The organism is Brevibacterium iodinum ATCC 49514 (assembly GCF_900169265.1).
In the GTDB taxonomy this organism is placed as follows: Bacteria; Actinomycetota; Actinomycetes; order Actinomycetales; family Brevibacteriaceae; genus Brevibacterium; species Brevibacterium iodinum.
Window position 1 is genome coordinate 1 of sequence record NZ_FXYX01000023.1, and the last position, 52,618, is coordinate 52,618.

Consider the following 52,618-nt stretch of genomic DNA (forward strand, 5'->3'; position numbering starts at 1 on the left):
TCCCGACGAGGACATCGTTCGAGTCAGTAGTTCTGAGGGTCATGATGATCGATGGGACGGTCAGTTCCTACTCTGCCAGCCAGTCCCAGACCAGCCACCATCAATACTCACAGTAGTTCTGGGAGGGGGAGCGAGATGCGGGGCAGTTCAGGCGGCCGCCCAACCGCCGTCGATGCTGTGAGCGCTGCCGTTGATGACCGCGGCATGCTCCCCGGCCAGGAAGAGCGCAATGGCCGCGACATCCTCGGGCTCGGCGAGCTTGGGCACCGCGGAATGGCCGAGGAAGACCTGCTCGAGGACCTCGTCCTCGCTGATGCCGTGCGTCTTCGCCTGGTCGGCGATCTGCCCCTTGACCAGGGGCGTGAGCACATAGCCGGGGTTGATCGCATTGCACGTCACTCCGTGCGGTCCGGCTTCGAGTGCGGTCGTCTTCGTCAGCCCCATGAGTCCGTGTTTGGCCGCGACGTAGGCGGACTTGTTCGCCGAGGCGCGCAGCCCGTGGACGGACGAGAGGTTGATGATCCGCCCCCAGCCGCGTTCGAACATTTTCGGCAGCACCGCTTTCGTAAGCACGAACGGTGCTTCGAGCATGAGCGTGTTGATCAGCCGCCAGTCTTCGAGAGGAAATTCCGTGATCGGGTGAATCCGTTGGATGCCGGCGTTGTTGACGAGGATGTCGACGTCGAGATCGGTGCCGTCCAGCGCCGAGGTGTCCGCCAGGTTGACTGCCCACGCTTCGCCGCCGATCTCGTCGGCAACGGCCTGTGCCGAGTCGGCGTCGACATCGGCGACGATGACAGAGGCTCCGGCCCGTGCGAATGACTGAGCGATCGCTTTGCCGAGCCCGGATGCTCCGCCGGTGACGAGGGCGCGTTTGCCGGTGAGGTCTCCCATGAGATGTGCCTTTCGTGGTTCGAGTCTGTCGTGCGTATCCATCTTCAATCCTGCGGAGGCCGAGGACTCATCGAGGTGGGCGCCGAGGCGGCTGCCGAGAGTATGTCGCAGTCCGACAGGCGAGCTCGGTGCCAGGCAAAGGGGCGGTGCCGATGCTCACCGACACCGCCCCCCTCACCTGGTCACCATTCGGCCTCAATTGGCCGTGGCGACTCCGCGGCGCACCTTGTCTGCGTGGTCGAGCGAGCGCAGGTCGATCCCCTTGGTCTCGCGGGTGAACATCAGAGCGATGAACGAGATGATCGCAGCGGCCAACAGGTAGAGCGCGATCGGCACCGAGGAGCCGAAGGCGTCGAGCAGTGCGGTGGCGATGATCGGCGCGAAGGATCCAGCGACGATGGCCGTCACCTGGTAGCCGGTGGAGACGCCCGAGTTGCGCATGCGGGTCGGGAACATCTCGGACATGATCGCCGGCTGGCCCGCGTACATCAGTGCGTGGAAGACGAGACCGATGAGGAGGGCGAGGAAGATCATGCCGGCACTGCCGGTGTCATACATCGGGAAGGCGAAGAAGCCCCAGGTCGCGGTGAGGATGATGCCCACGGCGTAGGGCATCTTGCGTCCGATCCGGTCGGTGGCGGCACCGACGAGCGGAACGAGGACTGCGTGGATCGCGTGGGCGCCGAGGAGGAGACCGAGGATCTCGGCGGATTCGATCTTCACCTGCGTGGCGAGGTAGGTGATCGAGAAGGTCACCACGAGGTAGTAGTGGATGTTCTCGACGAAACGCAGGCCCATCGCGGCGAAGACCTCACGCGGGTAGCGCTTGAACACGGCCTTGACGCCGTAGTCGACGCCTTCGTCGATCTCCTCAGCCTGAACCTCGTCGAAGATCGGCGCATCGGAGACGCGGGTGCGGATGTAGTAGCCGATGAGAACGATGACAGCCGAGAGCCAGAACGATACACGCCAACCCCACGACAGGAAGTGCTCTTCGGTCAGCGTTGCGGTGAGGACGAAGAGAACCGCGGTGGCCAGCAGATTGCCCAAGGGCACGCCGGACTGCGGGAATGACGCCCAGAAGCCGCGCTCCTTGTTCGGAGCGTGCTCAGCCACGAGAAGGACAGCTCCGCCCCATTCGCCGCCGACCGCGAAGCCCTGGACCACACGCAGCAGCACGAGCAGGATCGGAGCGAGGTAGCCGATCTGGTCGAAGGTCGGCAGACAGCCCATGAGGAACGTGGCCACACCGACGAGGACGATCGAGAGCTGCAGCAGCTTCTTGCGTCCGTACTTGTCGCCGAAGTGACCGAAGACGATGCCGCCGACGGGGCGGGCGATGAATCCGACTGCGTAGGTGGCGAAGCCTGCCAGGATAGGCGTCAGCGGATTGTCGGACGGCGGGAACAGAATGTGGTTGAACACCAGCGTGGCGGCCGAACCGTAGAGGAAGAACTCGTACCATTCGACGACCGTTCCGGCCATCGAGGCAGCGACGACCTTGCGCAGCTGGGCGCGAATCGACTTCCTCTCAGCATTGTTCTGAGAACTCATGAGACTCCTTCGTTTCCACAATCCGCGTCACCGTTGAATGCGCGAATCGACTTGCTCTGGCGCCGATCGGCTGACAGACCGGGGCACTCAGACCGCATCGGCGCGGCCGGCGACCCCCTACTTCAGCCCGGTGTTTCGGGCGCTTGGATATTTCTCATCCAAGGATCAGTGTGCGCCACGTTACAGAGTTTTTGGTCATGACCTGGCCATAATCCGAGAATTTCCGCTGCATATTCGTGCACAGCCGATGTGCAGTTGATGTGTAGCCGGCAGATGCTGCTGCGGTTCGACCGCAAGGCCCATTGCGGCACGATCGGCTCTGCGTGACAAGCCGCCTCACGCCCGCGACGAGTCACCACACCGAGGCGGCCCCGACCGCACCGTGGTCCCCGCACCGACCGACCATAGAGGCCCCGAACTCACCGCCGGCGCGGAGGCGCCTTCGCATCGCGTTCGGCCATCGAGGCGAGCATCGCATTGTAGGCGCGCAGCTCGGCGTCGTCGGTGCGGTCTTCGCTGCGGTCGATGCGCTTGGCCTCCCGGTCCGAGGACTTCGCCCATTGGACACAGACCATGATCGCGATGAACAGGGTCGGGAACTCACCGATGCCCCACGCGATGGAACCGCCGAGCTGCTGGTCGTCGATCGCCGTGTAGCCCCATCCTGCGCCGACGTTGCCGAACCAGTCTCCGGCGATCAGCACGTTCGAACTCATGATCGAGATGCCGAAGAATGCGTGGAAGGCCATCGTCACCAACAGCATCACGAGCCGCATCGGGAAGACAGGGCGCTTGACGCCCGGATCGATGCCGATGAGGGCTTGTGCGAACAGGTACCCGGCGCCGAGGAAGTGCGCGATCATCAGTTCGTGCCCGATATGAGTATCGAGCGCGTAGTACATGATTCCCGAATAGTAGAAGACGACCAGGGAACCCGCGAAGTTCACACTCGCCACGATCGGGTGCGCGAAGAAGCGCAGGTACGGAGTATGGACGAGCCAGAGCACCCATTCGCGCAGGCCGACGGACCCGTCCGTGCGCGCCTTCGTTCCGCGCATGAGCATCGTGATCGGTGCCCCGAGCACGAGCGGCAGGGGCACGACCATGACCAGGAGCATGTGCTCGATCATGTGCGCGGAGAACTGCACCTCGCCGTAGACCCGGGGCCCGCCCGAGGTGACGTAGACGAGGAAGACCATGCCCACCAGCCAGCTGATGAGGCGCAGCACCGGCCACTTATCGCCTCGCCGGCGGAGGTTGATGAACGCCACGACGTAGGCGATCGAGGCGCCCGCTGCGATCGCGATCCACAGCGGATCCATCGACCATTCGCTGAAGTAGCGGGACAGGTTCGGCTTCGGCGGCAGCGGATCACCGGTGAGGATCTCCGCCGGGGTGGGGTCGCCCACCGGTTCCTGCGGCACGGGCGGCTGTGACCGGGCCAAGGCCACGGCCATTCCCATCGTGACCCCGAAGAGGATGAATTCGACGGTGATGAGGCGCCAGAATTCCACCGTCGCCGAGGCGGCTGTGCCCAAGCGTGAAATGACGAACTGACGGTGCCAGAATCCGATCAGACCGAGCAGGACCGTCGCGAACGCCTTTGCGAGGATAACCTGCCCGTACGTGGTCATGAGGTCGTCGAAACCCTGCACGCGCAGAAGCGAGTTGACGATTCCGGAGTAGACGATGAGACCGAAGGCGATGAGGGCGATCGTCGAATACCGTTCGACGATCGGCTTGAGGTTCTTCGAAGCGGCCAGACGGGTGCCCAACAGGGCGATGACGAAGAGTCCACCGAGCCAGAGGACCGCGCCGAGAATGTGCAGACCGAGGCTGTTAACGGCCTGCGTGTGCCCGGAGGCCTCTGCGGAGTGGCCCATCAGAGCCAAGGGGAGGATCACTGCGACGCTGAGCACGCCCGCGGCGGCGATGCCGATATGGGAGCGGGTGCCGAAGCACAGGGTCGAGGCGACAGCGATGAGGACGACGATGAGCACCCACAGCTGCCCGTAGGCGATCTGAGTGACGAACACGCCGAGTTGGTTCGAGAAGTCGAGATAGGCCTGGGCGCCCACAGTATCGACGAATGAGAAGACGAGCACGGCGACCGCAGCCAGCGTCCACACGACCGAGGAGTATTCGGCGATCTGAATGGCCTTCGTCCACAGCGGGTCGAGAGGCACGTCGTCGTCCGTGGCCTTGTGCCGGCGTGCGCGACCGCCTGCCGTGCGCGGGAGGATGAGGACGGCGAACATGAGTGCTCCGACGGTCAGTGACATCGCAATATTGAAGACGAACTTCGCTGCGGGAAGACCGAAACGGACGACAGAGCCGGGGTCGTTGAGCAGAGTCGGGTTGGCTGCTCCGGTGAAGAAGAGTGCGGCCAGACCGGCGATCACCCCGAGGAAGACGACGATGGGGACCGTGGCACGTTGCACGAGCCGTGCGATCGGCTCGATTCCTGAAGAATTCACTGCGCGCGGACCGCCCCTTCTGACATGACCCAAGGATATCGTTCGGCGTAGCCGCACTGCCAACCGGGAGATCTCTTCGTGGCCGAGATCTCGGGGAGCCGCCTCGGCGAGGATGGATTCAGTCGTATACGGGATGACGGCCCTCCCCATTCGAAGGCGGTCTGAGACGCTTGAAGACGCTCAGAGACCGCAAATGGCCCGGATCATACGATCCGGGCCATTCGACGATGCTGCGTATCAGTTCGGGCTGCCAGCGGCACCCTTCAGCTTAGAACCAGCGGACAGCTTCACGGAGTAGCCGGCCTTGATCTGGATCTCTTCACCGGTCTGCGGGTTGCGACCCTTGCGAGCGGCACGCTCGGTGCGCTCAACGGAGAGCCAGCCGGGGATGGTGAGCTTTTCGCCCTTGGCCACGACGTCGGAGAAGACATCGAAGACACCATCGAGCACGTCCGAGACCTGCTTCTGGGTCAGGCCGGACTTCTCGGCAACTTCTGCAACGAGCTCACTGCGGTTCTTAGCCATAAAAGTGTCCTCCTTAGGACAAGTCGGTAGGTCACCGGTCCGTTTTTCCGATGACGAACTTCCTCGAGATTACCAGCTCGACTTGGTAACGCCGGGCAACTCGCCGTTGTGTGCCATTTCGCGGAAGCGAACTCGCGAGAGTCCGAACTTCCGGAGGTAACCACGCGGACGGCCATCCACCTGGTCGCGGTTGCGAACGCGAACCGGCGAAGCATCGCGGGGAAGCTTCTGCAGTGCGAGGCGTGCTTCCTCGCGCTGCTCATCGGTGGAATCGGGGTGGGTCAGCTGACGCTTGAGAGTCGCGCGGCGCTCTGCATAGCGTTCAACGATGACGCGACGCTGCTTGTCTTTTGCGATCTTTGACTTCTTAGCCATGTGCGCTCAGCGCTCCTCTCGGAAATCGACGTGCTTGCGGACTACGGGATCGTACTTCTTGAGCACGATGCGGTCCGGGGTGTTGCGGCGGTTCTTGCGGGTCACGTAGGTGAACCCGGTGCCGGCCGTCGACTTGAGCTTGATGATGGGACGAACGTCCTGTGCCTTAGCCATCAGAGCTTCACTCCCTTGGCGATGAGTTCGTTGACCACAGCGTCGATTCCGCGAGCGTCGATGACCTTGATGCCCTTAGCGGACAGGGTCAGCGTGACGTTGCGGCGCAACGACGGGACGTAGTAGCGCTTTTTCTGAATGTTCGGGTTGAAGCGGCGCTTCGTGCGGCGCTTCGAGTGGGACACGTTGTGTCCGAAACCGGGGACTGCCCCGGTTACCTGGCAGGTTGCTGCCATGTCTCTCCTCCAGTTCACAAGTTACCGACTCTCGAAACAAGCCCCTGCGGGATTGCGCTTGCGCGCTCTCTCCGCTTGCTTGCGCCGATGTCGGAAGACATCAACAAATTTTCTCGACTGTCACCGTGAAAATTGTGTACGCCAAAACAGGTCTGCCCGTTCGGGCGAGATGTCTCACCAGCGCTGAAGCCGTAGCCTGTGAGAGATGGCCGAAGCTGGAGTGCAGCGGTGGGTGAGCACCATGTGTGTCCTAGCAGATCGATCGGTGACCTGGCCGCTACGACACAACAAGAGTCAATCTTACTGAGATGGCGGGTCGAAGGGCAAATTCATCCTGGTTTCTGCGGTGGGGTCTTCGTCACTGAAGTCGCCTGCGTGTGAGGGCTTGTACGGTCGTCATCGAAGCGAGGAGGGACCTTCGTCGATGCCCGGAGGGACTTTCACAGCTGGGGCCAAGCCAACTCGGTGATTTCCGCAGTAGGCTTTCGTCGGCAACGCGTCCTGTCGGCGATCCTGTTGAACGACTGCTCGACTCGTGCCAAGGTAAGTAGATGATTGCCACCACATCTGGCATTCAGGAGGACTGATGAGCGACGTTCCACAGAGGCCGCGCATTCGTCCGGCGACTAGCGACGACTGGCACAAGGGTTCTGGTGAATCCGCTGGTCAGACCCCGTCGTACGGGAATGAGGCGGACCGTTCGTCTGCCGATTTCGACAACTCGACCTATTACGAGTACCTCGAACGGCACACGGGCGAACAGTCGATCTCGAAAGCTCGCAGCGGCGATGTCTTCGCCCCTGCCGGACGCTCACCCTTCGATGACGCTTACTCTGCCGGTCCCTACCAGTATGTGAATTCTCAGCAGTCTCAGCGGCCTGCCGGCAGCGGTACCGGCAATGGCGTCGGCGGCTCGGTACCGAATGGAGCTCAGACTCCTCCCCCGCAGTTTCCGCCCGCCGTCCAAAACGATTCTTCCTCGGGCAATGGTCTGAAGATCGCCGTCGTCATCATCGCCATCCTCATGGTTCTGGCCTTGGTGGGATTCTTCGGCATCCGGTGGCTCGCGCCGTCCTCGGGAACCGTTCCAGTCGATGTCGGGTCGAGCGAGCCGGCCAGCCCGTCGCCCAGCCCTTCAGATGACCTTGTGCAACCGACGAAGAGTCCGGAAGACCAGCTCGACGCCTATACCGAAGAAGGCACTGAGAAAGCCGCTGGCCTCGAAGGTGAGTGGGTGACTCAGGTGAGCGCGAAGAACGTCGGCCTCAAGGCTGACGGCAAGACCTGGTCAGCGCAGGACATCCTCAACGAGTACGAAGCCAACAAGGTCAAGTATCCGGGTGCAATCCTCATCCACAGCGGCGACTGGGCCTCGTACAAGGACGGCAGCTACTGGGTCACGGTCGTCGACACCGGCTACAGCGATCCGGAGCAGGCCCTCGACCAGTGCCGCTCGTGGGGTCTCGACCGCAACCACTGCATCGCCAAGCGACTCGTCAAAGACGGCAGGCCCAAGGACAACAGCGCCTACCTCGACGGGTAGACCGCACCGTCGGGCCGGCCCTGACGTTCGAGGATCGGCTCCGCCCGTGCGCAGGGCGATCGTCACCGTCCTACCAACCGCTCACGGGCCCGTCTGAGTCAGATAGCCCCGATTTGAACAGGTGCTGTCTGCCTTGGGCTGGGCCGCGACCGTCCAAGAGAACAGAACGCCCCGGCCTCGCACTGTGCGAAACCGGGGTGTTCGAGCCTTCAGAACCGGACAGAAGCCGGCGCCAGGGCGAGAATCAGGCCAACATCAGAGTCGGGTCCTCTAGGCCCCGTCCGACGTCGGCGAGGAACTTCGAGATGATCTCGCCGTCGACGACACGATGGTCGGCGCTGACCGACAGCGTGGTGATCTCGCGCGGAACGATCTCGTCGCCCACCACCCACGGCTTCTTCCGGATCTGCCCGAAAGCGAGGATCGCGGCCTCACCTGGGTTGATGATCGGCGTACCGGCATCGACTCCGAAGACACCGACATTCGTGATCGTAATCGTGCCCCCGGCCTGATCAGCCGGCGGCGTCTTGCCCGAGCGCGCCAGAGCGGTGAGATCCTGAATGCCCTGCGCCAGTTCGCCCAACCCCATGGCCTGCGCGTTCTTGATGTTCGGCACGATCAGTCCGCGCGGAGTGGCGGCCGCGATGCCGAGGTTGACGTACTTCTTCACGACGATCTCGTCGCCGGAGAGGCACGAGTTGATCCGCGGATTGCGTCCCACGGCCCACGCCACTGCCTTGGCGACGAGGAGCAGCGGCGAAACCTTGACGTCCTCGCCCAGGAACTTCGTCGACTTCAGCCGGCGGACCATCGCCATCGTCTCGGTGACGTCGACATCGAGGAACTCGGTGACGTGCGGCATCGTGAAGGCCGAATCGACCATGGCCTTCGCCATCATCTTCGTCACGCCCTTGAACGGGATCCGCTCTTCCAGCGCTCCATGATCACTCGCCGAGGCGTCCGCCGGTGCCGTCGCACCCGACGTGGGAGCGGCGGTCCGGTTGGCGGCGGCGTGCACATCGTCACGCGTGACGTCCCCGCGGGGCCCGGTCGGTGTCACCTGGGAGAGGTCGACGCCCAGATCCTTCGCGAGCTTCCGCACGGGCGGCTTCGCCAGCGGCTTGCTCGGTGAAGCGGCAGCCGAAGCGGAGTGCGACTGCTCTGCCGGATCAGGTGCCGACGCCGACTGTGCTTGAGCCACCGGAGCCGCGGCCGGTGCAGGCGCGGCCGCCTCCCCAGCTGAGGCAGCCGGGGCAGCCGACGCTGCGGGAGCGGCGCCAGCGGCGGGAGCGGGGACGGAAGCGCCCTTGCGCGGACGCCGCTTCGACGACGTCTCCTTCGCTCCATAACCGACGAGAGTGGCTCCGCCGTCGGCATCACCGGAGGCATCGGCCGACTGCTCAGCCGAACCGGAAGCCGGCGCATCAGCGGAGGCGGGGGCCGCCTCGGTGTTGGAATCATCTCCGCCGAACCGGATAATCGGGGTGCCGACCTCGATGGTCTGGCCCTCCTCGACAAGGAGCGCTCCGACGGTGCCGGCCTGCGGACTGGGCAACTCGACGAGCGATTTCGCGGTCTCGATCTCGACGAGGATCTGGTTGACGGTGACAGTGTCGCCGGGGGCTACCTTCCACGCGACGATGTCGGCCTCGGTCAGGCCCTCACCGACGTCGGGAAGAGGAAATTCGAATGACATTCTTGACTCTCCTCGAAATCAGTAGGACAGGGCCCGATCGACACCATCGAAGATGCGATCGAGGTCGGGCAGGTAGTGCTCTTCCATCCGCGAACCGGGGTACGGGGTGTGGTAGCCGCCGACCCGGATGACCGGGGCTTCGAGGCTGAAGAAGCAGCGTTCGGTGATGCGCGCGGCGATCTCCGAACCGAGCCCAAGGAAAGTCGGAGCCTCATGGGCGACGACCAGTCGGCCGGTCTTCGTCACGGACTTCTCGATCGCAGTGAAGTCGATCGGGTTGAGGCTGCGCAGGTCGATGAGTTCGACGCTCTTGCCTTCCTCGGCGGCCGCGGTGACCACGTCCTGCGCAGTCGGCACCAGCGGCCCGTAGGCGACGAGGGTGACGTCGGTGCCTTCGGACACGACGCGGGCGTCGTGCATGCCCAGCTCGCCTCGGGCCGACGTGTCGACGTCCCCGCGCATCCAATAGCGACGCTTGGGTTCGAAGAACATCACCGGGTCCTCGCTCTTGATGGCGTCCTGGATCATCCAGTACGCGTCATGAGCGTTCGACGGAGAGATGAGCCGCAGTCCCGCGTGGTGGGCGAACACGGTCTCGGGGCTCTCCGAGTGGTGCTCGGGTGAGCCGATGCCGCCGCCGTAGGGCACGCGGATGACCAACGGGATGTTCTCTTTGCCCAGGGTGCGGTTGTACAGCTTCGCCACCTGGGTGACGATCTGGTCGTAGGCCGGGAAGATGAACGCGTCGAACTGGATCTCGATGACGGGACGGTAGCCGCGGATGGCCATGCCGATCGAGGTGCCGACGATGCCGGACTCGGCCAGCGGCGCATCGATGACACGCTGCGGACCGAAGTCCTTCTGCAGACCTTCGGTGACGCGGAAGACGCCGCCGAGCTTGCCGATGTCCTCACCGATGAGGACGACCTTCGGGTCGTCCTCCATGGCCTTGCGCATTCCGGCGGTGATCGCCTTCGAGAGGGGAAGTTTCTCCATCAGGCCTCACCCGCATCGGCGAACGAGGTCTGGTATGCCAGGAATTCGGCACGTTCCTCATCGACGAGGGAGTGGGGTTCCGCGGTGACATGGGCGAACATCTCGACCGCGTCGGGGTTCTCCATGGTCATGCAGTTGTGGCGGATGCGGGCGGCGAGGGTGTCGGCCTCGGCGTCCACCTCAGCGAAGAATTCGTCGCTGGTCTCGGTGTGCTTGTCCAGGTAGGCCTTGAGGCGGGTGATCGGGTCGCGGTCCTCCCAGATCTCCTCTTCGGCTTTGTCGCGGTACTTCGTCGGATCATCGGCCGTGGTGTGGGCGCCGCGACGATAGGTGAATGCTTCGATGAGCATCGGGCCGTGACCGGCGCGCACGGAGTCGAGGCTGGCACGGGCGACGGAGTACATCGCGATGATGTCGTTGCCGTCGACGCGGATGCCCGGGACTCCGAATCCTTCGCCGCGAGTCGACAGCGGGGCTGCGGTCTGGACGTGAGTCGGTTCGGAGATGGCCCACTGGTTGTTCTGGCAGAAGAACAGGACCGGGGCGTGGAAGGCTCCGGCGAAGGTCAGCGCCTCGGAGACATCGCCCTGCGAGGTCGCACCGTCGCCGAAGCATGCGATGGCGACCGTGTCGCGTTCGATGTCGCCGGTGCCGACATCGCCGTCCATGGAGACGCCCATGGCGTAGCCGGTGGCGTGGAGGGTCTGCGAGCCGATGACGATGGTGTAGGTGTGGAACCGGTGCTCCTGCGGATCCCAGCCGCCGTGGTTCTGACCGCGGAAGATGCTGAGCAGGGTTTCGGGTTCGACGCCACGGGTGTAGGCGAGGCCGTGTTCGCGGTAGGTGGGGAAGACGAAGTCTTGGGGGCGAGCGGCCCGTCCCATGCCGATCTGGGCTGCTTCCTGTCCGAACAGAGGTGCCCACAGGCCCAACTGTCCCTGACGCTGCAGAGCAGCTCCTTCGGCGTCGATGCGGCGGACCAGGACCATATCCCGGTAGAAGCCGCGCAGATCCTCATCGGTGAGTTCTGCTGCGAAGGCATCGTACTCACCGGATTCGACGCGGTTCCCGTCTTCGGTGAGCATCTGGATCATTCTGGGTTCCGAGGACTGACTGTGGGCAGCGCCGGTTCCCACTGAAATGTTGGAGGTCATTTCAGTTCTCCTTTGTTCGAGGTCCATCTTCACCGGAGGTGACCAGTGGTGGACCGTGTCCGTCGGGCAGGCCCTCGGATGTGAGAACTCGCCCTCGAGTGATCTGATTCACAGGTAGTATCACAATACCGAATCCACTCACTGCTTGCCACTCTCCCCATGCGGTTCGAGTATCAAAAGTGCAGGTCAGGAACAGACTATGGCCCGAGCTCGACACATGTGGCCGAGTTCCAAAGCGTTCCGTGGACAATTGTCGATCACGGCAGAGATGCTCCATCGTCCGACCAATGCACATCCGAGCACCGAGGCGGCCCATCCTCGGGAGGACGTGTGCAGGATTCGCACGATCCCATCGCTCGCCGAGGCGGCCCATCCTCGGGAGATCGAGTGCAGGTCCCATGAGCTCCGTTGGTGCACCGAGGTGTCCATCGTTTCGATGCCGAGGGCAGTTCCGCGAAACCGAGTTCAATGACGTCTGCGCTTGCCCTGGTAGTCGCGCGTCTTCGCGAGGTCCCCGGTGAAGAAACCTGAGTTCTTCGAGGTGAAACGGTCGATTGCGGAATTCCCACCCTTCAGCAGCAGTCCGATCGAGGCCGCGTAGGCGACAGACGAGTGCGCTGCCCCGGCCGAGGCGAACATCTCATCGAGTTCGGCATCGGTCTTGTCCGCCAGTTCGGGGACCTTGCGCAGTTCGTCGGGGTCGTAGTCGACGGTGATCGTCGACCAGTTCTTCGTCGCCGGGTTCTCATCGCCGTCGAGATCGGGGACGAGGTCCTGTTCGTGCTCGATCGAAAGCACGTCGATTCCCGAATCGATGGCGAAATCGGAGACCGGAGCACCGACCGTCATCAGGGCAGTGACGTTGACATCGTCGAGGAACGCTGGGTCCGCGGCCAGAGAGCCTGCGGTGATTCCTCCCTGCGAATAGCCGACGAGCATGACCTCGGCGCCGCGACCGATCCCGGCATCGGCGATCGCCTGGCGCACCATCTCGCGCATCACGGTGTCGTTGCCGGCCATGCCCTGCACGTTGGTCGTCAGGTCCGTCGTGTTGTCACCCGACTTCGGAGACCAGTCGGTGGTGGCGGGGACGTAGACGATATAGCGGGTCGTCCCATCGGGTCCGACGACCTCCTCGATGCGGACCTGTCCGGAATCGGCTCCGCGGTGGCAGTTCGCTTCGCGGGAGAAGAGGTCTTCGACGTCACGCGGCGGTTCTTTGTGCGGAGCAGTCAGCCCCTTCGCCCTCCATACCTCGACATCGGAAGGCAGCAGAAGTCCGAACGCGTTCGCACCGGCCAGGACCCAGATGGTCATCGACGTCGAGTCGTGCGGCCAGAACGCGTGACCGCCTTCGGAGTCGAGGATGAACGGAGGCAGCCCGAAGAATCCGACGACGAAGCCCGGCAGCACATGCTCGATGACGGCCCCGGTGACGTCGGACTGTTCGAACGCGAACGCGATCAGCGCTTCCTTCGCTTTCGCCTTCGTCTTGCCCAGGTCGATGCCGAACTGCTTGGTGATGACATCGTCGAGTCCGGTGACGTCGAGGATCTTCGTGACCACGACGACCTGGGCGCCGACGACGAGAGCGACGGGGATGATGACGGGCAGGCTGAGCGAGATGATGCGGCCGGTCGCGTAGCCGAGAGCGTCGAGCAGTCCGCCGAAGACTTCGCTGATGCCCTTCTCCGCCTGCCGGTAGGCGAAGGCAGCGGCTCGAACGGCGAGCAGCGTGGCCTCGAGTTCGAGCACCGAGGCGGTCAGCTGTGCGTGGAACCGGATCCGGCAGGCATCGAGATTGAGCGCCGTCACCGGAGCGGGGACCTGGGTGAGCAGAGTCGCGAGGTCGAAGTCTCCGACAGCGGCGTCGACGGACAGATCGCCGATATCGGCGATGACGGTCTGCAGTGCATCTCCGCTGCCGTCGGCGCGTTCGTCGACGGTGATCCGCCCGCCTCCGCGAGTCGTCGAACCGATCATCGCGGGTCTCCTCTCATTCCCCGGTCGCTGCCGCCCTCATGCCCCGTTCCCTGCCGGTGCCTGGCACCACAAGCCCACGGGGCCGCGAACTCCCACCCCTCAGCCGCTGCCGCCGTCAGTGCTGACTCCGTCAACTCGGTGCTCCTGCCGTCAGCGTCCGTGTGAGCACGGCGCTCAACAGCTTTCGCACCGCTGACTCGCCGGCGCCGACGTCATGGTCGACGGTGACGGAATCGCCGGCGCGCTCGATGACCGGCCGGAACCATGTCCCGCCCTCTCGGCGGAGGAATTCCAGTCCTGTCGCACCCCGTCCGGACGCCCAGCTGAGCGTGAGCACACAGTCCTGGTCGACGAGCTCGGTGAGATCCTCGACGACGTGCCCGATGCGTCCCGGCTCGATCCGGCGCAGCAGCTGGTGCCGCGCGAAGTCTTCGAATCCCTCCCCCTGCAACGCGAGGATCGCATGCGCGATCCCTGGCCCCAGGCACAGTGCCAGGTGGACGGTTTCGACTCCCGATGAAACGACGACGCTGATGCGCGAGCGCACCCGGTTGAGTTCGGAGGCGAAGCCGCGCAGCCATGCGGTGAGCACATCGAGGTCCCGTTTCGCGCCCCGACTGCCCTCGCCCATTCCCGGGGGTGCGGCGCCAGTCCCCGAACCTGCGGCCGCAGTCCCTGCGGTTGCATTGGATCGTTCCTCCTCCGCCGAGGCGGCTCGGGAATCCCGGTCGACCCGGCGAGGGAGCAGATCGGGCGGCCAAAGACGACGCAGCCGATCGGGCAGTCTGCTGATCCGGTCGAGGTCGACGACGATCCAACTGTCGATGCCGGCGCCCTCACGTTCGGCGGGGTGAGTGTTCACAGTTGGATCCGCCCGCCCACCGACACGACCTGCAGGTGGAGGTCATACGCCTCGGCGAGCTTCTCCGCCCTCTCCCCCAACTCGTCGATCGATTCTGCGCACGAGGCCACCCGGCCATCGAGCAGCGCTCCCGCCGGGGAATCCCATCCGTCGATCTGACGGCAGCTCTGCGCCAGGGAGTGCAGCACCTCCGCTCGCCGTCTCCACTGCTCGCGATTGCGCTCCAATTCGTCAGTGATCATGCCCCAGTCCTCCCGCCTGCCTGTTCGGCATCCGTGCCCGAATCACTCGACCGTAGGCGGCAGCGGCTCGAGCAGAGAAGCCTCAATTCCAAGGCTGGGGAAGAGCCTTGAGCGTCCACAGGTCACAGGCGTTGAAGTCACCACCGGATCCACAAGGGGCGATGCTCGAGTCTCGTGGTCCCGCCGGCGCCTGGCGAGCGGTCGGCGCGGACGGGTGCCGCTCCGATTCGCCGCTCATGAGAAAATGAGGGCATGCCGACTGTTTCCCTTGCCGAAATCTCGCCCGCCATCGCTCTCGGACCGCTTGATGGTCGCTACCGCAAAGACACCGCTGACCTCGTCGATCATCTCTCCGAGGCGGCGCTCAATCGGAACCGCATCATCGTTGAGATCGAATGGTTCATCCATCTCGCACAGAACTCGGTGATCGAGGGCGTTCGCACCCTCACCCCCGATGAGGTCGACGGACTGCGCGCCTTCGCCGCCGACTTCGACGCCGACACCATCGCCACGCTGGCCGCTCATGAAGCCGTCACCGTCCATGACGTCAAGGCCGTCGAATACACAATCAAAGAAGCCCTAGTGACGATCGGCGCCGAGGACCTCGGCGAGCTCGTCCACTTCTGCTGCACGTCCGAAGACATCAACAACCTGTCCTGGGCGCTGGGCATCAAGGGTGCCACCGAACAGGTGTGGCTGCCGCGTGCGAAGGCTCTCGTCGACGCTCTCGCCGAGTCCGCCGCGGAACTGGCCGAAGTTCCGATGCTCGCCCACACCCACGGGCAGCCGGCCACTCCGACGACGATGGGCAAGGAGCTCGCGGTCTTCATCCACCGCCTGCGCCGTCAGTACGAACGCATCACCGCCACCGAGTTCCTCGGCAAGATCAACGGTGCCACGGGCACCTATTCGGCCCATCTGGCCGCTGTGCCGGGAGCGGATTGGCCGCAGATCGCCCGCACCTTCGTCGAAGACCGTCTCGGGCTGACCTTCAACTCGCTGACCACGCAGATCGAATCCCATGACTGGAACTCCGAGCTGTTCGCCGATATCGCTCGGTTCAACCGGATCGCACACAACCTGGCCACCGATATGTGGACCTACATCTCGATGAACTACTTCAAGCAGATCCCCGTCGCGGGTGCGACCGGTTCGTCGACGATGCCGCACAAGGTCAACCCGATCCGCTTCGAGAACGCCGAAGCGAACCTCGAACTCTCCTGCGCCCTGCTCGATTCCCTCGGCTCGACGCTGATCACCTCGCGGATGCAGCGCGACCTCACCGACTCGACCTCGCAGCGCAATACCGGTGTCGCCTACGGCCACTCGGTGCTCGCGCTCAACAACCTGGTCAAGGGCCTCGGTGCGCTTGCCATCAACGAGGATGCTCTGGCCGCCGACCTCGACGGCAACTGGGAGGTCCTCGGTGAAGCCGTCCAGTCGGTCATGCGTGCCGCCGGACTGCAGGGCGTGCCGGGAATGGACAACCCGTACGAAACTCTCAAGGAGCTCACTCGCGGCAAACGCATCAACCAAGCCGATCTGCAGACGTTCGTTGACGGTCTCGGGCTGCCCGAGGAGCGTGCCGAACTGCTCAAGGCACTGACGCCTGCAACCTATACCGGTGTCGCGGCTCAGCTCGCCGAGTCCGAGGTCTCGGATTGGCAGGCCTTCAGCGAAGGCTGATCTCAGACCCTGGCAACGCCTCGAGGCCGGTCTCCGATTTCGGAGACCGGCCTCGAGGCGCATTTCCCTGGTCGGCTGATGGCGTCCAGCCGCAGACCTCACGGTTCGCAGCCGCCGCCCTCGCGAGTCGGCCTCGAGAGTCAGACGGAGGGGATGTCGAAGGTCGTCGTGAACTCCGGGACCTTCTCGCCGGTTCCCAGCACCTTGCCGGGTCCGCGTTCGTAGCGGATCGTGTAGGCGTCCTGCTTCTCGTTCGGAACATAGGCGAGCCAGCCCTGGTGGGTTCCGCCGTCTCGGCGTCTGACGTCTTCGAAGGGTTCGTAGCCGGCAGCTCGCATTTCGGCTTCGAGACCGTCGGTCTGGTCGTACCGGTAGTCCGCTCCTCCGTCTTCGGAGATCTTGAACGCTCCGGACTGGATGAGTCCGCTGTATTTCTGCCCCGGGGTGATCTTGACCTCGAGGAGGACGACTTCGCCGCCGAGTTCGATCGCCGACGCCCTCTTGGACGACTCGAAGTTCCGCACCGCAGAGAGCACCTCGACTTTGTCCTGCATCTCCGGATCCTCGAAGCTTTCGCCGATGCTGACCTGCCCTTGGCTGCCGGACGACGCTCCCGAGTCCGAGCCGGTGGACCCGTCAGAAGACGAGGTCGACGAGGAGCCCGAGGTCGACTGGTCGGTACTCGAGTCCTGACCACCGGTCTGGTCCTGTCCGGTCTGATCCTGGACGTTCTGGTCGGCGTTCGTCTCCTGGCCGTTCTGGTCGGCGCTCGACTCCTGGCCGTTCTGGTCGCCCTGATCCTGAGCGTTCTGATCCTGGCTGCCCTGATCCTGAGCGTCGGCGTTCGACTGTTCTCCGGTCTGGCCCTGTTCGGGCTGGACGGCCTGGCTGATGAGCGAGCAGCCCGAGAAGGCGAGTGTGCAGCTGAGCAGGGCCGCAGCGGTGAAGGTGGCACGCTTCATGCGTTTCATGATGACTCCTTGATCGGTCTCTCACACCCGGGAGTCGTTCGCCCGAATGCGTGTTCTGAAACCAACCTATGAGTTCATCGAGCGCGAGCTGTGCGCAGAGTGTGGCAGAACGGCAACGTCTGTCACCGATCAGCCGCAGCCCCCGAAGAGTCTCACTGCGCGAGGCGTCCGTGTGCCGCTTTGAGCGGGCCGCGGCAATTCCCCGGCCACGTTCTCAAGCAGGGACGAGATGCTTGTCCGCGTCCACCTCGGCGAGGGTCTTCTTGCCCATGCTGCGGGCGAGGATGAGAGTCGGGACTCCGGCGACGACGATGACGACGGTGGCGTAGATCGCCGGCGCGAGAGTGATGCCGGTCGACGACATGAGTGCCGTGGCAATGAGCGGCGAGAGACCGCCGAAGAGCACGGTGGCGACGTTGTAGCCGATCGCCATGCCGGAGAAACGGCTCGTGCCGGTGAACTGCTCGGGCACCATTGCGGCAGCCACCGCGCTCCACCCGGCGGCGGGAATTGCGAGGAACGCAACACCGAAGACCGCCCCACTCGAGGAGCTGCCGCCCAGCAGAGCGTATGCGGGAATGATCGTGAACACGAAGACAGCCATGAGAACGGCCAGGGCGGGCTTGCGCCCGAACCTGTCCGAGGCGAGGCCGAAGAACGGGGTGACGACGATGGCGACGACGGCCGCGACCGTGCCCAGGGCCAGGGAGCCGGAGTTCGGGACCTTCGCCACCTCTTCGATGTACGTGGGCACATAGGTGATGTTGAGGAAGTAGCTGACCGAGCCGATCGAGGAGATGAGGAAGGCCACGAGGATCGCCCGCGGCTGTTCGAGGATCGCAGTGATGAGCGGGGAGCGCTCGAGGGCCGTGTCTTTCGTGCCCTTCTTCTCCTTCTCTGCCTGCTGCAGCCGTTTGAAGGTCTCGGTCTCCTCCATCATCGACCGCAGCGGAACCATGAGGATGGCGAGCACGGCACCGAGGACGAACAGCAGCCGCCAACCCCAGGAGTCCATTGCCTCGGGGCTGAGCGTATTCGCCAGCAACGCACCGGACCCCACCGCCAAGAGGGCGCCGACCTCGCTGTTGGCCGCAGCCCAGCTGGCCGCCAATCCGCGCTTTCCCGGTCCCGCCGATTCCATGAGGAAGACCATGATTCCCGTGTATTCCGCGCCGACGGAGAATCCGGACAGGCAGCGCAGGGCGACCATGAGGACGCCTGCCCAGATGCCGATCGTGTCGTAGTTCGGGATCACCGCGATCCCGAGCATGGAGATCGCCATGAGGACCGCGGAGATGATGAGCGTCGATCGCCGTCCGATCCGATCACCGAGGTGGCCGAAGACCATCGCACCCAAGGGCCGGAAGAGGAATCCCGCCGCGCCGACCCCGAGGGTCAGGAGCAGAGAATCCGTCTGATCGCCGAAGAACTCCTTGGTCAGGGTCGTGGCGACATAGAAGAAGATCGAGAAGTCGTACCATTCGACGACGGTGCCGAATGCGGCGACGAACATCGACCTGCGCCGGCCTCTCTCCCGCTCGCGGCTGGTCGCCTGGGTGGGTGATGCGGGATGGTTCCGATCCGACGCGGTCATTCCCTGAGCGTACCAGCACGCTCGGACATGGGATCCCGCGAAGGACTTCGGAGGAATACTGCCGAGGATTACGGCGGGGACGGACCGGGGATTGCATTGGGAGGGTACCGAATACGCCGGCACGGATGACGACGACCAAAATTATATTACCGACTAGTAGCATCCTGGCGTCGTGGTGATTACGCTGAAGGTTATGGACTCACTGCTCAAGCAGGATGTACGCATCCCGGTGCCGAGCCGGTACGGATCCAACGACCTCGAGGGACATCTCTTCCTCCCCACGGCCGACCCGCGTGCGGTGCTGACGATCCACCCGGCGACCGCGACTCCGGAACGCTTCTACTTCTCCTTCGCCGAGGCGGCCGCCGCGAGAGGGTTCGCCGTGATCACCTACGGCTTCCGCGGCGTCGGCGATCGAACCGAGGCTCGCGCACATCGGCACATCCGCATGCGCGACTGGATCTCAGAAGATGTGCTGGCAGCGGGTACCTGGGCGGAGGAGAGATTTACTGATCTGCCGCATACGGCGTTGGGCCACAGTGTCGGCGGGCACGCTCTGCTCCTGGGGTACGGCGGTCAGCGTCTGAGGGGAATCGCCACGGTCGCCACAGCGATGGTGGCGGCGCGCCGAATCGCACCCCGCAGCGAGCGCTTCCGAGTGGAATTCGGCCTCGGGGTCTTCGGCAGAGCAATCACTCGGGTGTTCGGGTACATGCCCGGCAGCCGAGTGGGACTCGGTGAGGACATTCCCGCTGCCGCTCTCTACGAGTGGACGAAATGGCTGCGCCGCCCCCACTTCTTCTTCGATGACCCGAGCTTCGATGCCGAGGCGCTAGCCTCCCGACTGCGCACACCTGTGCTCGCCATCGGCACCTCAGACGATCCTTGGGCGACGACTGCGTTCATCGATGCGATCACCGACCGGCTGCGACTGGCCCCGGTGACTCGTCGCACCTTCGCCCCGGAGGAGCTCGGGGTGACGAGCATCGGACATCACGGCCTGATGCGCAGATCGACCTCCGAGGCGGCCTGGCCGGAGATCCTCGACTGGCTCGACGCGCGAGCAGCCGAAGAATAGGTCACTACCGGAGACTCTCCGCCCGCCCAGGAGTATCCGTTTGCGACCACTTTTCGATCGCCAGTACCCGTTTGCGACCGCCTATCGACTGACCGCCCCTCAGCAGCGGGTGACGTCGACGGCCCTCAGCGCCGCGTGAGACCGAACAGCGAGTCGGTGAAGCGATTGCCGAACATGGCCTCCGGATCCAGTCGAGCCCGCAGGTCGCAGAAGTCCGCGAATCGCGGATAGAGTTCGTGCAGGTCAGCGGCGGTACGAGTGTGGATCTTGCCCCAGTGCGGGCGGCCGCCGTGCCGGCACAGGATCTCCTCGACGACGCGGAAGTACTCGGCGAAGTCCTCTTTGATGAAACGGTGGACGGCGATGTACATCGTCTCCCGTCCCGATGCCGTCGACAGCGGCACATCATCGGCGGCGGCGCACCGAACCTCGAGTGGGAATGAGATCGCCCACCCCTTGGCCTCGATGACGTCTCTGATCTCCCGAATCGCCTCAGGCCCGGAGTCGAAGGGCAGCGCGTATTCCATCTCGTTGAACCGCACCCGCCGTGGGGTGACGAACACATCGTGACCCGGCGCCCGATACGTCCGGTCTGCCACGACGGACTGAGCGATCCGATTGATCGAGGGCACCACGGCCGGGACCTTGGCACCGAGCTCGACGGCCAGCCGCAGCGCCCCGTTCTCCACCACCTCTTTGTCGAGGAGGTTGAGCCACCGGTTGCGCACCCCCGCCTCGGCGAGGTGACCCGGCCCGACCTGTCCCGGTTCCACTCGGGTGTTCGTCTTCGTCAGCACCGAATCGGTGTGCGGGAACCAGTAGAACTCGAAATGGTCTGCCCCGCGCATCCGCTCGGTCAGCCCGTCGAGGAGCTCGTCGAATCCGGCGACCTTCTCCTCGGCGATGAGGTCGAAGGCCGGCACGCACTGGAGTTCGACCTCGGTGATGACTCCGAGGACGCCGAGGCCGACCCGTGCGAGGTCGAAGATCTCCGGTTCCGCCTCGGCCGACAGTTCCCGTACTTCGCCGTCGGGGCCCATGAGGCTCAGTCCGGTGACGGTCCCGGCGAACCCGGTGAACCCGATCCCGGTGCCGTGTGTGCTCGTCGAGATCGCACCGGCAAGGGACTGCGGATTGACGTCACCCTGGTTCTCCAGGGCCAGGCCGAAGGGTGCGAGGAGGGCGGGAATGTCCCGCAGTCGGGTGCCGGCGTGGAAGCGGACCCGGCCGGCCACCTCGTCGACGGCGACGATCCCCGACAGTCCGTCGAGGCTGACCATGACGTCATCGCCGGCGGCCACGGGAGTGAAGGAATGCCCGGCCCCGACGACCCGCAGACGGTCCCCGGCCGCTGCAGCGGCCGTGACGATTCCCGCAAGCTCCTCCGCCGAGGCGGGACCTGAGAAGGTGTGCGGATGTGCGTGGACGTGCCCGGCCCAGTTCCGGAACGCATGCCGGCCATTCACTGCAGATCTGCCCGATGCACGGCCCGCAATCGTCGCCGCGACACGTTTCGCACCGCGGCCGAGCCGTTCGCCGCGCTCTGACTGCACTTCTCTCACAGCACCAGTCCCTCCCCCCTGTATGTCGACCAGGTGTCGATGATCGTCGATCCCGAGACGACGAGGAATTCGTTGAAATGTTCGGCCAGTTCGCCTGCTTTCGCATGCCTGAACCACACGAGATCCCCGATGCGCAGCACTTCCGTGCCGGGCCCGGTCAGCGGAGTCTGCACCTCGCCGGGACCTTCGAGACCGGAGTACTCGAGGCCCGGCGGCCAGGCGATGGTCGGCAGCCGGTCGGAACCAGGAACCCCCGACGCGATGAATCCGCCTTTGAAGACCGTCACCCAGCCGGGTGCAGGGCGGCGCACGACGGGCGTGACGAAGTATGCGGCCGGCCGATGCCGAAAGTGCGTATAGCCATCGAAGAGGCCTGGGGAGAAGAGGCCGGATCCGGCGGCGAGTTCGGTCAGAGTGCCCTCGACGGAGCTGGATTCGAACGAGCCGGTCCCCCCGCCGTTGACGAATTCGAGGTCGGCAACCTCGCGGACTGCGGCGATGACGGCTGCTCGTCGTTCGGCGAGTTCGACGATCGAGGCCTTCTGAATGGCGCGCACGATCGTCTGCCGCACCGAGTGTCCGGCATCGGCGGTGCCGGCGATCTGCCCCTCGTAGAACATCATCCCGACGAGGTCGAAACCGGGCCGCGCCGCGACCTGCCGGGCAAGCGCGATGGCCGCTCGCCCGGCACGGATCGGCGAGCGCCTGGCCCCGATATGGAGGCGGTCGCCCAACCAGGATTCGGCAGGTCGATAGGAGGAGTCGACGTCGATGCACACCCGCACCGAGGCGGCTCCCGCCTCGACGAGGCCCTTCCCCTCCCCTGCCGGACCGGTCCCGTCCGAGGAGGACCTCCGCCCCGCCTCGGCGAGGTTCTCTCGGACGTCGTCGATGATGTCGAGGTGGTCCACGGAATCGATCATCAGGGTGATGTTCGTGCACGCTCCCGCCTCGGCGAACATCCGACTCAGGGCAGCTCGGTCGAGACTGGGATAGCCGATCACGATATCGCGGACGCCGCGGGCGTGGAGGAACAGCGCCTCGGGGACGGAAAAGGCGAGCACCCCGGAAAATGCGGGGTGGGCGAGCGCCCGGTCGATGGCGGCGGGCACGCGCAGCGACTTCGTGGCCAGGCGGATCGGCAGTCCGCGAGCCCGCTCGGCAAGGGCATCGAGGTTCGCGTCGAAGGCGTCGAGATCGAGGACGGCGGTGGGTGCGCCGGTCCCCTTCAGCGCCCTCCGCAGATCGCTCGAAACCATATTCGGTAGTCTAGCCTGCGATGACCTACGTCACAGAAAGAGGAAGCCGATGAGCACAGAGACCACCGCACGCACCTCCGAAGCAGACGCTGCCGGGACCCCTTCCGCGCATGTCACCGCGGCGCTGCGGGACTTCCTCGACACCGATCCGTACGCTGATGCCTCCGGCTCGGGCGAGGTGATGCGCGGAGTCGAACCGTTCACCGGCCAGGAGGTCGACCGGTTCGCCCGGAACACTCCCGACGATATCGAGGCCGCCTACGCCACCGCGCGCATTGCCGGCGAGGCATGGGCCGCTCAGTCGGTCGAGCACCGAGCGAAGGTGCTCACCCGACTGCATTCCGCACTGGCCCGGAATGACGATCTGCTCCTCGACATCATCCAGTACGAGACCGGCAAGGCCCGCATCCACGCCTATGACGAGATCCTCGATACCTTCAATGTGCTCCGCCACTACGGGGTGATGGCCGCCCGCTATCTGCGCCCCGAACGACGGCGCGGAGCCATCCCCGTGCTCACCCGCACCGAGGTCACCCGCACCCCGCTGGGCGTGATCGGGTTCATCACACCGTGGAACTACCCGCTGACCCTGGGGGCGACCGACCTGTTCGCCGCCCTGACCGCCGGCAATGCCGTCGTCCACAAACCCGATTCGACGACGACGCTGACCTCGGTGTTCATGCGCAGGCTGGCGATCGCCGCCGGCCTGCCTGCCGAGGTCTGGCAGCTTGTGCCCGGGCCCTCCGTCGAGGTCGGACCCGCGCTCATGGCCGGCGCCGACGGAATCTCGTTCACCGGGTCGACGGCCGCTGGGCGGTCGATCGCCGCCGAGGCGGGGCAGCGTCTGCTCCCGGCGGCTCTCGAGCTCGGAGGCAAGAATCCCCTGATCGTGGCCGCCGATGCGGACCTGGAGAAGGCCGTCGAGGGTGCCGTGCGCGGATCGTTCTCGTCGGCCGGGCAGCTGTGCATCTCCATCGAGCGCATCTACGTCCACGAGGACCTCTATGAGACCTTCTGCGCCCATTTCGCCGAGGCGGCCCGTGCCTACCGTCTCAGCGCCGAGTTCGAATACGGCCCGGATATGGGAACCCTGGCGGGACCGAAGCAGCTCGAGACGATCACCAACCATGTCGAGCAGGCGCGCAGCTCCGGTGCCACGGTGCTGGCCGGCGGACACCCGGTGCCCGACCTCGGCCCCTACTTCTACGCCCCGACCGTGCTCACGGATGTTCCTCCTGAGGCGGAGCTGCGTCGGAAGGAGACCTTCGGTCCCGTCGTCTCAGTCTATTCGGTGCCGTCGGATGCCGCGGCGATCGCTGCGGCCAATGACAGCGACTACGGACTCTCGGCATCGGTGTACTCGCGCTCCCACGGGCGTGAGATCGCGCGGCAGGTCGAGGCCGGAATGGTCAACGTCAATGAGGTCTACCCGGCCAGCTGGGGATCCATCGACGCACCGGCGGGCGGAGTCAAGGCCTCGGGAATGGGCCACCGGCACGGCCCCGAAGGCCTCTTTCAGTTCATGCACTCGCATACGATCGCGCAGCAGCGCCTCCACCCGATCGCACCGGCCGGCCCCCTCGACCAGGCGAAGTTCGCGAAGGCTATGACCGGGGCGCTGCAGGCCATGCGGTCGCTGCGCATGAAGTAAGCCGGCAGATTTAGGTCACCATCGGATACTTTTGGCGCCAGGAAGTATCCGAAGGTGACCTATGTTTCGGGCCGATTGTCCGATGGTGACCTATTCTCCTGCCCGGGCCGTGCTGGGGAGGAGATTCTGCGGCGTCAGGCGAACACCTCCGCCGATGAGTGGGGCTCAGAATCTCAGCGGGATTCAGCACGCGGTGGCGTTCAACGCCTCGGTGGGGGTCAGTTGACGTTGTCGAAGAATTCGTGCGCCACCGGCACGGCCGCCTCGGCGCCGAGTCCGCCGTCTTCGACGAGCACGGCCACGGCCAGGTCGCCCTGGAAACCGGCGAACCACGAATGGGTGCGCGGCGGGGAGTCATTGCCGTATTCTGCCGTTCCGGTCTTGCCGTGGACCGGGTCGCCGGGAACGTCTTTGAGCGCGGTCGCGGTGCCGTCGGTGACGACTGCTCGCATCATCTCTGAGATCTCCTTCGCCGCTTGGCCGTCAAGGGCCCGAGGATCGTCAGCCCCTTCCGCGCCCGACTCGTCGACGCCGGCATCGTCGAGGGCGTTGCCGAGCACGAGCTGCGGGTCCACGGTCTCCCCGGCCTGCACCGAGGCGGCCAGCGTCGCGACGGACAGCGGGCTCGCCTGCACCTTGCCCTGACCGATCATCTGCGCAGCATGCGTGACCTCGTCGTCGTCGGCCGGCACCGAGGCGGTCTTCGCTCCGATGGCCGAGGCGCCGCCGAGCATGCCGAGCTGGGCGGCGGCGTCGGCCAGCTCGTCGCCGGTGACCTTGTCGGCGGAGGAGACGAATGCGGTGTTGCAGGAGTGGGCGAAGTCGTCGGCGAAGCTGACGGTCCCGAGCACTTCGTCTTCGGCGTTCTTGAAGCTCTTGCCGCCGATGTTCGCGGTCTTCGGGCAGTCGATGTCATCGTCGGGTCGCACCCCGGAATCGAGGAGTGCCAGACCGGAGGCGATCTTGAACACCGAGCCGGGAGCGTACTGGCCGCTCAGCGCTCGGTCCCAGGCCGCTCCTTCCGGGTCGTGGTTGGCCACGGCGAGCACGTGGCCGTCGCTGGGACGGATCGCGACGACTGCGGCCGGCTTATTCGCGGTCGCAGCCGCCTTGTCCGCGGCGGTCTGGATATCGACGTCGAGGGTGGTCTCGAGATTCTCGCCGTCTTTCGCTTCGAAGGCATGGAGACTCGTCAGCTTCGTCGTTCCGCCCGTGTCATCGCTCGCATCGCCTTTCGCGAAGACTTCGACGCCGCCGGGTCCGCTCAGCCGATTGTTGAATGTCTTCTGCAGACCCGTGCGGCCGATGATCTCGCCGGGGATGATCGTGGCCTGGGATTTCTCGATGTCGTCGGCGCTGGCCTGCCCCACGGAACCGAGGGTGGCCTGGGCGAAGCCGCGGGACCGGGTCAAGGTCTGGGTATCCTCGGTGAACAGCACTCCCGGCAGATCGTGGATGGCGTCCTTGACCGACTTGTAGTCGTCTTCGCGCAGCGTCACGACGGGGACGAGCTGGTTGCCTTCGGCGACATCGACGGACTTCTCGAGATCATCGGCGTCGAGGTCGAGGGAGTCGACACCGTCGTTGAGTCCGCTGACGAGTCGGCCGATGGTGTCGGTTTCGAGCCGGCTCGGGTGGACGCCGATGTCGACGACGTTCCCCTCCTCCATGAGCACTGCATCCTCGGCGCCGAGGATGTTCCCCCTCCTTCCCTGATTCGCGCGCAGTTCGAAGCGACCGCCCTTGCCGAGCTTCGGGTGGATGGCCTTCTCCGTGAGATCTGCCCACCAGAAGAGCCCGTTCTTCTCCAGGGGCAGCTGCGAACTGTACTCCCAAGACTCTCCGTCGTTGTTCGCCCACGTCCAATCGAGGGTGGCCACGGTCCGACCGTCGGCCTCGGTGATGTCGTCGACGGTGACCGACCGCAGGTCGACTCTCGTGCCCAATGCCTTCGTGACGCGGTCGAACAGGCCCTGGGCGAGGTCCTTCTCATGCCAGATGTCCGAGCTCAGCTGCTCCTCGGCGAGGTCGTGGGCGGCCGCCTCTGCGGCGGAGGACTTCGTCATCGGCAGCCGGAAAAGGGCGAAGACTCCGGCTCCGGCGAGCAGCACGAGGACGAGGGCGACGGCCAGCCAGACCCGGGACTTCTTCGACATGGAACCATCCTCTACCGGGGTTCGCCCGATGTCCATTGCTCTGCAGCGAGACCGGCGCTACATCGGCCCCGAGACCGATTCTTGGGTCGATCCACGGCGGATTCGGCGTTCAGAACGCCGTGGATCGACCCAACAATGCTTGCGGCGTCGGTCACGGGCGCAGTGACGGAGCGATCAGCCCGCGGCGTTGGTCACGGCCGGCTGCTCGCGCACGTAATCCGCGGTCAGCCTGCGTCGGGGACGACGGTGTATTCGAGGACGGGACGACCGGCCGAACCGTACCGGGGGCGGCGCTCGAGCATCCCTGCGTCGGCCATGGATTCGAGGTAGCGGCGAGCGGTGACTCGCGAGACCCCGAGCCCTTCGGCCAGCTCTGCTGCGGACTGGCCGGGATTCTCGTTGAGCAGGCTCTTCACCTCGGCCTGGACCGCATCGGGCACGCCCTTCGCGGTCGCCGCCACGGTGTGGGTGCGCAGAGCCGAGATCGCTTTGTCGACCTCGGTCTGGGTGACCTCGCCGTCGTTCGAATCCCCGCCGAGGCGGTTGCGGAAGGACGAATACGCCTCGAGTTTGGATTTGAACACGGGAAAGGTGAAGGGCTTGATGATGTACTGGGCGACCCCGTAGGACAGGGCCTCCTGCACGATCTGCATGTCCCGGGCAGCGGTGACGGCGATGATGTCGACGTCGACGCGCTGACCGCGGATGGCGCGGCAGACCTGGAGCCCGTGCCCGTCGGGCAGGTTCATGTCGAGGAGGACGAGGTGGACGCCGGAGGGATCGAGGCCGTAGATCTGACCTGTGAGAGCAGCCATCGCCTGAGTGGCATTCTTCGCCACTCCGGCGACGTGATAGCCGTCGATGCGGTCGATGTACTTCGCGTGAGCACGGGCGGCGACCACCTCATCCTCGACGACGAGCACACCGATGCTCGATTCAGGCGCAGTTGTGTCCGACATGCCGCCAGTCTATCTTCACCCGTTTGACAGCGTCCCGGATCGTGTTGCAGTCCCATCACATCCGGTTCCGGTCCACCTGAGCGGTGCCGGCACCACCGGCGATCACCCGCCCCTATCCGACCTGCCCGTCGCCGGACCGACCGGAACCCGACCGGCCTGCCCCGGTCTGGCCTGCCCCGGTCCGACCCGCATTCCCCGGGTCGGGCAGCCACACCGTGAGCACTGCGCCCTTGAATCGGTCGCAGTCCTCCCCGTGGCCCTGCACATCGACGGCTCCCCCGAGGCGGCGGATCGCCTGCACGACCAGGGACAGCCCGACCCCGCGGGTGCCCGTCTGCTGGCGACCCTGTCCCCGGTCGGTCTCGACGCCATCGTGCTTCGTCGACCAGCCGCGCTCGAAGATCGAGTCGAGGTATTCCTCGTCGATTCCCGGGCCGTCATCGCTGACCTCGATCGTGAATCCGCCGGGACCGCCGGAGCCGGAGAGTTCGACATGGACTCTCTTGTCCTCGGGCAGTACGTCCTGCCTGATCAGGGCGTCGAAGGCATTGTCGACGAGGTTGCCGAGGATCGTTGCGAGGTCGCGATCATCCCCGCCGAGGTTGCCCGTGAGGTCCGCAGTGTCCACCGTCATCTCGATGCCCGCCTCGGCGGCTTGGGCGATCTTCGACAGCAGCAGCGCCGAGAGGACGGGATGGTCGAAGGTCATCGACCCCTCACCGTTGACCCGGTTGAGATCGTCGATGTCCTTGGCCGCGAAGTCGATGGCCTCGTCGACGTGCCCGGTCTCGAGCAGGGACACGACCATGTGCAGCCGGTTCGCGTATTCATGGGTCTGCGCGCGAAGGGAATCGGAGAAGGAGCGCACGGAGACGAGTTCGCCGGAGAGCTCGGCCAGCTCCGTGTGATCGCGCATGGTCACGACCCACGTGTCGCTGGCCGCCTCGGTGGGCTGCTGATTGACGACGAGAACACGGTCGTCGGTGTAGTGGATCTCGTCACGAGCCCACCGTCCGGAAGCGAGCAGATCGTGGAGCGCCTCGGGCAGGTCGAGTTCGCGCAGCGGCATCTCCTCCGCCGAGGTGGGACCCGAGTCCGCATCGTCGCCGGCGAGCGGCATGCCCAGCAGTTCCCGGGCCTCGGTGTTGATGAGCACGATCCCGCGGGCTCGGTCGACGAGCAGCAGCCCTTCGGAGACGGCCGTGAGCACGGAGGAGTAGAAGTCGAGCATGCTGCGCAGCTCGTCGGCACCGTAGTCACCGGTGACCCTTCGCAGTCCCCGCGACGTCACCCAGGACGAACCGATGCCGAGGACGAGGGTGAGGACGGCGATGCCGATGAGCCATTTGCCCTGCGCCAGGAAGCCTTCGCGGACCGAATCGGCGGAGCTGCCGACGATGACGGCGCCGACCACGGTGTCCGACCTCAGTCCGTCGACGCCGACGTGTTCGGCGTAGACCGGGGTGACGACGTACATGGTGCCGTCGGCCGGGCCGCCGTCGTTGATGAAGCGCACGGTCGACCTGCCATTCTGCAGGGCCTGTCCGTCGACGGCCTGGGCCAGCTGGTCGATGGAGTCCTCCGGGATCTTCCCGGAATCCGCCGAGGCGGTCTTCGCTTCCAGCGCCTGCTGGCGTCCCGGTGAGCCCAGGGTCGGCGGGGTGAGCAGGAAGTCGATGGGCACGACCGCGGCGATGTCGAAGCCGTATTGGCTGATGACGTTGTCCAGCAGCGTCTGAACGTCGTCGCGGGATTCGGAGTCGAGGTAGTCGTTCTGGCCGACGTCACCGGTGCCGACGAGGCCCAGTGACATCGAGATGTTGTCCGCGGCCGACCGCAGCAGGTCCTGTTCGCGCTTCGTGTTGAGCTGGGAGAGCTGGAGGTAGAGCAGGCTCGTCGTGAGCACCATGATGCCCACGAGCATGATCGAGTTCGCGAACATGATCCGCCCGGCCGCGGAGAGGCGGACCCACCGACTCAGGCGACCGACCGGTCCGGCGGGCCCCTTCGCCAGCACGGTGCGCTTCTTCTTCGGCATGGAATCCATTGTGCCACCCGCCCAGCCGCTGTCTGCCTGATCGGGCCGGCAGCTCATTCGGCCGGTTCAGAGGGCCTGCTGGGTCAGTCTGCCTGGTCGGTCAACCATGCCATTCCGGCCTGTCAGCCTGCCGGGTTCAGAGGGCCAGACTGATGGGTCCGGCGGGGACCGCGGAGCACACGAGCACCTCGTCGCTTTCGACGCGGGCGGCGGGTTCGATCGGATAGAGCACGGACCCGGCGGCCAGGGACACCGAACAGGTTCCGCAGGATCCGCCTCGGCAGGAGCTCGGCGAACCGAATCCGCGCGCTTCCAAGGACTCGAGCAGGGTGCCTTCCTGCGGCTGCCAGACGAAGCTCGTGCCCGAGTTCTCCAGTGTCACCTCGGCGGGCGAGCATGCGGCGATGGCCTCGCTCATCCCCGTGTTCGGAGAGGCGAAGGTCTCCTGGTGGACGGCGGGAACGCCGGCCTCGTCAGCGGCGGCGAGCACGGCCGCCGTGAAGTCGCGGGGCCCGCAGACCATGACGTTGTCACAGCCAGCCACCCAATCCACGAGCTCCCGGTGGCCGGGTCGACCGGCCGTCGCGGTGTCGCGGTGGTGGGTCTCGACGGGCACAGCACCCGAGTGGGCGCGGTCCTGCAGCCGGTTCCACAGGCATGCGGTGCGGTGGTCGCGGTCGACGTGGACGAGGCGGATCCGGTCGGTGGCGGGCAGGTCGGCCAGCCCATCGCTGCGCAGCAGTCCGAGGCTCGGGGTGATGCCGATTCCCGCGGTGATCAGGGCCGTTGTGCCGCCGAAGACGCGGGAGGCGGTCATGGTTCCGTGCGGTCCGGAGGTGAGAATCCGCTGTCCTTCGTCCAGCGATGCCACGGCGCGGGAGCCCTTGCCTTGGGTGCGGACGGCGATGCGGACGATGTCGTCGTCGACGTCGGTGATCGTATAGGTTCTCCAGAACGGTGCGCCGAGGTCGAGATGGACGCGCAGGTTCGTGCCCGGTTCGTCGAATTCGCGGATCCAGCCGAGGTCGTCGCGGAGGGCCACCTCGACGATGTCGTTGCAGATCTGCCGGCGGCCGACGACGGTCATGAACCGCGGAGTTCGTGCGACCTTGACCAGTTCCCGCGGGGCCGGGCCTTCGACGGTGATCTCGTCGCCGGCCGCGACATCGCCGGTCTCGAGGATCTGCCCGTAGATTCCGCAGTGCAGATGCCCGCAGGCGGAGTTGAGCAGCCGCGGCACGTTGACGTCGACCTCGGTGGTCGTCGGGTTGACGGTCGTCGCCGGGCAGCGTTCGATCGTCGAACGGATCGCCAGGCGCACGCCGCCGAGGCGGATGATCGAACCGATGAGCGCGAACTCCTCGAACGGGGCGAGTCCGTCGACGAGGATGTTGCCGCGGAACCGCAGCGGGTCGAGCTCGGCTGCGGGAGTAGCCGGGTCGTCCGTGCCGGAGGCTGGGCGTTCCGCCTCCTGCGTGCTCAGCCCGAGGGCCGCTCGGCCCTCCTCGGTATCGGCGATCGCGGCGACCGTGGCGGGGTTGATGAGCGAGATTCCCGAGCGCTGGGAGTCGAACATCCCCTGATCGGCGACTGCCAGGCGGCGCGGGAATGTACCCTGAGGGGGTATCCGATCGGAGAGGAACATCGCCGAGGCGGCCCGGCCCTCTTCGTCGTCCGTGGAGAAAGTCGTCGACTCTCCCGTCGGGGCCGTGAGGGTCACGGTCGCGGAAATATCCTCGACCGCCTCGGCGGTGGCACTCCGGCCACCCGGTTCAGGCGCGGTTGCGGATTCGGTGCCGATCGCCTCGGGGAGGGTCGCTGCGACCCGCCATCTCTGCAGGTCGGTATCGTTCTTGAGCACGGTGAAGGCGGAGTACGAGTGCCAGGCGTCGGCGGGGACGTCGAGGCTGCCGTTCGTGAACGCCGCGATCCGGTCGCCGCGGATTCCGCGGTCCTTGACCACACGGGCCTCGGTGAGCTCCTCGGCGGGGAATCCCTTGACCGGGAACCGGAACAGTCTGGCAGCACGCATGATTCGATTGTAGGAGCCGGAGAACACGTAAGGGTCAGGGTGAGAGCAAACACACAGCCGCCTCGACGAGGATCGATCTTGATTTATACCCTATAGGGGTATACCGTGTGACCATGACTGAGCAACATGGATACACCCCGCAGAAGGACGCTCTCGCACGGAGGATGAAGCGGATCGAAGGTCAGGTCCGCGGCATCGGGAAGATGATCGATGAGGACAAGTACTGCATCGACATCCTCACCCAGGTCTCCGCCGCGACAGCCGCGCTGCACGCGGTCTCCATCAACCTCCTCGAAGAGCACATCGCTCACTGCGTCGTCGACGCCGCCTCATCGGGCGACGACGAAGAAGCGCGGAAGAAGGTCGAAGAGGCATCAGCCGCCATCTCCCGACTCATCAAGAGCTGAGCGGAGGGCCGCGTCCACCCGATCGGGGTGCGACGACGCCTGAGGCTCGGACATCGGGAAGCACTCACAGCTGATAGGAGAGCACAATGACGACCACCACCATCACCGTTTCGGGAATGACCTGCGGACACTGCGAAGCCGCGGTCAAGGAAGAGCTCGGCGCACTTGCGGGCGTCTCGGACGTCGCGGTCGACCTCAACGCCGGGGGCGATTCCCCGGTCACGATCACCTCATCGGCCGCACTCGACGATGCGGCGATCCGTGCCGCCGTCGATGAGGCCGGCTACGAGGTGAAGTGATGCCTCGCGAGCTCGAGCTCGACATCACAGGCATGACCTGCGCGTCGTGCTCGGCACGGATCGAGAAGAAGCTCACCCGCCTCGACGGGGTCACGGCGGAGGTCAACCTGCCGCTGGAGACCGCGCATGTGGTCATCGACTCCGAACTCAGCGACGACGACATCACCGCCGCCGTCGAGAAGGCCGGCTACGGCGCCACGGTGCGCAGCCCCGGCGCGGGCGGTGCTGGTCCGGAGATCGTCGACTACGATCCCCGCCACCTGCGGCCGCGCTTCATCGGCTCGCTCATCCTGGCCGTGCCGATCGTCGCGATCTCGATGGTCATGAGCTGGCACTTCGCCGGATGGCAGTGGATCGTCGCGATCCTCGCCCTGCCCGTCGTCACCTGGGGTGCATGGCCCTTCCACTCGGCGGCGTACAAGGCCGCCCGCGGTGGTTCGACGACCATGGACACCCTGGTCAGCGTCGGCATCACCGTCGCGAGTCTGTACTCGTACTTCACGCTGGGCCGGGCCGTCGCCGACGGTCACGGCTGGGCGATCCCCGCCGAGTACCACGTGTGGTTCGAGGCGGCCGCGGCGATCACGGTGTTCCTGCTCATCGGCAAGCTCACCGAGGACCGGGCGAAGAGCCGGGCGACGGCAGCGCTCAAGGCGCTGCTCGATCTCGGCGCGAAGTCCGCGACCGTGCTGAGGGAGGGAGCCGCCGCGGACAGTGGGTCCGCTTCGGGCGAGGCTGCTGCGAATGGCGGCCCTGTCGAAGTGCAGGTGCCGATCGACGAGCTGACCGTCGACGATGTCTTCCTCGTCCGTCCCGGCGAGAAGATCGCCACCGACGGTGAGGTGCTGACCGGTCATTCGGCCATCGACGAGGCGATGCTCACCGGCGAATCCGTGCCGGTCGAGGTCGGCCCCGGAGATTCCGTCACCGGAGCCACGATCAACACCTCCGGTGTGCTCGAGGTCCGCGCCACCCGAGTGGGTGCGGATACGACGCTGGCGGCCATGGCCGATCTCGTCTCTCGTGCGCAGAACGGCAAACCTGCCGTACAGCGACTGGCCGATCGGATCTCGGCGGTGTTCGTGCCGATCGTCTTCGGCATCGCCATCCTCACCCTGCTCATCTGGGGCTTCGTCACCGGAGACGGGGCGGCGGGACTGCATGCCGCACTCACCGTCCTCATCATCGCCTGCCCCTGTGCCCTGGGTCTGGCCACGCCGACGGCTCTCGCGGTCTCGTCGGGGCGCGGATCCCAGCTGGGCATCCTCGTCTCCGGGCCCGAGGCGTTGGAGTCGACGCGGTCGATCGATACGGTCGTCCTCGACAAGACCGGCACCCTGACCACCGGCGTGATGAGCCTGACCGGAACCGAACTCTCATCCGCGGATTTCGATGTGCTCGCTCGTTTGGAATCGCGCAGCGAACATCCGATCGCCCGCGCCATCGTCGACGCCGCAACCGAGTTCGTCGGGATGGGTTCAGCGGGTGCTGTCTCGACCGGGGCTGCCCCGACTGAGCCGAGCTCGATGGAATCGGCCGAGGAATCGGCCAGGACCGCCTCGGCGAGGTCGGTCGAAACCGCGACCGGGTCATCGGTCACGGATTTCGAGAACATCGCCGGCGGCGGACTGCGGGCCACGGTCGACGGCGCCGAGGTGCTCGCCGGTCGCCCGGATCTGCTCCGGGAGCGCGGAATCGCGGTCGACTACCCGACCGATTCGATTCCGCGTGGGGCCACGATCGTCGCACTGGCGATCGACGGTCAGTTCCGCGGGTTGAGCTTCGTCTCCGATGAAGCCAAACCGACGGCCAAGGCGGCGATCGACGAACTGCATTCGCTGGGACTGAGCATCGTGCTCCTGACCGGAGACAATGCTCAAGCCGCCGAGGTGGTCGCCGAGGCCCTCGGGATCACCGAGGTCCGTGCGGATGTCCGCCCGGAAGGCAAGGTCTCCGTGGTCAGCGAACTGCAGGGGCAGGGCCGGGCCGTGGCCATGGTGGGCGACGGGGTCAATGACGCCGCCGCTCTGGCCGGTGCCGATCTCGGCATCGCGATGGGGTCGGGCACGGACGCGGCGATGGCGGCGTCGGACGTCACCATGGTCAAGTCCGATCCGCAGCAGATCCCGCAGGCGATCCGACTCTCGCGCCGAACCTTGGGGCTCATCAAGGGCAACCTGTTCTGGGCCTTCGCCTACAACACGGCAGCGATCCCGATCGCGGCGCTCGGTCTGCTCGACCCGATGATCGCCGGTGCAGCGATGGCGTTCTCGTCGGTGTTCGTCATCCTCAACAGCCTCCGTCTCCTGCGCTTCAAGTAGGGCAGCGGGGCCCTCCGGCGACTGAGTTGGGGCGGGCAAACGTCGGCCGCACAGCGGTAACCGACAGGCTGCCTCTTCCCGGACTGCGAGCACCCCCACCGAAAGCGCCATAACGCCCTGCAGGAGCAGAGCGTTATGGCGCTTTCGGTGTCTGATGCCTCAGCAGCTGTAGGAGATGGCAGCGGTGCGAGGTGGTGGCGCAGGAGACGAAGACGGCGTCCTGCGTCTCAGCGCAGGACTGGGGCGTCTCAACGCATGACCGGGTAGGACTGATTCTGGTTCTGAGTGTCCTTGCGCATCACCCAGTTGAGGTAGCTCGTGAAGCCCGACACCAGCACAAATGCGGCTCCGGCGTAGATGAATGCGTAGCCGAAGGCGCGGCCGTCCTGCCAAGCTCGGGTGACGATGATCGCGAGGACGAGAGTGACGATTCCGCAGACGACGCCGACTTTGATCGCGTCCTTGTAGGACACCGTACTGGTGGGCTTGCCGCCTGTGGACTTCTTCTTCGGGGTGTTCGTGGGCGCCATGCCGCTCATTCTACCGGTCCGACCTGAGAGGCGACTCGTCCCGTGCCCGAGATCCCTCCGGCACCGAGGCGGCGCCAAGTCCCCTTGTGGCCGAACTCTGACGCCGGGACCTTGACCGGTGCGGTCGGATCCGACGACGGCGCCGAGCTCCCTGCGCCGATGATCAGGTGGACTACAGGCTCGGAACAGGCAAAAATGAGGGTGTGCCCGTCACTGTCAGACGCGCCTCCAGGGAGGCGCTGTGCTCAGTTCACTCCGGCCAGGCCCCGCCTGGCCGTGAGCCATGCGCTGACGCCGAGCCGCGCGCTGAGGCCGCGATACCGAAATCCCCCCGTCGCACCGTCCGCACTGTCACAGCGCTCATCCTCGCGGCGATCATGGCTCTCACCGTCACAGCATGCGGCCCCGATCGCGGCCTCAAGGTCTCCCCCGAGGGCAACCCCTCCCCCTCACTCTTCGCCCCCAACACCGAGGCAGCCGGCCAGGCGAACGAACCGTTCTCGCTCGACGAGGTCCGCAAGGCCATCGAATCATCCTCGGGAATCGCCGTCACCGGCAGCGCCACGGAGACCGCCAAGGTCGTCGCCGACTGCGAGGACTGCCTGAAGTTCGCGTCGCCGTTCCTCAGCGGCGAACAGAAGTTCCAGCTGGTCACGGTGGCCAACCCCAAACAGCGGAATGAGATCATCGCCGGCGCTGTCATCAGCGAACAGAGAGGCGAACCCCGCCTCGAGCTCATCGCCACAGGCAATCAGCTCAAGGTCAGTCCCGGCAGAAATGGGACACTGGTGGTGCAGGAGGCCATGTTCGCCGACGGGGACAAAGCATGCTGCCCCTCCGGCTGGTCGGTGCAGGTGTTCCGCCTGCACGACGGTAGGTTTGAACCAGGTCAACGCTTCACGCGGCTTAATGGAGAAACGTAATGCACATAGTTCTGGTCGAGGATGACGAGGTCATCCGCGAAACGACGCAGATCGGACTCGAACGCTTCGACTACACGGTCTCGGCCTTTGCCGACGGCCGCGAGGGGTACGAGTTCGTCTCCGCCAACGGCGCTGACGTCCTGCTTCTGGATCTCATGCTGCCGACGATGAACGGCGCGTCAATCTGCCGTGCCGTGCGCGAACGTTCGACGATCCCGATCATCATCATCTCCGCCCGCTCCGATGCCATCGACATCGTCCAGGCGCTCGAGGCCGGAGCCGACGACTACCTCACCAAACCTTTCGACATGCAGGTGCTCAACGCCCGCATCCGCGCGGTCGTCCGCCGATTCATCACCACCGGTACCGACCGCTTCGGCTATTCCCCTGCCCCCGAGGCGGATGAGCATCACGAAACCGTCATCGGTCCCGGCGGCATGGTCACCGGCGACGGCATCCCCGAGGTCCTCGGCGCCAGCCCCGGAATGGACACCCGGGATCGACTGCGAGCGCAGCTCGAATCCGATGACATCTACCTCGGTGCCGGTGGGAAATTCACCACCGCCCCCGAGGCGGACGACGACGAAGAGGCGATCGGCGGCACCGGGGTTCCACCCCGCCCGAGTGGCTCGCCCACTGTGGCCCAGGAACCGTCCGGCTCCGACGGCGGGCTGGGTCCGTTCCGCACACGGCTGGGATCCCTCGTCCTCGACACCGGCCGGCTGACCGTCGAGGTCGACGGAGAGGAAGTCCATCTCACCCCGACCGAGCTGCGCGTCCTCCTGCTGCTGACCGAGCAGCCCGAACATGTGTACTCCCGGGAGAAGATCGCGTTCACTGTATGGGGATACGAATGGGCCGGCGACTCCCGCGTCGTCGACGTCCACATCCAGCGCCTGCGGAAGAAGATCGGGGCGAACATGATCGAAACCGTTCGCGGATTCGGTTACCGCTTCGCAGGCTGATCGCATGTCGCTGCGCTGGAAGATCTCTCTGCTCATCGTCGCCTCGGTGATCATCGCCGTGCTGTCGTGCTCGATCGTGCTGCGCCAATCCGCGGCCCGGGCCGAGGACGACCGGATGCGTTCGACCGTGACGGAGCAGCTGACGAACGCGACGGCCATCTTCTCCGAAACCGGGGTGCTCACCCTCAACGCCCGCATCGATGATCCGGAGCTGCCCAAGGAAGCGCGCAAGTCCGCGCTCAAGGGTCAGAGCGTGACGATCCGGTCCGAGGTCGACGGCGAGGAGATCGTGTGGGCAGCTGCCCCCATCGAGGTCGGCTCGCACACCCAGGTGATCTCCGTGCGCGCCTCGACGAAGGACAGCCAGGAGCTCATCGGCCGCATCGACCAAGCACTGCTGGTCGGCATGATCGGCTCCGCCCTCGTCGTCGGCGGTGTGGGATCGATCGTCGCCGGCCGCATCTCCCGCAGGCTCACCCTCGGTGCGCAGGCGGCCAGGAAGATCGCCGCCGGTGACACGACCACGCGCATCGCCGACGTCATCGACGAATCCGATCAGGAGGTGTGGGCCTTCGCCACGGCCGTCGACACCGCGGTGGCCCGCCTGACCGAACGCATCGACTCCGAGCAGCGCTTCACGGCCGATCTCGCGCACGAGATGCGCACGCCGCTGACCGGTCTGGTCAACGCCGCCAACCTGCTCGAAGAGGATTCCCGCCCCGCCGACCTCGTCAAGGACCGGGTCGTGCGCATGCAGGTCCTCGTCGAAGATCTCCTCGAGGTCTCCCGCCTCGACGCCGGCCGCGCCAACCCCGAGTTCACCCGCGTCGACGTCGATCAGGCGATCCGTTCCCTGTTGGGCACGATGGAAGCCTCGGGCGCCCTGGCCGGCCATCAGATCGACACGCATCTGGCGGCGTTGAATTCGACGCTGGTCACCGATGTCCGCCGTTTCGAGCGCATCGTGTCGAACCTGCTCGTCAACGCGATCAAACACGGCGGAGATCCCATTCGTTTGGAGACGAGCACGCGCAGCATCGTCGTCACCGACTCCGGTTCCGGCTATCCGCCGGACATCGTCAACACCGGCCCGACCCGCTTCGTCTCCGCCGGCGGCGGCGGAATGGGCCTCGGTCTCGTCATCGCGCAGGGGCAGGCTCGCCTGCTCGGCATCAAGCTGATCTTCGGTAACGACCCCGTAACGGGAGGCGCCCGAACCGAGGTGATCTTGCCCGACGAGGAAGCCCAGGACCGTGCACTCCGACAGTACATCGAGAGCCGATCCGAATGATTTCGCCGAGGCGGCCCCTCACCGCCTTTCATGGCGCTGACCTGGCCTGATACCGGGATTCCGAGGTTCCGCTGAACCCGGCCTGAACATCGGCTGACCACCCGCGAGTGCGACTCGTCACCAAAATATGACAGGTTCTATATATTCCCGTTACACTTTTGTTATGTTGTATTGAAGTCGGCGAAACCTCGGCGGTCTTCGACGAGTCACAGTCACACGGAGAGTTATGTCAGAGTCATCATCGACCACAGAACCAACGGTGCGTCGACGGGATCTGCACAAGCGTCGCTCATCGTCCCCGTTCTCACGCGCACGCACCTCGTCACGCAGCACCGGGGCGCCGACCGCGCCTGCATCCGTTGGCTCTTCAGCCGAATCCCTGTCGCCCAGGCGCGCAGCGATGGCCGCCGAGGCGCGGGCCGCTCAGACGTCTCCGCGTCGTGCCGCAATGGCTCGTGAAGCCGCCGCGGTGCCCACGACCTTCGGGTCACCGTCTGGCTCGTCTGCCCGTCGGGTCAGCGCAGGAGCCGCCGAGAGCCGCGGGTCCGATGGTGCGCTGCTCAAGTCCGTGCGAAAGAAGAAAGTGCGGACCGTCTCGACACTGGCTGCCGTCTCAGTGGCGGGTGCCGCCACTGCAGTGACCATGCTGGTCAACAACCTCAGCGGAGGCGCCGAGGTCAAGACCGATCCGACCGCCGCCGGTGAGCCCGCAACCGTCAACGCGGAGAAGGTCAACGCCGACGTCCCCGAGGTCAAGGGGAAGTCGTCGATGGAGATCGGCGTGCCGAGCGCCAAGCAGAAGAAGGTCGAAGCTGCGTCCCGCGCTGTTGAGAAGAGCGCCCTGCCCGGCTGCGATGCGAAACAGAACTTCGATCAGTCCGCCGGCAATGGCGAGCTGCCCGATGAATGGCTGTGTGGCCTCGGCAAGGAAGACCACCGACTCCGCGCGGACGCCGCTGTCTCCTTCGCTAAGATGAATGCCGCGTACAAGAAGGACACCGGCAAGGAGCTCGAGATCACGGACTCCTACCGCGACATGGCCGGACAGCTCTCGGTTGCAGGCCGGAAGCCGGGACTGGCTGCCAAGCCGGGCACCTCGCTGCACGGTTGGGGCATCGCCCTCGACCTCGGCGGCGGGGTCGCAAGCAAGTCCGGAGCCTGGAACTGGCTCGTCGAGCACGGGGACGAATACGGCTGGGAGAACCCCGACTGGGCCAAGGCGAGCATGTACGAGCCGTGGCACTGGGAATACACTCCCGCCCGCGACTCGATTCCCGGCAAGTGACCGATCAGCCGCGCAGCGCCCGTCCGTATCGGCGGCGGTAGATGGCCTGAGCGAACCGGACGAACGGTTCGCCGAGTCTCCAGATGCCCAGCCCCGCCCGCGAAACCGACCTCAGGACGAGGAAGACCCGATCATCGGCGGTGCGGATGAGGATGAATGACTCCTCTCCGGTGATCGGATGTCCCGGCTTCGTGCCATAGGTGAAGCCGCATCGGTCCTCCGCCTCGAAGACGTCGATGACTCGTGAGGGCTCGGGCAGTCGGAAGGGCCCGAGGCGCACGCGGATCGTCGGCTCCTGCCCCGGCTCCACTCGAGGCGGCAGGCCAGAACCCACTCCGTCCGCGCGAGCGTCGACATCGGCCGTCGACTCCGCTCCAGCCGCTCGACTGACCATGTCCGCACTTCCGACGAGGACGGCGTCGACGTCTACCTCCATGTCGAAGCCGCTGCGGACCTTGACCTCCCAGTGCAGGAGCTCCTCGGCGCAGCGCTCGAACGTGTCTCTCCCGTGGCCGACGAAATACGCGGATTCGAAGTGACGGTAGCCGTCGGGACGCTCCAGCCACCTCGGCGAGATGGGATGAGTCAGCGTCTCCGGGCGCTCCTGTGATTGTTCGGCCATGCCTCCAACCTAACGGACTCGAACCGTCAACCGAACGGACTCGGACCGCGTGACTCACAGTCCGGACGGCTGTGTGGCGTCGACCGGACGGCCACGTATGATGCCAAGAACAGCGGACCTCAATCGAATGTCCGCTCAGCATCTGAGCCAGGATCAAAGGAGAACCACGTGCGCACAATCAACGGCATCGACGAGATCGAATCGCTCATCGGCCAGGAGCTCGGCTCCTCCGAATGGATGACGATGGATCAGGACGCCATCAACACCTTCGCCGATGTCACCGGCGACCACCAGTGGATCCACGTGGACGAAGCGCGCGCCGCCGAGGGGCCCTACGGTGCGACGATCGTCCACGGATTCTTCACCCTCTCGCTCATCCCGAAATTCTCCACCGAGGTCTTCACGATCGAAGGCGTGTCGATCCGCGTCAACTACGGACTCAACAAGGTCCGCTTCCTCCAGCCCGTCGTCGTCGGCTCCCGCCTGCGCGGAACCATCAGCGTCAAGGACGTCATCCGCGGCGACAAGGGCACGCAGGTCATCCTCGAACACACGATCGAGATCGAAGGCCAGGACCGCCCCGCATGCGTCGCCGAGGTGGTCACCCTCCTCGTCGAGTGAGGCCGCCACTCCGGCAAAATTGAGTCGATAGTGGCGAAAAGTCTGGAATTCCCCGCTGGTTCCGACTTTTCGCCACATTCAGAATGGTTCGATTCATAACAGACCCGCACGGCCGAGGTGGTGTTCGATGATTCGGCAGATGTCCGCCTGATTCGACCGTTTCGAGACTCTGAGAACGAACCACCCTTCGGCTTCCAATGCGGCGATTCGCCGATTGTCTTCAGCGAACTGCGCCGGTGAGCTGCGGTGATGATCGCCTTCGTACTCTATGGCGAATCGGATTTCCGGGTATCCCAGGTCTGGATGCAGCACCGAATCAATCAGGCGGCAGTACACCGCCGGATGTACAGACGGCTCGGGGAATCCGGCGGCGATCAACCGCAGTCGAAGGCGCGTCTCCGGGGGCGAGTCCACATCCTCCCGGACCAATTCGATCGCGCTCTGTGCAGCCCGGCGTCCGACCAAACGCGAACGCGCGGCCAGTTCGGCGCGGATCTCAGCAATCGTCGTAAGCGGACCACAATGCCACCTGCCCACAGCAGCGTCACCGAGCTCGACCAGTTGCTCGGTCGTCAGCACACCTGCGAGTTCTGCGAATAGTTGGGGCACCGAGATGAGCGGCAGGCCGAAGAAGTTGTCTGCCCGCAACCGTACATACCGGTGCAGGACCGCATCCCGCCGTCGCCGGGAAGCATTTGCCTCGCCGAGCGCCACGTGCAGACGCTTGTCGGCCGACCTCGGCAACGGCAACCCGTACAAGCGGGCAGCAGTGACATTGCACCCGACTGATCTGGGATCGGCGCCAATGGCCGCAGTGAGCCTGACCTGGTCCCGCGCCCATTGATCGTCTGCCCAGACCGGGGCGAAGATCTCGGTCTCAGGTTTCGTGTCTATCCACATTCCATGCGTGATCTGCTTGAAACGTGAGCTCGTCAGCAGCATGTGACGGGTCACCCCAAGTGCGGCCGCCTCGGTGCGAGAGAAGGGCACCGGCGCCCTCATCAGCTTCCGCGGTTTCTCGGTCCATGGCAGGATCGGCCATCTCCGCACAGGTTCACTGTCCGTCAGCGACCGTCCCGATACCAGTCTGGTCGAAGTTGCCGTCTTCGGCAGTCGTCGTGAGTCCATGACGTCTGAATATGCCTGTTTGCGCAACCTCGCTGCTACTGCTGAAGACCTGGCTGTGGACGGCGGTTGTGCGCCCACAGGCCACAGCACACGAGTGGAATACGGAGGACAAGTAACTGACAGTAGACAGATGTGGCGAAAAGTCAGGATCCGCTAGGATTTTTGGACATTTCGCCACTATCAACGGGCGATTGCAAGCAGCTGAGTCCACAGCCGCCGCGGATTGAGTGCCCCTCCCGAGTGCGGCAGGCAGCGTTGCCTCAGCTCGGGCGGTGAGCGTCGAGCTGCTGGGCGACGCGGATGTAGCCGAGGTGTGAGTACGCCTGCGGGTGATTGCCCAGGTGCATCTCGGCAACGGGGTCGTATTCCTCCGACAGCAGCCCGGTGGGCCCGAGCAGATCGTCGACCTGCCGGAACAGATCCCAGGCATCGTCGATGCGGCCGACCTTGATGAAGGCTTCGATGAGCCAGGTCGTGCAGATGTGGAATCCGCCCTCCAACCCGGGCAGCCCGTCATCGTAGCGGTAGCGGAACACCGTCGGGCCGACCCGCAGTTCGCGTTCGATCGCGTCGACGGTGGACACGAAGCGCGGATCGTCGGCGTCGAGCAGCCCCGAGAGTCCGACGAACAGTGCGGCCGAGTCCAGGTCCGTCTCACCGTAGGCGACGGTGAATGCCCCGACCTCCTCGTTAAAGCCATGCGTGAGCACGTCGTGGGCGATCTCCTCGCGTAGCTGCCGCCACGCACCGGGCGGCTCCCGATCGAACCGGTTAGCGATCCGCAGCGCACGATCGACCGTCACCCAGCACATCACGCGCGTGTACACGTTGTGCTTCGGCGGACGCCTCGCCTCCCAGATCCCGTGGTCGGCCTCGAACCATCGTTTGCCCACGGCTTCGACCATCTGACAGGTGAGGGTCCAATAGTCCTCCGGCAACTCGCCGAGGTGGTCGCTTAGTTCGTCGAGGAGCTCCGTGACCGGGCCGAACACGTCGAGTTGGACCTGATGTTCGGCGGCGTTGCCGACCCGCACCGGCCGTGATCCGGCGTATCCGGGCAGGTGGTTGAGCACCGCCTCGGTGGTCAGGGCCGAGCCGTCGACGGCGTAGAGCGGATGAAGCTGTTCGGGTGAGACCGTGCGCGCGAGCACCCCCGACAGCCATGAGAGGAATCCTTCGGCCTCACCGGTGGAACCGAGGGCGAGCAGGGCGCGGACGGTCATCGATCCGTCGCGCAGCCATGTATAGCGGTAGTCCCAGTTGCGGACGCCGCCGATGCCCTCGGGCAGGGAGGTCGTGGGGGCGGCGAGGACTCCGCCGGTGGGTTCGTGGCACAGAGCGCGCAGGGTGATCGCGGAGCGGATGACTTCTTCGCGGTGGTGACCGGGCAGAGTCAGTGATTCGACCCAGTTCGTCCAGAAGTTCAGGGCGCGTTCGCGCACATGGTGCTCGCCGCCGGTGGCCATGTATCCGGCGTCGCCCGTGCCCGTTCCGCAGGCGAGAACGAGGACGACGGATCCGCCGGGCTGCTGCGAGGGGACGACGGTCGCCTCGGCGGTGTGGGAGTCGCCGTTCTCGACGATGTCGAAGTCGATTCCGGGGGCGTGGAGTTCGATCGGCTCCGCGGTGCCGAGCACCGCCACACCATCATCGGTCCTGGTCATGCGGGTGGGAACCGTGGCGTAGTCGAGCCTGGGTGCGAAGCGGATGCGGGTCGGGGTGTCGCCGGTGAGCACGCGGACGACAATCGTGTCGTCGCTGTACCCGTCGACGGGAGCGAGGTAGTCGACACAGCTCAGTCCGGCCCACCGGGTCTCGAGCAGGGACGAGTTCCCGAGGTAGCGCTGGGTCAGCGGGGCGGCCCCGTTGGCCGGTGCCACGGCGAAGAATCCCGCCGCCTCGGAGCCGAGGATCTCGGAGAACATCGACGCCGAATGCGGCAGCGGGTGCGGCATCCAGCAGATGCTGCCGGTGGGGTCGATGAGCGCGGTCGACTGTCCATTGCCGATGAGGCTGTGCCGCTGGATCGGGGTGGCGCGGCGGCCGAAGAGCCAGGACTTGCGCAGCTCGAACAGGGCACTGAGGACGGTGGAGACCTCGGCCGGTGAGTCCAGCCGGAAGTCGGCGTGCGTAGGCGCGGCCTGAGTCCCGACCTTGAGCCCGAGGTCATCGGCGCCGAGGGTTTCGAGAGCGAATTCGTCGGCGGTGTCATCGCCGATGAAGACGACGGCTTCCGCCCCTGTCTGGCTGCGCAGGCGGGTCAGCGCATCGGCCTTCGAGGACGGCACGACGGTCAGGTCGATGACCTGCTTGCCGCGGGTGGGATGGATCGGATGGGCGGCGGCGAGCTTCTCGACAGCGGTTTCGATGTCGCGTCGATTCGCCTCGTCGAGTCCGCGCAGGTGCACGGCCGCGCCGGTGGTCTTGTGCTCGATGACCTCTCGCGGCAGGGTGCGGGTGAGATCGGTGCGGAAGTCGGCCAGGACCGCCCGCTGCTCTTCGGTGAGGGTATCGATGGTGAATGTGTCGGTCTCACCGCCGTGGGACCCGAAGAGGTGGACCTCGCGGGGCAGTCGCGACATCGCCGCGAGATCGCGCAGGCTGCGACCGGAGATCACCCCCGCCGAGGTGGACGGCAGCAAGGCGAGCGCGCGCAGTGAGTCGACCGAGCTCTCCAAGGGAAAGGCTTGGCTGGGGATGTCGACGATGGGGGCGATCGTCCCGTCGTAGTCGGTGGCCACCAGCAGGGATGGGGAACGGGAGAGCACGAAGAGGCGCCGGAAGAGGACGGGGTCGAGTGCTCGGCTGGCTTCGGCAAGGTCGCCCAACAATTCGGAGGACCTCACCGAGGCGGCGATGGTGGCCAATCGGGATTCGGTTGCGCTCTCGTGCTCGACAGTGCTCATCTCACCTCGGGTGTCTCGGTTGGCTCGGGTGCCGGTCAGGGTTCTTTCTTCACTGGGGTGTCGCTGTCCGGATCGTCCGGATCACCGGAATCGGCCGTGCGATCGGCTTCGCCGACGGCATCGGTTGGGTTCGACGTGTCCGCGGCCTGGGACGAGTTCGTATCGTCGGTGGCGTCAGCGGCACCCGAGGGGTCGGCATCAGCGGGGTCGGCCGCCTCGGCGGGGGTGTCGATCTGTTCGGGCAGGGCACCGAGCTTGGCCAGCTGGCGGCCCTTGCTCAGGCGGGAGTAGCCGCCGATGATGAAGATCACGCCGGCGATGAGGGTCGCCGCTCCCGTGAAGCCGAGGATCGACAGCGCCTCCATGCCGTCGCCGAAGACGAGGATGATGCCGAGCAGGACGTGGACTCCGGAGGCGATGAGGAAGTCCGAGGCCATGGGCTGGGACCGCAGCTGCCGGTAGGCCCAGAATTCGAGAGCGCCGTGCAGCAGGGCCCAGATGCTCAGGGGCGCGCGCAGTTCGGCGGGCTGGTCGGCGAGGAAGAGGAAGACGATGGCCGGGATCGCGATGACGGCCTGTCCGAAGATCGCGGTGCGCACGTTCAAGGGCGAGCGCACGGCCTGGAAGACCAGGGCCAAGGCGAAGAGGATGAGGTAGCCGATGGCTAGGTGGTCGACGACCTCGGTCGGCAGACTCAGCTGCACCGGATTGCTCGAATCGCGGGGCCAGAAGACGGTGACGATGCCGAAGGCGACGCCGAGGATTCCGCGTACGACCATGGGCCAGCCGAGTCGACTCGCTGCGGCAATGGCCTGCGGGGCGGCATCGGTTCGCGTGGGTGTGGCGTCGGTGCGCGGCTCTTCGGTACTCATCACGGCACCAGTCTAGGTCGCCTGCCTGAGTCTGTCCGGTCAGCGTCGGTTCAGGGTCGGGTGAGTGGCGCTTCTTCACGTTTCACGTATTTACGTAATTACGCATTTTCTGTACTGTCGAAGCATGGAACCAACACCGTCGGCAGAAGATCGCCTCTCCGCTCTCGAACAGCGAGTCGCCGAGCTCGAGGCTGCGGCCGCAGAATCCTCTGCATTGCAGGAGCCTGGCGCGACGCAGCAGAAGGCGGACGGAACGTCGTCGGTCAGAGCGGAATCACCGGCGCCATCCGGTTTCCCGGAATCATCAGTCCAACCCTCCGCCGGGAACACAGCCCTGCCGGGCGACGCAGAGACGTTCTGGGCGCTGCACGGGCTCGTCGACCACCTCGGCGAGGAGGGCGGAGTGACCTACACCGGGTACACGACTCCCCCGGGCTGCAGCGGTCCCGTGGCGTGGCAGATGGGTCTGAGCAGCGCAGGGCTGGCGCAGATCGATTTCGCCGAGGCGGCCGGATCCTTGGCAGCCCTCGGTCACCCGGTCCGCCTGCAGCTGCTCCAAGCGATCTATGAGGGCACGAGCACCGTCGCCGAACTGGGCAAGGATGAGCGCTTCGGCACGACCGGGCAGATCTATCACCATGTGCATGCTCTCGCCGGGGCCGGCTGGTTAGAGAGCGCCCGCCGCGGACACTGGCGTGTGCCCGCTCAGCGAGTCGTTCCGTTGCTCACCCTCGTCCTCATCGGAACGCACTGACAGAACCTCTCGCCGGCGGGTCGCTCGCCCACCGCGCGACCCGAACCCGACCACCACACATTCCACCCCTGCTGACCAGGAGGAACGATGACCGCCATCGACAATCACCGCACATCTGCGGCGGCGGGACGGCCGCCTCGGCGAGTGTTGATTGCCGTGATCGCGGCAACCGTCACAGCCGCTGTGCTCGCGGCGATCACTCCGTGGCCGCGCGGCTTCCAAGGCACGCCGACAGGGGACGCCGAGCTCATGGCCGAACTCGAAGACGCGCTCGCCAGCCAGCATTGGCAGCACGTGGCCGCAGCCCGCATCGTCGGCGACGGCGGCCGCTACGGCGACGGCACGGTGACCTTCGCGGGCACCGGAGCCGATGAGCACACCGAGTTCGAGATCGGCTCGATCACGAAGACGTTCACGGCCGCGCTCTTCGCCGAGGCGATCGACCGGGGCGAGGTGGAGGCGGACACCCGCCTCGGCGAGGTGTGGCCGGAGCTGGAGGGGAACGTCGCCGAGGTGACGCTCGAGTCGATTGCGATGCAGCGGTCGGGGCTGCCCTCCCAGGAACCCGCTCCGAGCTTCAGCGACGGAATGATGAGCGTGCTGTCGAATTACATCCACACCGACCCGTACCGAGGGGACGCCGCGGACATCGTCGCCAGCCTCAAAGACGTGGACGTGGGCGAGCCGGAGCCCGAGTATTCGAACTTTGGGTTCGCCGTCCTCGGCCAGGCCCTCGCCGAGGCGGCCGGGCAGGACTATTCCGAGCTCGTTCGCGACCGCCTCACCGAACCCTTGGGGATGAATGAGACGTTCGTCCCGGAGTCCGCTGACGGTCTGTCCCACGGGTTCACGGCGTCGGGGCTGCCGGCCGCTCCATGGACTCTCGGCGGCTCGGCGCCCGCCGGCGCGATTCGATCGACGACCCATGACCTGTCGATCTGGCTGCGGTCCGTGAGCGACGGAACTGCGCCCGGCGCCGAGGCGACCGAGCCTCGAGCGGATTTCGAGGATGATCGCATCGGCTGGGCGTGGTTCACGACGACGCACGACGGATCGACCATCACCTGGCACAACGGCGGCACCGGCGGCTTTCGGTCGTACCTCGGATTCGACAGGGAGACCGGTGACGGCATCATCGTTCTGAACGACTCAGCCAACGACGTCGATGCTGCCGCAATGCTCATCGGTGCCGATGCCGGCACGGATTCCAGCACTACGGCCGAAACCGAAACCCCGTCCGAAACCGGGGCAGCATCCGCGGACGAAGGCTCGACGAAGGGAGAACGCCCATGAGTCCCGAACTCGTCTCTACTGTCATCGGGGCCCTCATTGTGGCCTGGGGTGCATCCACCGCGTGGCGAGCGCCCCGCGCGGTGTCCCGGATCGGACTGCTCTCGGGGATGGTCACGGCGGTCGTATTCGTGCTGCTCATCCGCCTCATCACACCGTTCGGAGGCTGGGAGAGCTGGTTCATCTACGTCTGGCCGGCCGGAATGCTCGCCATCGCCGTCTCCGTCTTCCGGGCTGCGCTCGTGTGGCCTGACCTGCCGTGGCGATCCGACGATGCGAAGGCCCGCCGGAATGAAGCGAGCGGACTCGGCTTCTCCGCCCTGCTCGCGCTCCTCATCTCCGGCGCCCTCGTCGTTCCCGGGCTCTTCCTCTGACGGTGTGTGCCCGACTCCGCGAACGGCCGACCACGGCGGGCCGCGAAGGCCTGAGTCGGTCTGAGTCGGCCTGAGTCGGTCTCTACGTGCCCTACTGCCCCTTGACGGTCAGTGTGCCGCCGCTTTCGGAGACCTCGTACTTCGGCAGCGGCTCCTCGGCCGGACCGGAGATCACCTCGCCGGTTGTCACCGAGAAGTTCGAGGAATGGCACGGGCAGATGATGGCCTCCTCGGTGATACGAGTGACCTGGCAGCCCTGGTGGGTGCACACCGATGAGAACGCGAAGAACTCGCCTTCCTTCGGCTGAGTGATCACGTAGGTGTCCTCGATGACGGTGCCGGAACCGACGGGAACGTCGGAGGCCGGCAGGCTCGAGTCCTTCGTCGGCTCCGCATCCTCGTCGGACGAACACGCCGAGGTGGCCGCCACGGAGCCGCCGATGACCGCCACCGTTCCGGCCACGCCCGCTGTCTTCATCACACGGCGTCGGGTCGGATCCGCTGAGGCGGTCGGGTCGACGTCGGCGGGGCTGTTCGGGGTCGTCGTCATCGGAATCTGCTCCTTCTCGCGGGTGCGCACAATCCGCCATGCCGTTAACAGGCATGGACTCGTAAGTTCCAGCGTACAATTGCAGTCGGTTCACCGGCTGCAGGCACCTGTCAGGATCGAATGGCACCGGACCGATCCTCGGACGATCGGGGCGATGGGCGCGGTGGGCCGCCTCGGCGAGGGACGATTGTGGGCGAAGAAGGGGTGCGGCAGTGGCCGACGAGACGGCAGCACACCAGCGGCGCCCGGATCCGCGCATCGCGACGGGATGGGGCCTGGCCGCCTCGGTGTACGTATTCACCGTCGTCATGATGGGCACCACCCTGCCCACGCCCCTCTACCCGCTCTATGAGGAGCGGTTCGGGTTCGGCACCGCATTCACCACTCAGCTCTTCGCGATCTACACGGTCGGGGTCATCGGCGCGCTCATCATCTTCGGTCGGCTCTCCGACGGACTGGGGCGACGGCCGGTGCTCAGCCTCGGGGTGATCTTCTCGATCGCCTCGGCGGTGCTCTTCCTCATCGGATCCCACATCGGCCTGCTGCTGACCGGCCGAGTCCTGTCCGGTCTGGCCGCGGGGATCTTCACGTCGACCGCCACCGTCACCGTGCTCGAGAACGCGCCCGCCGGGCGCGAACGACTCGCGGGATCCTTGGCCACGGCGGCGAATATGGGCGGCCTCGGACTCGGGATCCTGTCCTCCGAACTGCTCGCCCGCTTCGCCCCCGCTCCCCTGCTCACGCCGTTCCTCGTCAACGCGCTCATGCTCGCCATCGCAGGCTTGGCGCTCATCTTCGTGCGCGACCGGACGCGCGGCGGGGCGACGGCTGTGCGGTTGCAGCTGCCGGGGATTCCCGCCTCGGCGAAGCGCATGTTCCTAGCCGCCTCACCTGGGGCGATCACCGGCTTCGCGGTGTGCGGGCTGTATTCGGCGATCGCGCCGAGCTTCATCGGGCAGACCCTGCACGTGACGTCGACCGCGGTCACCGGCGCCGTCGTGTTCCTTCTCTTCGGCGCCTCGGCGACGGCGCAGGTGCTGCTGCGCGGGTTGAGCGACCGCCTGCTCATCGTCGGCGGGACCGTGACCATGATCGTGAGCATGGGTGCTCTCGTCTTCGCGCTCATGGCGGGGTCGCTGCCGGTGCTCATCGCCTCCGCAGCGTTGGCCGGTGCCGGGCAGGGGCTCGTGTTCATGACCGGGATGCGTGCGATCACCGCGGTGACCGCGCCAGAGCACCGCACCGAGGCGACCACCTCGTACTTCATCCTCGCGTACGTGTTCATATCGGTGCCGCCGATCGGTGCCGGATTCCTCGCCGCCGAGGTGGGACTGGCGAATGCGACCGTCGTCTTCGCCGTCGCGGTGGCCGTCGTGTGTGTGTTGGGACTCGTGGCGGCACGGAGGTTCGCGGGCCGTTAGGTGGAGGGCCGTCGGGTGCTGGGGTGTCTGAACCAGGTCCCTGGACCGTTGGGTGACGGGTAGCTGGACTGTCGAGGCCGTTGGAGCCGTTGGGCCTGTTGGGGCCGGGTTCGCACGGAGCCGCGCGGCGGACGTCGGCCAGAGGCCTGATTTCCGGAGATCTGACTCCCGGCTCCCGAGAAATGGTCACTTTCGGATAGTTCCCGTCTCCACTCTCTCCCACACCTCGACTTGTCGCCCCGGGACCTCGGTTTGTTTCCTCCGAGGTCTCAAACCCCTTCTCCGTAGTCCCGTTTCCGGTGGAGATTCGGGTCAGTGACGTGAACTAGGGTTGGAGCCATGACCTCCGCAGCCACGACCTCCGCCCTCGATGTCCTCCACGATGTCTTCGGCTATGAGGAGTTCCGGGGTCAGCAGGCGGCCATCGTCGACCAGATCGTCGGCGGCGGGGATGCGGTCGTACTTATGCCCACCGGCGGCGGAAAATCCCTGTGCTATCAGATTCCCGCCCTGGTCAGGCCTGGTACCGGTGTGGTCATCTCCCCACTCATTGCGCTCATGGCCGATCAGGTCGCGGCACTGGAGAACCTTGGCGTGCGGGCCGCCTATCTCAACTCGTCCCTCGATTTCGACACCGCCCAGCAGGTCGAACAGCAGCTGCTGGCCGGTGAGCTCGACCTGCTCTACCTCGCGCCCGAGCGTCTCGTCCTGCCGCGGACGATGCGACTGCTCGAGCAGGCACAGATCTCCCTGTTCGCCATCGACGAAGCCCACTGCGTGTCCCAATGGGGCCATGACTTCCGCAGCGACTATCTGGGGCTCGGCGTCCTGGCCGAACGATTCCCCGATGTCCCGCGCATCGCCCTGACGGCCACGGCCACTCCGGCCACCCACGCCGAACTCACCGAGCGCCTCCACCTCCAGGATGCCGAGCACTTCGTCGCGAGCTTCGACCGACCCAACATCACCTACCGGATCGAGCCGAAGGCCTCGGCGAGGTCGCAGCTGCTGAACTTCATCACCACCGAACACCACGGGGATTCGGGCATCGTCTACTGTCTGTCCCGGCGCGGGGTGGATCAGCTGGCCGAAGCACTCGTCGCCCGCGGCCTCACAGCCCTGCCGTACCACGCAGGGCTGCCCTCCGAGGTGCGGGCGCAGAATCAGGCGAGATTCCTCCGGGAGGACGGCATCGTCATGGTCGCCACGATCGCCTTCGGCATGGGCATCGACAAACCCGATGTCCGCTTCGTCGCCCACCTCGATCTGCCCCGGTCGGTCGAGGGCTACTACCAGGAGACCGGTCGAGCCGGCCGCGATGGACTGCCCGCTGATGCGTGGATGGTCTACGGCCTCGGCGATGTCGTCTCCCAACGTCGACTCATCGAATCCGGCGAGGGCGACCAGGTGTTCAAACGCCGCCAGATGAGCCACCTCGATTCGATGCTCGCCCTCTGCGAGACCGTCGACTGCCGACGTGTCCAGCTGCTGCGGTACTTCGACGAGGAATCCGCACCGTGCGGCAACTGCGACACCTGCATGACACCCCCAGTGACCTGGGACGCGACCGTGGCCGTGCAGAAGCTGCTGTCGGCCGTCATCCGCCTCGACCGAGAACGCGGACAGCGTTTCGGTTCGGGCCAAGTCATCGATGTGCTGCGCGGCAATGACAACGACCGGTCCCGGTCCTCGGACCATGCGAGCCTGAGCGTCTGGGGCGTCGGCGACGACCTGTCCGAGAGTCAGTGGAAGACCGTCATCCGGCAGGTGCTCGCCCGCGGCCTCCTCGAATCCCATGGTGACTACGGTGTGCTTGTGGTCGGCGAGAACGCCGGCCCCGTGTTGCGCGGAGAAGAGGAGATCTCACTGCGTGTCGACCCGGTGAAGAAGTCCGGAGGCAAGAAGGCCGGATCAAGTCGCCGAGGCGGCCCCGAGGTCGAGCTCGACCCCGCCGATGCCTCCCTGTTCGAGGCCCTGCGCTCCTGGCGAGGAGAGCAGGCGAAGGAGCAGGGCGTGCCCGCCTACGTCGTATTCCCCGATGCCACGCTCTACGGCATCGTCGAGGTCAAGCCGACGACGATCAGCGAACTCGGTCAGGTCAGCGGAGTGGGTCTGAAGAAGCTCGACCGCTACGGCGACTCCGTGCTCAAGGTCCTCGCCGCGCACGCAGGCTGAACCGCCTCGGGCCCCTCAAACTCCCCATTTGCTACCCGACGGCGGCCCAGCAACCTGGCGTGGAGTGGTCCCCAATAGTTGGACTGCTGTGGGGTCAGCATAAAGCAGTTACCGGCTGTTCGGCTGTGGCGGTCTTGGTCCGATATTCCATCGGGGCAAGACCGCCAAGCCGTGTCGAGATCCTCTC

General features: G+C 65.7%; 44 protein-coding genes. 17 read left to right on the plus strand and 27 right to left on the minus strand.

The features are described 5' to 3' along the window. Positions 1-147: 147 nt before the first annotated feature. From BI49514_RS13475 to rpmB, 7 genes are all read right to left on the minus strand, one after another. Positions 148-936 carry a 3-hydroxybutyrate dehydrogenase gene (locus BI49514_RS13475; protein WP_244195257.1) on the minus strand — a complete coding sequence of 263 codons (789 nt, stop codon included), beginning with the start codon at positions 934-936 and terminating at the stop codon, positions 148-150. 153 nt (positions 937-1,089) lie between these two features. Then, positions 1,090-2,448, minus strand: a complete 1,359-nt coding sequence (locus tag BI49514_RS13480; RefSeq protein WP_101547006.1) for an MFS transporter — start codon at positions 2,446-2,448, stop codon at positions 1,090-1,092. Positions 2,449-2,867: 419 nt separating this feature from the next. Continuing rightward, positions 2,868-4,925 (minus strand): bifunctional copper resistance protein CopD/cytochrome c oxidase assembly protein, encoded by a 2,058-nt coding sequence (locus BI49514_RS13485; protein ID WP_244195258.1) that lies wholly within the window; start codon positions 4,923-4,925, stop codon positions 2,868-2,870. 237 nt (positions 4,926-5,162) lie between these two features. After that, positions 5,163-5,450 (minus strand): HU family DNA-binding protein, encoded by a 288-nt coding sequence (locus BI49514_RS13490; RefSeq protein WP_025779153.1) that lies wholly within the window; start codon positions 5,448-5,450, stop codon positions 5,163-5,165. A 69-nt stretch (positions 5,451-5,519) separates the two neighbouring features. Next, positions 5,520-5,825, minus strand: coding sequence for a 30S ribosomal protein S14 (gene rpsN / locus BI49514_RS13495; protein ID WP_025779151.1), 306 nt, complete (start codon positions 5,823-5,825; stop codon positions 5,520-5,522). A 6-nt stretch (positions 5,826-5,831) separates the two neighbouring features. Beyond that, positions 5,832-5,999: a 50S ribosomal protein L33 gene (rpmG, locus tag BI49514_RS13500; protein WP_039211931.1), complete on the minus strand. Its 168-nt coding sequence runs from the start codon at positions 5,997-5,999 to the stop codon at positions 5,832-5,834. Beyond that, a complete protein-coding gene (gene rpmB / locus BI49514_RS13505; protein WP_025779147.1) occupies positions 5,999-6,235 on the minus strand; it encodes a 50S ribosomal protein L28 in 237 nt (78 codons plus the stop codon). Before rpmB ends, rpmG begins: the two co-directional genes overlap by 1 nt. 586 nt (positions 6,236-6,821) lie before the next feature. On the opposite strand from rpmB, the gene BI49514_RS13510 reads away from it, so the two are divergent. Further along, positions 6,822-7,778 (plus strand): protein kinase, encoded by a 957-nt coding sequence (locus BI49514_RS13510; RefSeq protein WP_101547008.1) that lies wholly within the window; start codon positions 6,822-6,824, stop codon positions 7,776-7,778. Positions 7,779-8,022: 244 nt separating this feature from the next. Here BI49514_RS13510 and BI49514_RS13515 read toward each other — a convergent pair whose 3' ends face one another. The 6 genes from BI49514_RS13515 to BI49514_RS13540 form a co-directional block, all read right to left on the minus strand. Continuing rightward, a complete protein-coding gene (locus tag BI49514_RS13515; RefSeq protein WP_101547009.1) occupies positions 8,023-9,474 on the minus strand; it encodes a dihydrolipoamide acetyltransferase family protein in 1,452 nt (483 codons plus the stop codon). Between the two features lie 18 nt (positions 9,475-9,492). After that, the gene (locus BI49514_RS13520) at positions 9,493-10,470 is read right to left on the minus strand and encodes an alpha-ketoacid dehydrogenase subunit beta (RefSeq protein WP_101547010.1); all 978 of its coding nucleotides are present in this window, start codon (positions 10,468-10,470) and stop codon (positions 9,493-9,495) included. Then, positions 10,470-11,624 (minus strand): pyruvate dehydrogenase (acetyl-transferring) E1 component subunit alpha, encoded by a 1,155-nt coding sequence (pdhA, locus tag BI49514_RS13525; RefSeq protein ID WP_101547011.1) that lies wholly within the window; start codon positions 11,622-11,624, stop codon positions 10,470-10,472. Before pdhA ends, BI49514_RS13520 begins: the two co-directional genes overlap by 1 nt. A 465-nt stretch (positions 11,625-12,089) precedes the next feature. After that, positions 12,090-13,607 (minus strand): hypothetical protein, encoded by a 1,518-nt coding sequence (locus tag BI49514_RS13530; protein WP_101547012.1) that lies wholly within the window; start codon positions 13,605-13,607, stop codon positions 12,090-12,092. A 130-nt stretch (positions 13,608-13,737) separates the two neighbouring features. Beyond that, positions 13,738-14,469 carry a hypothetical protein gene (locus BI49514_RS13535; RefSeq protein ID WP_101547013.1) on the minus strand — a complete coding sequence of 244 codons (732 nt, stop codon included), beginning with the start codon at positions 14,467-14,469 and terminating at the stop codon, positions 13,738-13,740. After that, positions 14,466-14,711 carry a hypothetical protein gene (locus BI49514_RS13540; protein ID WP_101547014.1) on the minus strand — a complete coding sequence of 82 codons (246 nt, stop codon included), beginning with the start codon at positions 14,709-14,711 and terminating at the stop codon, positions 14,466-14,468. Before BI49514_RS13540 ends, BI49514_RS13535 begins: the two co-directional genes overlap by 4 nt. A 252-nt stretch (positions 14,712-14,963) precedes the next feature. On the opposite strand from BI49514_RS13540, the gene purB reads away from it, so the two are divergent. Continuing rightward, on the plus strand, positions 14,964-16,397 hold the full coding sequence (gene purB / locus BI49514_RS13545) for an adenylosuccinate lyase (RefSeq protein WP_101547015.1): 1,434 nt from the start codon (positions 14,964-14,966) through the stop codon (positions 16,395-16,397). Positions 16,398-16,537: 140 nt separating this feature from the next. Here the strand turns inward: purB and BI49514_RS13550 are convergent, their stop codons facing one another. Next, complete coding sequence (locus tag BI49514_RS13550; protein ID WP_101547016.1) at positions 16,538-17,368, minus strand: hypothetical protein; 831 nt, start codon at positions 17,366-17,368, stop codon at positions 16,538-16,540. 214 nt (positions 17,369-17,582) lie between these two features. Further along, positions 17,583-18,962, minus strand: a complete 1,380-nt coding sequence (locus BI49514_RS13555) for an MFS transporter (protein ID WP_101547017.1) — start codon at positions 18,960-18,962, stop codon at positions 17,583-17,585. A 193-nt stretch (positions 18,963-19,155) separates the two neighbouring features. Here BI49514_RS13555 and BI49514_RS13560 point away from each other — a divergent pair, with 193 nt between their 5' ends. Then, entirely contained in the window at positions 19,156-20,040 is an 885-nt protein-coding gene (locus BI49514_RS13560; protein WP_101547018.1) for an alpha/beta hydrolase family protein, read from the plus strand. Positions 20,041-20,165: 125 nt separating this feature from the next. Here BI49514_RS13560 and BI49514_RS13565 read toward each other — a convergent pair whose 3' ends face one another. Together BI49514_RS13565 and BI49514_RS13570 are read right to left on the minus strand one after the other, a co-directional pair. Continuing rightward, positions 20,166-21,602 (minus strand): D-arabinono-1,4-lactone oxidase, encoded by a 1,437-nt coding sequence (locus BI49514_RS13565; protein ID WP_244195259.1) that lies wholly within the window; start codon positions 21,600-21,602, stop codon positions 20,166-20,168. Further along, complete coding sequence (locus BI49514_RS13570) at positions 21,599-22,861, minus strand: amino acid deaminase/aldolase (protein ID WP_101547019.1); 1,263 nt, start codon at positions 22,859-22,861, stop codon at positions 21,599-21,601. Before BI49514_RS13570 ends, BI49514_RS13565 begins: the two co-directional genes overlap by 4 nt. A 49-nt stretch (positions 22,862-22,910) precedes the next feature. Here BI49514_RS13570 and BI49514_RS13575 point away from each other — a divergent pair, with 49 nt between their 5' ends. After that, positions 22,911-24,512, plus strand: coding sequence for a succinic semialdehyde dehydrogenase (locus BI49514_RS13575; protein WP_101547020.1), 1,602 nt, complete (start codon positions 22,911-22,913; stop codon positions 24,510-24,512). 218 nt (positions 24,513-24,730) lie between these two features. Here BI49514_RS13575 and BI49514_RS13580 read toward each other — a convergent pair whose 3' ends face one another. The 4 genes from BI49514_RS13580 to BI49514_RS13595 form a co-directional block, all read right to left on the minus strand. Next, the gene (locus BI49514_RS13580; RefSeq protein ID WP_101547021.1) at positions 24,731-26,668 is read right to left on the minus strand and encodes a penicillin-binding transpeptidase domain-containing protein; all 1,938 of its coding nucleotides are present in this window, start codon (positions 26,666-26,668) and stop codon (positions 24,731-24,733) included. Positions 26,669-26,892: 224 nt separating this feature from the next. Next, the gene (locus tag BI49514_RS13585; protein ID WP_101547022.1) at positions 26,893-27,627 is read right to left on the minus strand and encodes a response regulator; all 735 of its coding nucleotides are present in this window, start codon (positions 27,625-27,627) and stop codon (positions 26,893-26,895) included. Between the two features lie 112 nt (positions 27,628-27,739). After that, complete coding sequence (locus BI49514_RS13590; protein ID WP_101547023.1) at positions 27,740-29,665, minus strand: sensor histidine kinase; 1,926 nt, start codon at positions 29,663-29,665, stop codon at positions 27,740-27,742. Between the two features lie 136 nt (positions 29,666-29,801). Then, complete coding sequence (locus BI49514_RS13595; RefSeq protein WP_101547040.1) at positions 29,802-31,697, minus strand: MOSC domain-containing protein; 1,896 nt, start codon at positions 31,695-31,697, stop codon at positions 29,802-29,804. A 113-nt stretch (positions 31,698-31,810) separates the two neighbouring features. On the opposite strand from BI49514_RS13595, the gene BI49514_RS13600 reads away from it, so the two are divergent. The 3 genes from BI49514_RS13600 to BI49514_RS13610 all read left to right on the plus strand — a co-directional run bounded on the left by BI49514_RS13600 (position 31,811) and on the right by BI49514_RS13610 (position 34,724). Further along, complete coding sequence (locus BI49514_RS13600) at positions 31,811-32,104, plus strand: metal-sensitive transcriptional regulator (RefSeq protein ID WP_062862662.1); 294 nt, start codon at positions 31,811-31,813, stop codon at positions 32,102-32,104. An 86-nt stretch (positions 32,105-32,190) separates the two neighbouring features. Next, positions 32,191-32,403, plus strand: a complete 213-nt coding sequence (locus tag BI49514_RS13605; protein WP_101547024.1) for a heavy-metal-associated domain-containing protein — start codon at positions 32,191-32,193, stop codon at positions 32,401-32,403. After that, on the plus strand, positions 32,403-34,724 hold the full coding sequence (locus BI49514_RS13610) for a heavy metal translocating P-type ATPase (protein ID WP_101547025.1): 2,322 nt from the start codon (positions 32,403-32,405) through the stop codon (positions 34,722-34,724). Before BI49514_RS13605 ends, BI49514_RS13610 begins: the two co-directional genes overlap by 1 nt. A 248-nt stretch (positions 34,725-34,972) precedes the next feature. Here the strand turns inward: BI49514_RS13610 and BI49514_RS13615 are convergent, their stop codons facing one another. Further along, the gene (locus tag BI49514_RS13615) at positions 34,973-35,254 is read right to left on the minus strand and encodes a hypothetical protein (protein WP_101547026.1); all 282 of its coding nucleotides are present in this window, start codon (positions 35,252-35,254) and stop codon (positions 34,973-34,975) included. 377 nt (positions 35,255-35,631) lie between these two features. Here BI49514_RS13615 and BI49514_RS13620 point away from each other — a divergent pair, with 377 nt between their 5' ends. The 4 genes from BI49514_RS13620 to BI49514_RS13635 all read left to right on the plus strand — a co-directional run bounded on the left by BI49514_RS13620 (position 35,632) and on the right by BI49514_RS13635 (position 39,718). Continuing rightward, positions 35,632-36,177 (plus strand): hypothetical protein, encoded by a 546-nt coding sequence (locus BI49514_RS13620; RefSeq protein WP_101547041.1) that lies wholly within the window; start codon positions 35,632-35,634, stop codon positions 36,175-36,177. Then, the gene (locus BI49514_RS13625; protein WP_101547027.1) at positions 36,177-37,142 is read left to right on the plus strand and encodes a response regulator transcription factor; all 966 of its coding nucleotides are present in this window, start codon (positions 36,177-36,179) and stop codon (positions 37,140-37,142) included. Before BI49514_RS13620 ends, BI49514_RS13625 begins: the two co-directional genes overlap by 1 nt. A gap of 4 nt (positions 37,143-37,146) precedes the next feature. Then, on the plus strand, positions 37,147-38,433 hold the full coding sequence (locus tag BI49514_RS13630) for a sensor histidine kinase (protein WP_101547028.1): 1,287 nt from the start codon (positions 37,147-37,149) through the stop codon (positions 38,431-38,433). A gap of 226 nt (positions 38,434-38,659) precedes the next feature. Further along, complete coding sequence (locus BI49514_RS13635) at positions 38,660-39,718, plus strand: M15 family metallopeptidase (protein WP_167443990.1); 1,059 nt, start codon at positions 38,660-38,662, stop codon at positions 39,716-39,718. A gap of 4 nt (positions 39,719-39,722) precedes the next feature. On the opposite strand, the gene BI49514_RS13640 is transcribed toward BI49514_RS13635, so the two are convergent. Beyond that, on the minus strand, positions 39,723-40,340 hold the full coding sequence (locus BI49514_RS13640; protein WP_101547030.1) for a DUF1990 family protein: 618 nt from the start codon (positions 40,338-40,340) through the stop codon (positions 39,723-39,725). A gap of 168 nt (positions 40,341-40,508) precedes the next feature. Here BI49514_RS13640 and BI49514_RS13645 point away from each other — a divergent pair, with 168 nt between their 5' ends. Further along, positions 40,509-40,961, plus strand: coding sequence for a MaoC family dehydratase (locus BI49514_RS13645; RefSeq protein ID WP_101547031.1), 453 nt, complete (start codon positions 40,509-40,511; stop codon positions 40,959-40,961). Positions 40,962-41,054: 93 nt separating this feature from the next. On the opposite strand, the gene BI49514_RS13650 is transcribed toward BI49514_RS13645, so the two are convergent. The 3 genes from BI49514_RS13650 to BI49514_RS13660 form a co-directional block, all read right to left on the minus strand. Beyond that, positions 41,055-41,951, minus strand: coding sequence for a PDDEXK family nuclease (locus tag BI49514_RS13650; protein WP_145996224.1), 897 nt, complete (start codon positions 41,949-41,951; stop codon positions 41,055-41,057). A gap of 398 nt (positions 41,952-42,349) precedes the next feature. Further along, a complete protein-coding gene (gene otsB / locus BI49514_RS13655; protein ID WP_101547033.1) occupies positions 42,350-44,995 on the minus strand; it encodes a trehalose-phosphatase in 2,646 nt (881 codons plus the stop codon). 35 nt (positions 44,996-45,030) lie between these two features. Continuing rightward, positions 45,031-45,867, minus strand: coding sequence for an HdeD family acid-resistance protein (locus BI49514_RS13660; protein ID WP_180954389.1), 837 nt, complete (start codon positions 45,865-45,867; stop codon positions 45,031-45,033). 124 nt (positions 45,868-45,991) lie between these two features. Between BI49514_RS13660 and BI49514_RS13665 the strand changes: the two genes are divergently transcribed. The 3 genes from BI49514_RS13665 (at position 45,992) to BI49514_RS13675 (ending at position 48,285) form a co-directional block, all read left to right on the plus strand. Continuing rightward, positions 45,992-46,621 carry an ArsR/SmtB family transcription factor gene (locus BI49514_RS13665; RefSeq protein WP_115614096.1) on the plus strand — a complete coding sequence of 210 codons (630 nt, stop codon included), beginning with the start codon at positions 45,992-45,994 and terminating at the stop codon, positions 46,619-46,621. Positions 46,622-46,708: 87 nt separating this feature from the next. Then, positions 46,709-47,914, plus strand: a complete 1,206-nt coding sequence (locus BI49514_RS13670; protein WP_101547034.1) for a serine hydrolase domain-containing protein — start codon at positions 46,709-46,711, stop codon at positions 47,912-47,914. Beyond that, positions 47,911-48,285, plus strand: a complete 375-nt coding sequence (locus BI49514_RS13675) for a hypothetical protein (protein ID WP_101547035.1) — start codon at positions 47,911-47,913, stop codon at positions 48,283-48,285. The genes BI49514_RS13670 and BI49514_RS13675 overlap by 4 nt, the downstream gene beginning before the upstream one ends. Before the next feature lie 91 nt (positions 48,286-48,376). Here BI49514_RS13675 and BI49514_RS13680 read toward each other — a convergent pair whose 3' ends face one another. Continuing rightward, positions 48,377-48,835: a Rieske (2Fe-2S) protein gene (locus BI49514_RS13680; protein ID WP_101547036.1), complete on the minus strand. Its 459-nt coding sequence runs from the start codon at positions 48,833-48,835 to the stop codon at positions 48,377-48,379. Between the two features lie 212 nt (positions 48,836-49,047). Here BI49514_RS13680 and BI49514_RS13685 point away from each other — a divergent pair, with 212 nt between their 5' ends. After that, positions 49,048-50,256, plus strand: a complete 1,209-nt coding sequence (locus BI49514_RS13685; protein WP_208634996.1) for an MFS transporter — start codon at positions 49,048-49,050, stop codon at positions 50,254-50,256. Positions 50,257-50,595: 339 nt separating this feature from the next. After that, positions 50,596-52,431, plus strand: a complete 1,836-nt coding sequence (recQ, locus tag BI49514_RS13690) for a DNA helicase RecQ (RefSeq protein WP_101547037.1) — start codon at positions 50,596-50,598, stop codon at positions 52,429-52,431. Positions 52,432-52,618: the final 187 nt, after the last annotated feature.

Coding starts and splice junctions, on each gene's coding strand:
- BI49514_RS13475 (WP_244195257.1), bottom strand. CDS start 936: ATGGATACGCACGACAGACTCGAACCACGAAAGGCACATCTCATGGGA.
- BI49514_RS13480 (WP_101547006.1), bottom strand. CDS start 2,448: ATGAGTTCTCAGAACAATGCTGAGAGGAAGTCGATTCGCGCCCAGCTG.
- BI49514_RS13490 (WP_025779153.1), bottom strand. CDS start 5,450: ATGGCTAAGAACCGCAGTGAGCTCGTTGCAGAAGTTGCCGAGAAGTCC.
- rpsN (WP_025779151.1), bottom strand. CDS start 5,825: ATGGCTAAGAAGTCAAAGATCGCAAAAGACAAGCAGCGTCGCGTCATC.
- rpmG (WP_039211931.1), bottom strand. CDS start 5,999: ATGGCTAAGGCACAGGACGTTCGTCCCATCATCAAGCTCAAGTCGACG.
- rpmB (WP_025779147.1), bottom strand. CDS start 6,235: ATGGCAGCAACCTGCCAGGTAACCGGGGCAGTCCCCGGTTTCGGACAC.
- BI49514_RS13510 (WP_101547008.1), top strand. CDS start 6,822: ATGAGCGACGTTCCACAGAGGCCGCGCATTCGTCCGGCGACTAGCGAC.
- BI49514_RS13515 (WP_101547009.1), bottom strand. CDS start 9,474: ATGTCATTCGAATTTCCTCTTCCCGACGTCGGTGAGGGCCTGACCGAG.
- BI49514_RS13520 (WP_101547010.1), bottom strand. CDS start 10,470: ATGGAGAAACTTCCCCTCTCGAAGGCGATCACCGCCGGAATGCGCAAG.
- pdhA (WP_101547011.1), bottom strand. CDS start 11,624: ATGACCTCCAACATTTCAGTGGGAACCGGCGCTGCCCACAGTCAGTCC.
- BI49514_RS13530 (WP_101547012.1), bottom strand. CDS start 13,607: ATGATCGGTTCGACGACTCGCGGAGGCGGGCGGATCACCGTCGACGAA.
- BI49514_RS13540 (WP_101547014.1), bottom strand. CDS start 14,711: ATGATCACTGACGAATTGGAGCGCAATCGCGAGCAGTGGAGACGGCGA.
- purB (WP_101547015.1), top strand. CDS start 14,964: ATGCCGACTGTTTCCCTTGCCGAAATCTCGCCCGCCATCGCTCTCGGA.
- BI49514_RS13550 (WP_101547016.1), bottom strand. CDS start 17,368: ATGAAACGCATGAAGCGTGCCACCTTCACCGCTGCGGCCCTGCTCAGC.
- BI49514_RS13555 (WP_101547017.1), bottom strand. CDS start 18,962: ATGACCGCGTCGGATCGGAACCATCCCGCATCACCCACCCAGGCGACC.
- BI49514_RS13560 (WP_101547018.1), top strand. CDS start 19,156: ATGGACTCACTGCTCAAGCAGGATGTACGCATCCCGGTGCCGAGCCGG.
- BI49514_RS13570 (WP_101547019.1), bottom strand. CDS start 22,861: ATGGTTTCGAGCGATCTGCGGAGGGCGCTGAAGGGGACCGGCGCACCC.
- BI49514_RS13575 (WP_101547020.1), top strand. CDS start 22,911: ATGAGCACAGAGACCACCGCACGCACCTCCGAAGCAGACGCTGCCGGG.
- BI49514_RS13580 (WP_101547021.1), bottom strand. CDS start 26,668: ATGTCGAAGAAGTCCCGGGTCTGGCTGGCCGTCGCCCTCGTCCTCGTG.
- BI49514_RS13585 (WP_101547022.1), bottom strand. CDS start 27,627: ATGTCGGACACAACTGCGCCTGAATCGAGCATCGGTGTGCTCGTCGTC.
- BI49514_RS13590 (WP_101547023.1), bottom strand. CDS start 29,665: ATGCCGAAGAAGAAGCGCACCGTGCTGGCGAAGGGGCCCGCCGGACCG.
- BI49514_RS13595 (WP_101547040.1), bottom strand. CDS start 31,697: ATGCGTGCTGCCAGACTGTTCCGGTTCCCGGTCAAGGGATTCCCCGCC.
- BI49514_RS13600 (WP_062862662.1), top strand. CDS start 31,811: ATGACTGAGCAACATGGATACACCCCGCAGAAGGACGCTCTCGCACGG.
- BI49514_RS13605 (WP_101547024.1), top strand. CDS start 32,191: ATGACGACCACCACCATCACCGTTTCGGGAATGACCTGCGGACACTGC.
- BI49514_RS13610 (WP_101547025.1), top strand. CDS start 32,403: ATGCCTCGCGAGCTCGAGCTCGACATCACAGGCATGACCTGCGCGTCG.
- BI49514_RS13615 (WP_101547026.1), bottom strand. CDS start 35,254: ATGGCGCCCACGAACACCCCGAAGAAGAAGTCCACAGGCGGCAAGCCC.
- BI49514_RS13620 (WP_101547041.1), top strand. CDS start 35,632: ATGGCTCTCACCGTCACAGCATGCGGCCCCGATCGCGGCCTCAAGGTC.
- BI49514_RS13625 (WP_101547027.1), top strand. CDS start 36,177: ATGCACATAGTTCTGGTCGAGGATGACGAGGTCATCCGCGAAACGACG.
- BI49514_RS13630 (WP_101547028.1), top strand. CDS start 37,147: ATGTCGCTGCGCTGGAAGATCTCTCTGCTCATCGTCGCCTCGGTGATC.
- BI49514_RS13635 (WP_167443990.1), top strand. CDS start 38,660: ATGTCAGAGTCATCATCGACCACAGAACCAACGGTGCGTCGACGGGAT.
- BI49514_RS13640 (WP_101547030.1), bottom strand. CDS start 40,340: ATGGCCGAACAATCACAGGAGCGCCCGGAGACGCTGACTCATCCCATC.
- otsB (WP_101547033.1), bottom strand. CDS start 44,995: ATGAGCACTGTCGAGCACGAGAGCGCAACCGAATCCCGATTGGCCACC.
- BI49514_RS13660 (WP_180954389.1), bottom strand. CDS start 45,867: ATGAGTACCGAAGAGCCGCGCACCGACGCCACACCCACGCGAACCGAT.
- BI49514_RS13665 (WP_115614096.1), top strand. CDS start 45,992: ATGGAACCAACACCGTCGGCAGAAGATCGCCTCTCCGCTCTCGAACAG.
- BI49514_RS13670 (WP_101547034.1), top strand. CDS start 46,709: ATGACCGCCATCGACAATCACCGCACATCTGCGGCGGCGGGACGGCCG.
- BI49514_RS13675 (WP_101547035.1), top strand. CDS start 47,911: ATGAGTCCCGAACTCGTCTCTACTGTCATCGGGGCCCTCATTGTGGCC.
- BI49514_RS13680 (WP_101547036.1), bottom strand. CDS start 48,835: ATGACGACGACCCCGAACAGCCCCGCCGACGTCGACCCGACCGCCTCA.
- recQ (WP_101547037.1), top strand. CDS start 50,596: ATGACCTCCGCAGCCACGACCTCCGCCCTCGATGTCCTCCACGATGTC.